40 protein-coding genes and 1 pseudogene are annotated in these 42,612 nt (G+C 69.4%); 22 read left to right on the forward strand and 19 right to left on the reverse strand.

Annotated elements, in window-relative coordinates:
- The first annotated feature begins 509 nt into the window (after positions 1–509).
- The 3 genes from ACIBKY_RS28970 (at position 510) to ACIBKY_RS28980 (ending at position 3,702) form a co-directional block, all read left to right on the forward strand.
- Entirely contained in the window at positions 510–989 is a 480-nt protein-coding gene (locus ACIBKY_RS28970) for a hypothetical protein (protein ID WP_397101335.1), read from the forward strand.
- The gene (locus tag ACIBKY_RS28975; RefSeq protein ID WP_397101337.1) at positions 986–2,341 is read left to right on the forward strand and encodes a hypothetical protein; all 1,356 of its coding nucleotides are present in this window, start codon (positions 986–988) and stop codon (positions 2,339–2,341) included. Before ACIBKY_RS28970 ends, ACIBKY_RS28975 begins: the two co-directional genes overlap by 4 nt.
- Before the next feature lie 65 nt (positions 2,342–2,406).
- The gene (locus tag ACIBKY_RS28980) at positions 2,407–3,702 is read left to right on the forward strand and encodes a hypothetical protein (RefSeq protein WP_397101339.1); all 1,296 of its coding nucleotides are present in this window, start codon (positions 2,407–2,409) and stop codon (positions 3,700–3,702) included.
- Here ACIBKY_RS28980 and ACIBKY_RS28985 read toward each other — a convergent pair.
- The 4 genes and pseudogenes from ACIBKY_RS28985 to ACIBKY_RS29000 form a co-directional block, all read right to left on the reverse strand.
- The gene (locus ACIBKY_RS28985; protein WP_397101341.1) at positions 3,621–4,550 is read right to left on the reverse strand and encodes a nucleotidyl transferase AbiEii/AbiGii toxin family protein; all 930 of its coding nucleotides are present in this window, start codon (positions 4,548–4,550) and stop codon (positions 3,621–3,623) included. The genes ACIBKY_RS28980 and ACIBKY_RS28985 overlap by 82 nt on opposite strands.
- The gene (locus ACIBKY_RS28990) at positions 4,511–5,755 is read right to left on the reverse strand and encodes a hypothetical protein (RefSeq protein WP_397102174.1); all 1,245 of its coding nucleotides are present in this window, start codon (positions 5,753–5,755) and stop codon (positions 4,511–4,513) included. The genes ACIBKY_RS28985 and ACIBKY_RS28990 overlap by 40 nt, the downstream gene beginning before the upstream one ends.
- Before the next feature lie 730 nt (positions 5,756–6,485).
- Positions 6,486–6,712, reverse strand: a pseudogene (gene rpsO / locus ACIBKY_RS28995) (30S ribosomal protein S15).
- A gap of 195 nt (positions 6,713–6,907) precedes the next feature.
- The gene (locus tag ACIBKY_RS29000) at positions 6,908–7,183 is read right to left on the reverse strand and encodes a hypothetical protein (RefSeq protein ID WP_397101343.1); all 276 of its coding nucleotides are present in this window, start codon (positions 7,181–7,183) and stop codon (positions 6,908–6,910) included.
- An 87-nt stretch (positions 7,184–7,270) separates the two neighbouring features.
- On the opposite strand from ACIBKY_RS29000, the gene ACIBKY_RS29005 reads away from it, so the two are divergent.
- The 3 genes from ACIBKY_RS29005 to ACIBKY_RS29015 are packed head-to-tail and all read left to right on the forward strand — an operon-like array spanning position 7,271 to position 9,725.
- Positions 7,271–8,248 carry an ABC transporter substrate-binding protein gene (locus tag ACIBKY_RS29005; protein WP_397101345.1) on the forward strand — a complete coding sequence of 326 codons (978 nt, stop codon included), beginning with the start codon at positions 7,271–7,273 and terminating at the stop codon, positions 8,246–8,248.
- On the forward strand, positions 8,245–8,994 hold the full coding sequence (locus ACIBKY_RS29010) for an ABC transporter permease (protein WP_397101347.1): 750 nt from the start codon (positions 8,245–8,247) through the stop codon (positions 8,992–8,994). Before ACIBKY_RS29005 ends, ACIBKY_RS29010 begins: the two co-directional genes overlap by 4 nt.
- Positions 8,991–9,725 carry an ABC transporter permease gene (locus tag ACIBKY_RS29015; protein WP_397101349.1) on the forward strand — a complete coding sequence of 245 codons (735 nt, stop codon included), beginning with the start codon at positions 8,991–8,993 and terminating at the stop codon, positions 9,723–9,725. The genes ACIBKY_RS29010 and ACIBKY_RS29015 overlap by 4 nt, the downstream gene beginning before the upstream one ends.
- A 3-nt stretch (positions 9,726–9,728) precedes the next feature.
- Here the strand turns inward: ACIBKY_RS29015 and ACIBKY_RS29020 are convergent, their stop codons facing one another.
- From ACIBKY_RS29020 to ACIBKY_RS29030, 3 genes are all read right to left on the reverse strand, one after another.
- Positions 9,729–11,327 (reverse strand): hypothetical protein, encoded by a 1,599-nt coding sequence (locus ACIBKY_RS29020; protein ID WP_397101351.1) that lies wholly within the window; start codon positions 11,325–11,327, stop codon positions 9,729–9,731.
- A 170-nt stretch (positions 11,328–11,497) separates the two neighbouring features.
- A complete protein-coding gene (locus ACIBKY_RS29025; protein ID WP_397101353.1) occupies positions 11,498–12,721 on the reverse strand; it encodes a hypothetical protein in 1,224 nt (407 codons plus the stop codon).
- A gap of 75 nt (positions 12,722–12,796) precedes the next feature.
- Positions 12,797–14,245: an ATP-binding protein gene (locus ACIBKY_RS29030; protein WP_397101355.1), complete on the reverse strand. Its 1,449-nt coding sequence runs from the start codon at positions 14,243–14,245 to the stop codon at positions 12,797–12,799.
- A gap of 35 nt (positions 14,246–14,280) precedes the next feature.
- Between ACIBKY_RS29030 and ACIBKY_RS29035 the strand changes: the two genes are divergently transcribed.
- Positions 14,281–14,454, forward strand: coding sequence for a hypothetical protein (locus ACIBKY_RS29035; protein WP_397101357.1), 174 nt, complete (start codon positions 14,281–14,283; stop codon positions 14,452–14,454).
- 243 nt (positions 14,455–14,697) lie between these two features.
- The gene (locus ACIBKY_RS29040) at positions 14,698–15,213 is read left to right on the forward strand and encodes a GNAT family N-acetyltransferase (RefSeq protein WP_397101359.1); all 516 of its coding nucleotides are present in this window, start codon (positions 14,698–14,700) and stop codon (positions 15,211–15,213) included.
- Between the two features lie 121 nt (positions 15,214–15,334).
- Here ACIBKY_RS29040 and ACIBKY_RS29045 read toward each other — a convergent pair whose 3' ends face one another.
- Entirely contained in the window at positions 15,335–16,159 is an 825-nt protein-coding gene (locus ACIBKY_RS29045; protein WP_397101361.1) for a helix-turn-helix domain-containing protein, read from the reverse strand.
- A 95-nt stretch (positions 16,160–16,254) separates the two neighbouring features.
- On the opposite strand from ACIBKY_RS29045, the gene ACIBKY_RS29050 reads away from it, so the two are divergent.
- Together ACIBKY_RS29050 and ACIBKY_RS29055 are read left to right on the forward strand one after the other, a co-directional pair.
- Positions 16,255–16,683, forward strand: a complete 429-nt coding sequence (locus tag ACIBKY_RS29050; protein WP_397101363.1) for a PPOX class F420-dependent oxidoreductase — start codon at positions 16,255–16,257, stop codon at positions 16,681–16,683.
- Positions 16,680–17,684, forward strand: coding sequence for an aldo/keto reductase (locus ACIBKY_RS29055; RefSeq protein WP_397101365.1), 1,005 nt, complete (start codon positions 16,680–16,682; stop codon positions 17,682–17,684). Before ACIBKY_RS29050 ends, ACIBKY_RS29055 begins: the two co-directional genes overlap by 4 nt.
- 97 nt (positions 17,685–17,781) lie before the next feature.
- Here ACIBKY_RS29055 and ACIBKY_RS29060 read toward each other — a convergent pair whose 3' ends face one another.
- Complete coding sequence (locus ACIBKY_RS29060) at positions 17,782–18,195, reverse strand: PPOX class F420-dependent oxidoreductase (RefSeq protein ID WP_397101367.1); 414 nt, start codon at positions 18,193–18,195, stop codon at positions 17,782–17,784.
- A gap of 116 nt (positions 18,196–18,311) precedes the next feature.
- Between ACIBKY_RS29060 and ACIBKY_RS29065 the strand changes: the two genes are divergently transcribed.
- Entirely contained in the window at positions 18,312–18,872 is a 561-nt protein-coding gene (locus tag ACIBKY_RS29065) for a DUF4291 domain-containing protein (RefSeq protein WP_397101369.1), read from the forward strand.
- On the opposite strand, the gene ACIBKY_RS29070 is transcribed toward ACIBKY_RS29065, so the two are convergent.
- From ACIBKY_RS29070 to ACIBKY_RS29095, 6 genes are read right to left on the reverse strand one after another with little or no spacing between them, the layout of a single operon-like run.
- Complete coding sequence (locus ACIBKY_RS29070; RefSeq protein WP_397101371.1) at positions 18,869–19,741, reverse strand: aldo/keto reductase; 873 nt, start codon at positions 19,739–19,741, stop codon at positions 18,869–18,871. The two genes, ACIBKY_RS29065 and ACIBKY_RS29070, sit on opposite strands and share 4 nt — an antisense overlap.
- Positions 19,738–20,037, reverse strand: a complete 300-nt coding sequence (locus tag ACIBKY_RS29075) for a cupin domain-containing protein (RefSeq protein ID WP_397101373.1) — start codon at positions 20,035–20,037, stop codon at positions 19,738–19,740. Before ACIBKY_RS29075 ends, ACIBKY_RS29070 begins: the two co-directional genes overlap by 4 nt.
- 21 nt (positions 20,038–20,058) lie before the next feature.
- Positions 20,059–21,027 carry an aldo/keto reductase gene (locus ACIBKY_RS29080; protein WP_397101375.1) on the reverse strand — a complete coding sequence of 323 codons (969 nt, stop codon included), beginning with the start codon at positions 21,025–21,027 and terminating at the stop codon, positions 20,059–20,061.
- A gap of 3 nt (positions 21,028–21,030) precedes the next feature.
- On the reverse strand, positions 21,031–21,912 hold the full coding sequence (locus tag ACIBKY_RS29085; RefSeq protein ID WP_397101377.1) for a carbohydrate ABC transporter permease: 882 nt from the start codon (positions 21,910–21,912) through the stop codon (positions 21,031–21,033).
- A 7-nt stretch (positions 21,913–21,919) separates the two neighbouring features.
- Positions 21,920–22,801: a carbohydrate ABC transporter permease gene (locus ACIBKY_RS29090; RefSeq protein WP_397101379.1), complete on the reverse strand. Its 882-nt coding sequence runs from the start codon at positions 22,799–22,801 to the stop codon at positions 21,920–21,922.
- A complete protein-coding gene (locus ACIBKY_RS29095) occupies positions 22,801–24,231 on the reverse strand; it encodes an ABC transporter substrate-binding protein (protein ID WP_397101381.1) in 1,431 nt (476 codons plus the stop codon). The genes ACIBKY_RS29090 and ACIBKY_RS29095 overlap by 1 nt, the downstream gene beginning before the upstream one ends.
- Before the next feature lie 222 nt (positions 24,232–24,453).
- Between ACIBKY_RS29095 and ACIBKY_RS29100 the strand changes: the two genes are divergently transcribed.
- Genes ACIBKY_RS29100 through ACIBKY_RS29125 form a run of 6 tightly spaced genes read left to right on the forward strand, consistent with a single transcriptional unit; the run spans position 24,454 to position 31,108 of the window.
- Positions 24,454–26,202: a glycoside hydrolase family 97 catalytic domain-containing protein gene (locus ACIBKY_RS29100; protein ID WP_397101383.1), complete on the forward strand. Its 1,749-nt coding sequence runs from the start codon at positions 24,454–24,456 to the stop codon at positions 26,200–26,202.
- Positions 26,203–26,220: 18 nt separating this feature from the next.
- Positions 26,221–27,543 (forward strand): BNR-4 repeat-containing protein, encoded by a 1,323-nt coding sequence (locus ACIBKY_RS29105; RefSeq protein ID WP_397101385.1) that lies wholly within the window; start codon positions 26,221–26,223, stop codon positions 27,541–27,543.
- The gene (locus ACIBKY_RS29110) at positions 27,540–28,715 is read left to right on the forward strand and encodes a hypothetical protein (RefSeq protein WP_397101387.1); all 1,176 of its coding nucleotides are present in this window, start codon (positions 27,540–27,542) and stop codon (positions 28,713–28,715) included. Before ACIBKY_RS29105 ends, ACIBKY_RS29110 begins: the two co-directional genes overlap by 4 nt.
- 9 nt (positions 28,716–28,724) lie before the next feature.
- Positions 28,725–30,293, forward strand: a complete 1,569-nt coding sequence (locus ACIBKY_RS29115; protein ID WP_397101389.1) for a hypothetical protein — start codon at positions 28,725–28,727, stop codon at positions 30,291–30,293.
- Between the two features lie 57 nt (positions 30,294–30,350).
- Positions 30,351–30,737 carry a VOC family protein gene (locus ACIBKY_RS29120; RefSeq protein WP_397101390.1) on the forward strand — a complete coding sequence of 129 codons (387 nt, stop codon included), beginning with the start codon at positions 30,351–30,353 and terminating at the stop codon, positions 30,735–30,737.
- The gene (locus tag ACIBKY_RS29125) at positions 30,737–31,108 is read left to right on the forward strand and encodes a VOC family protein (protein ID WP_397101392.1); all 372 of its coding nucleotides are present in this window, start codon (positions 30,737–30,739) and stop codon (positions 31,106–31,108) included. The genes ACIBKY_RS29120 and ACIBKY_RS29125 overlap by 1 nt, the downstream gene beginning before the upstream one ends.
- On the opposite strand, the gene ACIBKY_RS29130 is transcribed toward ACIBKY_RS29125, so the two are convergent.
- Positions 31,095–32,876 (reverse strand): glycoside hydrolase family 36 protein, encoded by a 1,782-nt coding sequence (locus ACIBKY_RS29130; RefSeq protein ID WP_397101394.1) that lies wholly within the window; start codon positions 32,874–32,876, stop codon positions 31,095–31,097. The genes ACIBKY_RS29125 and ACIBKY_RS29130 overlap by 14 nt on opposite strands.
- Positions 32,877–34,061: an ROK family protein gene (locus tag ACIBKY_RS29135; protein WP_397101396.1), complete on the reverse strand. Its 1,185-nt coding sequence runs from the start codon at positions 34,059–34,061 to the stop codon at positions 32,877–32,879.
- A 71-nt stretch (positions 34,062–34,132) separates the two neighbouring features.
- Between ACIBKY_RS29135 and ACIBKY_RS29140 the strand changes: the two genes are divergently transcribed.
- The 3 genes from ACIBKY_RS29140 to ACIBKY_RS29150 are packed head-to-tail and all read left to right on the forward strand — an operon-like array spanning position 34,133 to position 38,546.
- Positions 34,133–36,178, forward strand: coding sequence for an alpha-galactosidase (locus tag ACIBKY_RS29140; protein ID WP_397101398.1), 2,046 nt, complete (start codon positions 34,133–34,135; stop codon positions 36,176–36,178).
- On the forward strand, positions 36,175–37,407 hold the full coding sequence (locus tag ACIBKY_RS29145) for a Gfo/Idh/MocA family protein (RefSeq protein WP_397101400.1): 1,233 nt from the start codon (positions 36,175–36,177) through the stop codon (positions 37,405–37,407). The genes ACIBKY_RS29140 and ACIBKY_RS29145 overlap by 4 nt, the downstream gene beginning before the upstream one ends.
- A gap of 5 nt (positions 37,408–37,412) precedes the next feature.
- On the forward strand, positions 37,413–38,546 hold the full coding sequence (locus tag ACIBKY_RS29150) for an ROK family protein (protein ID WP_397101402.1): 1,134 nt from the start codon (positions 37,413–37,415) through the stop codon (positions 38,544–38,546).
- Here ACIBKY_RS29150 and ACIBKY_RS29155 read toward each other — a convergent pair.
- A complete protein-coding gene (locus tag ACIBKY_RS29155; protein ID WP_397101404.1) occupies positions 38,543–39,136 on the reverse strand; it encodes a TetR/AcrR family transcriptional regulator in 594 nt (197 codons plus the stop codon). The genes ACIBKY_RS29150 and ACIBKY_RS29155 overlap by 4 nt on opposite strands.
- 70 nt (positions 39,137–39,206) lie before the next feature.
- On the opposite strand from ACIBKY_RS29155, the gene ACIBKY_RS29160 reads away from it, so the two are divergent.
- Positions 39,207–40,388 carry a cytochrome P450 gene (locus ACIBKY_RS29160; RefSeq protein WP_397101406.1) on the forward strand — a complete coding sequence of 394 codons (1,182 nt, stop codon included), beginning with the start codon at positions 39,207–39,209 and terminating at the stop codon, positions 40,386–40,388.
- A gap of 10 nt (positions 40,389–40,398) precedes the next feature.
- Positions 40,399–40,587: a ferredoxin gene (locus ACIBKY_RS29165; RefSeq protein ID WP_184960620.1), complete on the forward strand. Its 189-nt coding sequence runs from the start codon at positions 40,399–40,401 to the stop codon at positions 40,585–40,587.
- Between the two features lie 7 nt (positions 40,588–40,594).
- Here the strand turns inward: ACIBKY_RS29165 and ACIBKY_RS29170 are convergent, their stop codons facing one another.
- Positions 40,595–42,376, reverse strand: a complete 1,782-nt coding sequence (locus ACIBKY_RS29170; RefSeq protein WP_397101408.1) for a bifunctional metallophosphatase/5'-nucleotidase — start codon at positions 42,374–42,376, stop codon at positions 40,595–40,597.
- Positions 42,377–42,612: the final 236 nt, after the last annotated feature.

Genomic DNA, 42,612 nt, shown 5'->3' on the forward strand with positions numbered 1-42,612 from the left:
GAAACTACGTTGCAGCCCATCCAAGGCCGGCCACCTGTGCAAGGCCATCGCCGTCCTGCAGAATCGCCGAGTTGCGCCAGCAACGTGAGGATGAAAAGCGTTCACTGTGACTACCTCGTCGGCTAGAGACGCGAGACCTGAGCGTGTCAGAAGGTCGATTCACGGAACCGGGTCCGCGTAAAAGCCTGGCGCGAGTTGATCGGATGCTGGTGGGAGGCATCGTGTTTGTTCCGGTCCAGGCAGAGACAGGTCTAGTCAGCGAACAGGTCGTGCTCGTGTTCTTTGCCAGAGAATCGTAGAGTTGATCACGAGCCAAAGGGTCTGTATGGGGGTGAGCATGGTTTGGATGAGATCGCGTTTGGTCCCGCGGGGCTGCGATGAAAGCTGAGCGCCCTGGCACGAGGGAGGATTTCGCCCTTGCTTGCGCTGTTCTGAGCACCGCCCTCTGTCGCGATGGCGAAGGGGCTGCGGTACGTCATCCCAACGGGTTCACCAAGGTCTCTCTCGGGATGAACACAGACGGACAGCGTCTGTTCCTTCATGTCTGGGAGAACGCGGCGATGGACTCGCAGATACATGATCATCGCTGGGGATTCACCTCCATGCTTCTGGCTGGCAGGCTCGTCAACACCACATACGATCTCGATGTGTCTGAGGACAGTGACATGGGCGGCGCCCTGATTGCGGCCTATAGTTCGGACGGCACCACATTCGCGCTCGATCCCACCAGTGGTCGAACGGTCGTCGCCGTGGAGCGGGCTCGGTCAATTATGCTCCGGGGGGCGCGCTACTCGCAGGAGCCGATGGAACTGCACCGCGTAGCCGGAGCGGCCGGCACGGTGACTCTCGTGGCACGGGGTCGGCATGTCCGCCACATCGCCCGTGTGCTGTTGCCGAGGGGCCAAGGTCCTTCGCGGCAAGAGTTCACGCCTGTAACATCCGCCGAGCGTGACGCCTTAATCCGTTCCGTGCTACAGCAGATCGCGTGAATACGCGACTGTCGGCTGCTCTGCGAACCGCAACGAGCAGACTGAAGGAGCTGGGCAGGCGCGAAAAACCAGCGCTTGCCCGCTGCGATGTTGTGCTGGTGGTGCCCGTCGCCGTGTCCGCGGAACCGAAGGCACCGTTTGAGGCGGGGCCACTCCCCTTAGGCTGGCGGATGGGCCGTCGCGACGAGATCACTGCGAAGGCGGGTAGCCGCCGGTCGTACACCTCTGACGGACTGCTACCGCTACTTTGGGCCGACCCAGTGCGCTGGCACCGGGAAGCCGACGGCTTGACCATGCCGAAAGCTGGCTTCACGCTTTCCGGCGTGGAGATCGTCCGGCTCACGCCAGAGGCGCTTCAGGCAGCGGGCGCAGGTGGTGACCGAGGCCCGAACGGTGTCGCGATGCTGCACGGCACCTTGCCCATCCAGGAGGGTGAAAAGGTACTAAAGACACTACATAGAACTTGCAATCTCGATCCGAGCCATGGCATAGCGCAACGGGAGTGGATCGGCCATCAACTGCCTGAAGGGTCCACGGTCTCCCCCTATACCAGAGAGGCTTTCGCATGCACCCTAGTCACCGCGGTGAACCGGTTGCCCGAGCTTTTTCCTCGGCAGGAGTACGCTGGGTGGCGGCTTGAGGATCAGTGGCTCTGGAGTCTTTACTACTCCGCTCGATATCTGCCGGACGCGGAGAATCTCAACGACCTGCGTGCCCTGCAGATTCGTATGTCGTCGAAAGTGCGTGGCATCGTCACTCACAGGGGCCTCTCCCTTGTAGGCACCGCCCAGGATCCAGGCCGTGATACGCCTGTCAACTTCTACGACGGGACCACGTACCACCTGCGCACGCTCTACGCTGACGCCGTCGCGCTCGCCTGCTTGCAGCGAATCTTCCTCGACGCGATCGGCGGTGCGGTGGCCAGGACGGGACGTCACGAACCCAAGCGAGAGGAGGTCGCCCGTCTGGAGCGAGAACTTCTGAATTTTCGCCGCACTTATTGGTCAGCCCATTTCGGTCATCGAGAAAGCATGGACGTGATTCTGGCCGCCTGCCAGAGTCAGTTTGGCTTGCAGGCGGAGATGGATCGACTGGTGCGGGACCTTGGGGAATTCTCCCGGCAAGTGCAAGCCGCAGCGAGCGAGACCACCAACGCCATCTTGGGGTTGCTCACGGCCCTGGGCCTTCCCATCACGGTGGGGGTCGCGATGTGGCAGGGACTGGCCGACAACGACTATCCGTCGCTATGGAAGACGGTTGCACTATCGGCTATCGTCTCGGTCGGCCTCGTCCTGGCATTTCCCGGACTCAAAAGACTGTTGTCGGGCATCTTCTCGTTGAGACGGCGATGAGGACATTCGAGACGCCACCGCGGCAGGCGCCTGGGTTTCCTCCTGGCTGTGCGGATGCTGGTGATGTGCTGGCAGCAATTGAGGGGTCGGCGGCAACGGTTGTCGTGGTTACGACCGCGCTGCGGACGATCATCGAGGCGCGGCGCGATCACGTCGGCGGCCTGGCCCTCGTGCGCTCCGAACTCGCCCGGTTCGCCGCCACACTTCCACGATTCTGGCGAGCAGGCTTCTACGGTAAGGATCTGGTCGCTGTCGTGCCTGGCGCCGAACCCAACTTGGCCATGGCGCTAGGTGAGACACTGCCCGCCGATTCTCCGGTCCGGATGGGCTGGTCTTGGACCGTTGTCCCGCTCTCCGGCCCTCCCAGCCGCCAGATCTCCACACTGCTGGCCGCCTGCTATCGCGCTGCCGTCGCTGCGCGGGTGCGGCGGAGCCACTCAAGCTTGCGAACCAGTGAGGCCGTGCGAAGCCTTGAAGAGTGGCGCTCACGGCGCCCGGGCCCAGATGAGCGCGACGTCGCCTCGATGCTGGCAGCCGTGCTGGTCAGACCGTACGGCGACCAAGAGATCGCAGCCGAGGAAGGAGACGACCCCCGTTGGCCAGGAGTCCGGCGGGGCGACCGTATCGAGGAACTCTCCGGTGCCCAAGGGATGCCGCTCTACGTCATCACGGACGTCCACGGCATCGAATGGGGGTCGGCCAAAGGGCCGATGCCGACGGCCGGAACCAAAGCGACGACATCAGTCGAAGGCAATGCGGCACGGCTGATTCCAGCGGCTCGTGCCTGGCTTGCGGCGGAGCGGAGCACATCCAAGACGCTGGACATCGCGTACAGCGACCGTTTGGAACGTGAGCAGGCTCTGGCGGTTCATCTCCGCGATCTCGGTCGTCAACCGGGCATGCTGTTCGGGACGTTGGGCGACGGCCTCGAAGGCATGGTGTCGTCCATAGATCGTTTCAGGACCGTTTTGGCGACCACGAATGCGGCCGGGGAGGGGAGAATCCGCAGCGGAGCAGGAGCGGCGAGGGCACAAGGGACCGATGCGGCGGACCGAGATGTCGCGCGGCGGAGCGCGGAGTTCAGCCTGCACGTGACGAAATTGCTCACGCCAGAGGACACACCGTTCGCAGCGATGCACGTGTTCGGTGAACTCCTGCCAGAACGCGAGGCCCTGATTGTCCTTGGACGGTTGCTCCGCCTGCGTGATCATCCCAACCACCACTTCCACCACGCCCGCCACCACGCGGATACGTGGTTGAGGCACCTTCCTCCCGCGTCTCATCGCAAGTTCACCGACGTGGTCGGGGAGCCTCTCCACTCCCAAGAAGCGGGGTTCCAGCGAAGCGGCACGCCGCCGTAGGAGAGCAGTGGGTCCCAGAAGAGCGCCAGACGGGCCGCTGCGGCGTTCAGGGAGCCGAAGGAGAGCCTCGACTGGAACGAGTGCGCGTCCCAATGATCGAGCCACTCCGCGGGAGGTTCCGAAAGCGTGGCTGGGACCGTCCTGCCCATGTGCGAAAACTCGATCTCGATGTCATCTCTCAGTACAGATGCGTCCAGCTCCGTCGCGGCAGGGCTCGACACGGCCACGAGAAAGTCCCACAGGTCCGACCAGCGGGTATTCAGTCGGTTGCCGCTACGTCGCAATGTGTAGCGAAGCAACTTCTGTGCCAGGCATCTGCTGAGTGTTGCTGCAGGCACCCAGGTCCTGGAGGTCGGGAACCTTATGGACGTAGCCCGTTTGTCGGCTAGGGCGTCCACTTCCGGGATCACTAGAACATCCGCGGTGATCAAGGTGATCAGCGGGTCGCGCCCCACTCCTAGCAGGACTCGGTACACCTGAGGCTTCGCTCTTGCGTCGCTGAACCTCATGGTCTCAGACCCCAGGATGTCCACTAGGCCGCCTTCGTCATCCTCAAGTGGAGAAGTGCGGCGGAGGAGAGCCTCGGCAGCGGGTTCCGCGACGCTGACGTCGAGATCTCGGGGGAGTCTCGCGGTCGGCCCCACATGCGCCAGGAGGGCCGTGGCGCCCTTGACATGCCATAGTCCATGCGGCAGGACATGCGCCAAGCCCTCTATCGCCGAGGCATATGAACGGAGGGACAGCCGGCTGATGAGTGGAAGGGCAGCGTAGTCGCGTCCGCCCCAACTGGCCGTTTCGGCTGGATGTGTCACAACAGACTTTTTACACTCGGCAAATCGGTTCCGCATGCGTTCAACCACCCGTTATCCCGCATCCACGAGGACAGGCGCGCTGTGGGCGCGGGTGTGACTCGGCCCTGCTCAAACGCGGCGCGCCACGCCAGTGCACGTACGCCAGCCACATCTGAGTACGCCGCGGCCCGCACTGTGTGTTCAGGCAACGCTGAAAGAAGGGCCGGATGACGTATCGCTAAGGCCAGCAGCCGAGCCAGAGGCCATGGCTCGACAAGCTCGCGCTCCAACCACTGATGGAAGATCTCTACCCCCTCTGTCGTCTCTGCGAAGTGGTCCAGGTAGGAGATCGCGCGGGGGAGCAGGTAAGGGTGTGCCGCCGTTACCGCGAGGAGGTCCCGAAGGGCTACCGGGTCGCCAAGAGGACCGAGCCTTGGGAGCGCGAAGCGCAGCGCCCGCATGTCATTGTGTTCGACGCCCGCACGCCAAACCTCCGCAGGTCGGCCAGCAACGTTCCTGGCGGGTCCGGCCAGCGGCCATGTCGCAGGACCGACGCCCGTCTTGGCATCGGAGAGCCTGAGCCCCTGGTTAGACAGTTCCTCGGCGATGAGCTGACGTACCCGCTGCGCCTCGTCGTCATCGGTGACGAAGACGTGGATGTCGTCCGACCAACGCACCCATCGAGATCCCACGGCCTGTTCGAGTGCCGCGTCAAGGGGCTCTAGTACTGTGCCGCAGAGGCGATTGGCCCACAGGTGGCCTCGCAGGCAGCAGTGGCCAGCGACGACGTTGATGGCACTCAACTCCGCGGCAAGCACGGAAGTCATCCATGGCTGCCGGAGCAAGGTTTCCAGGGACACCGAGGCGGAGAAGTGATGCACGTCGGCGTAGAGCACGAGCGGGTACCGTTGGTCGCTGGATAGCTCCCGTAGACGCGCGGCCCGCTGCCAATAGCCAGTGTGGTAGCCCGAGTGCCCAGAGCGGTAGCTGAAGACGCCCGGGGCTGGCAAGTGATCCGTGAGTGCCTCGTCAACGAGCCAGTGCAAGCGAGCACGGAGCATCACGTCGATAATCGCGAGTCGCTCCGAGCGCCTGGCCATCTGCACCGTGATCTCGTCCGTTGCCACAGGTGTGGCGGGTGGAGCGGGGGTTTCGCGTAGTGCGCGTATGGCATCCACGGCGCCGATCGCGTCAGGTACCCAATCCGTCAGAAGGTCTGCCACAAACCCATCCGCCAAGGCATCACGTCGCTGACCGGTCACGATTTACCCGTCCTCATGCCATCGATCACCCGTCATTTACTACGTCAATCCATTAAGGCAGAAGAGTCGCCAGAGTGCCAGCCTAATCTCGACCTCTCGTCCCTGCGAGAGACGCGGGATAATCCGCGATCTCACGTTCGTCGGAATAAGAATATCCAAGAGTGAACTTGTTCCATCGCTGCTGCGGAGCTCTAGTGACGTTGCGTGGCGCCCTCCAGTCTCGGTATAGGTCCGCCGCCTATTTTCCCAAGATAAATTGCTCTTTGTGTTGGCCGGTCATGTTGATGTGCACGTGCAGAAGGAGGATCGCTCCCTGGAATTGTCCAATAATTCTCGTGTGTAGCGCGAATTGTTGTATCGCGCTAATATTTCCTCACTGTGGGCAGACGGTCCGGCAGCGGCGGACTGGCAGATCAACAGTCTCGCCGAGCTCGTCACGACCAGTGCTGAAGTGCGTACTAACTGCCCGTGCGGACTGAACGGGGCGCAAATTGACAGCCGCCAGCTGCGGACTCAGGGGGAGACGGTGTTCATGGAGTGACTTCATGCTGGTCGGCCCGGCAGGGCCGCGTACCGGATGCTCGTTTCGCCGTCTAGGCAGGACGCGTGGCTGACCTAGTCTCGCTCTGCTGGACGCTCTTTCTATTGGGCGCGTGACGACACTATGACGATCCATCACCGCTGGATCGAAGACCCTGTGCCGGGGGAGGTGTTCCCTCCGGCACAGGGGTCATCGGCGGAGGCCGAGGCGTTGGAGGAGGCGTCGGTACGTTCGATGTCGGTGTTGCGTAGGTACGTCAGCGGTCGTCGCCGGCGGCCGTTGAGCATGTGCAGGCCGCGTCGGCTGTCATGGTCGCGCAGGTGCGCGGTGATGTCGGCGGTTCGGTGGGTCGGCAGGGCGGTCTGCAGTTCGGGTGAACCGGTGTCACCTTCGAAGGTCGCGTACTCCGCGATGATCGCCTTCTTGCGCGTCGTCGAGGGCCATGATCTCCCCTTTCCTCAGGACGCGGTCAAAGCCGGGCGGGCATGCTGATCGGGGATCGTGTTGAACATGGCGGTTCTCCCGTGCCGCGCAAACGATGCGGAATGGCGGCCGGTGGTTCCGCTCGCCGTACCGTCGTGTCGATGCGGGAAGCACGGCCCGGGGCGTCGCTATAGAACCGCCCGGCCGCGAAGTCTCTCGAGTGCGGCCGCGACTTCACTTACCTGTTCCGGTTCCCGGGCGCACCAGTCGGAGCCATTGTCGAACCACTTGTTCCAGATGGTGCGGACAGCGTCGGGGGTGATCTCTTCTCCGCCGCCCAGGAGAGCGACGAGATCGCGCACTTCGGGGTCGTACTCGTCGTCAGGAGCCCCCATGCTCAGTAACCCTTCGGGGTCATACCCCTTGATCAAGGCACGGACGGCGGCCATCTGATCATCAGTCATGACTCCAGCATGCACTGATCTTCACGCCTGGATGCCGCACAATCGAGAGGACGGCACGCCGATCGGACACGAGAGGGAGCCAGCCGCATGAGATCTCCGCGCCGCACCCTGTTCGCCGCCCTGGCCTTATCCCTGGCACTGGGCGTAATGGCATGCGGCGGCGATTCCGGCGCCGCCAGGTCGCCCGTTCCCGACCCGAGCGGCCCTCCGGAAAAGACCGAGCTGAAAGTGGCCACCCTCCCCATCATCGACAACGCCGCCCTTTATGTGGCCCTGAAAAACGGCCTGTTCGAAAAGGAGGGAATCAAGGTGACCCCGGTCCCGATCCAGGCGGGTCCGCAGGGCGTCCCCATGCTTCTCAACGGCGAAGCCGACGTCATCTTCGCCAATTACGTCTCCATGTTCCAGGCGAACGACACCGGAGTCCTCCAGGTGAAGATCCTGGCGGAAGGCTCGCGAGCCGCACCCCAATCGCTGAGCATCATGGCCCTGCCCGGTTCGCCCATCAAGACCCCCAAGGACCTGGAAGGCAAGACGATCAACGTCCAGGTCCTCAAGAACTTCCAGGAACTGGCCCTCACCCAGGTACTCAAGCGGCACGGCGTGGACCCGACGAAGATCACCTACGTCCCGGTGACGTTCCAGGACCTCGTCCCCGCCTGGCAGAAAGGCCAGATCGACGCCGCCTACGTGGGCGAGCCCATGGTCACCTCCCTCACGACCAAGCTGGGCGCCCGCAAGATCCTCGATCCCGCCTCCGGCCCGGCCGCCGAGTTCCCGATCTCCGGCTACGTCACCACGCGGGACTGGTCCGCCCGCAACCCCGCCGCCTCGGCCGCCTTCCGGCGGGCCATCCACGCCGCCGGGAAGCTCACGGCCGACCGCACGTCCGTGACCTCGGTGCTGCCCGAATTCACGCAGGTCGACCGGGCCACCGCGGAGCGGGTCACGCTGCCGTTCTTCCCGGATGAGGACGAACCCGTCAGGCTGCAGCGCGTCGCCGACTGGATGAGCCAGGCCGGATGGCTGTCCAAGCCGCTGGACGTCACGTCCCTCATGCGGTGAACGTTCACAGCCGCCGGGCGGCCGGGGCGCTGGCCTTCTGCGCCGCCTTCGAGCTGCTCGCCCGCGCCAATCCGGGCATCCTGCCGCCCACGACGGAGATCCTCCGGCAGGCCGTGGCCCTCGCCGCCGACGCCGGGTTCCGCGCGCACGCCGCGACCAGCGCGCTGGCGTGGGCGTCGGGGCTCGGCCTCGCCGTGCTGGTGGCCGTCCCGCTCGGCGTACTGCTCGGCACCGTGCCCGCGCTCGGCGCCGCGACCCGGGCGATCCTGGAGTTTCTCCGGCCGATCCCGTCGGTCGCCCTCATTCCGCTCGTCGCGCTGCTCATCGGGACGGGCCTGCAACTGCGCGTCGCGCTCGTCGTGTACGCCTCGGTGTGGCCCCTGCTCTACAACACGATGTATGGCCTGCGCGAGGTCGACCCCCTGGCCAAGGAGTCGTTGCGCGCCTTCGGGTTCGGCAGGGCGGCGACCCTGGTGCGCGTCTCGCTGCCGTCGGCGGCGCCGTTCATCGGAACGGGGTTGCGTCTCGCGGCCGGCGTCGCGCTGATCCTCACGATCAGCGTCGAGGTCGTGGGCGGGCGCGGCCAGGGCGTCGGCATCTTCATCGCGCTGGCGGGCACCGTGGACGGACGGCTCGCCGGCATCCTCGCCGCGGTCGCCTGGGTCGGGCTTTTCGGCCTGGGCGTGAACGCCGCCCTCGTGGCCGCCGAGCGCAGGCTCTTTCCGTGGCACTGGAGGCGCACGTGAGACGCTGGGCGCTGGTCGTGGTCGTGCTGACCGCCTGGGAAGTGGCCACGGCCCTGGCCGGGAATCCGTTCTTCCCCCGGCCCAGCGTGATCGCCGCGCGCATGCACCAGCAGTGGCTGTCCGGCGACGCGGCCGCGCTGCGCGACATCGCGCCCACGCTGGTACGCGTCTTCGCCGGCCTGGCACTGGCGGCCGTGGCCGGAATCCTGCTCGGGACGGTCATCGGCCTGTCGGCCCGGGTTCACGACTACCTCGACGGCGTGCTGCAGTTCCTCCGGACGATCCCGCCGCCCGCCGTGGTCACGGTGTTCGTCGTCGTGTTCGGATTCGGGCTGCGCACGCAACTGGCGTTCATCGTCTTCAGCGTCGTCTGGCCGATCCTGCTCAACACCGCCGACGGCGTCCGCTCGGTCGAACCCCTCTATCTGGACACCGGCCGGGTCTTCAAGCTCTCGAAGGCGGAGCTTCTGACCCGGGTGGTCCTGCCCGCCGCGTTGCCGAAGGTCTTCGCCGGGCTCCGGCTCGCCCTGTCGCTCGCGCTGATCGTCACCGTCTTCGCCGAACTGCTGCCGGGCACCCGCGACGGCATCGGCTTCCACCTGACCGAGTCGTACGCCCGCTTCGACCTGCCCGGGATGTGGGCCGGCATCGCCCTGCTCGGACTGCTCGGATCCGCCTTCAACGAGCTGTTCGTGCTCGCCGAACGGCGCGTGCTCGGCGGGCGGATCTGAAGGTCACCATTCCCAGTCGCAGATCGCGGCGTTCCTGGAATAGAGCCACTGTTTTTCGAGGAAATGCTCGATGAGCTGGGCGGCCGCTGCCTCGTCCTGGATGATGAATCCGTGATCCTGGGTCGTGTCGGGATACACGTTCCTGGAACCGACGTAGAACGCCGTGGCGTCCACGCAGACCACCTTGCTGTGCAGCCGGTACTTGTAGTTACCCGGCCAGGTCTGCTCATCCGACACGCGTAACGGCGCCAGTTGCAGGCCGCGCCGCAGCACCCGATGCGCCTCCGCGTCATACCTGGTCCTGAGCCTGACCCGCTGGTAGAGCGATTTGTAGGCCACGTCCACGCTGCTGACGTTGGAGTAGTCCGGGCTCCCGGGATTGCTGATGACGATCCGGACCTTGACTTTCTCCATCATCTTCTGGGCGAGGACGTCCAGCAGCCTGACATCGAACAGGGCGTGCATCAACGGCAGGCCGGTGAATCCGTTGATGTCCTGCTGGGACAGCACGATGCTGGTCTTCGCGTGGGCGACCAGAGCCCGGATGGCGTTCGCGTCGGGATTGACCGTCATGAACGCGCTGTCGAGGTTGGTCTCGTTGTTCAGGTAGCTCGCCGCCTGGTCTTCCCGTTCGGCGTACGGCCGTTCGTAGGCGGAGTCCTTGTCGCGGTCCAGGATGCCGTATCCGAGGCTGCCGACGGAGATCACCTGAAGCTCGCCCGGGGTATAGGGCTCTTCGTCGTCCCCGTCGTACAACGTCCAGCCCTCGGCCGGTGGACTGGGCTTTTCCACGGCGATCCAGGCCGGATACTGCTTGCGGTTCTTGATCCAGCCTGACTTGACCCAGCCCGCGTGGGTGCGGGCCCACTCCCACAACATGTCCAGGAACTTGCCGGCCGACAGGGCCGCCGGGCCGCGCAGGGCGATGTCGAGGTCGGTCACCGGCGCCGTGTCGCCGAAGCCCCGGCTGAACAACGGGCCTTCCTCGATGTAGTAGTTCGTCATCCAGTTGATGCCGCCGTGAATGACGGACCGGCCGTCCACGATCACGAACTTGGTGTGGTTGTAGGACGACACACCGCGCGTCGTCATCGAGCAGACCCGCAGGTCGACCTCGCGCGCCAGCGTGCCGAGCCGTTTGATCAGCGCGTCGCGGAACACCCACGGATCGGCCGTGCGGTCCACACCCACCACACCGGTCATGAACCGCACGATCAACCGGTCGTCGCCTTCGTCGCGGCGTTCGACGGCTTCCTTGATTCCGTCGAACATGGCGTCGAGGAAATTACCGTCCGGAAATGGCCCGGCGGGGGAACCTATCATGTCCGGCGGGCCGAAACCGGTGATGTCCACGGTTCTGCCCGCCTGGGCGATGTTGTGCCGCAGCCGGTTCAGGAGCTTCTTGACGCCGGGCTTTTCGGCGCCTGCCGGAATGCCTTTGGAGGCGGTCCATCCCCAGCAGTCGGGAACCTGCAATATCCAGGACGCGGCGTCATCGCCGGTCGTGTCGAATATGTTGCCCGGCGTGCGGCTCCACAGCTTCCCTTCCATCCCTGGCGAGACGGATTTCAATTCGGCTTCGACCGCGTTCAGGTATTCCATATCCGCATCGTGCCACCGGACTCACGGACCGCCCAGACCCATGGCCGGGCGCCCATTCTGGGTGATCGGGCCGCGCCGGCCACTCCGCCCTGCTCACAGCCGGGCCTCGTGGCCGTTACGGCTGCCGCGTGTCCGCATGCGGCCGACCAAGGATCCGCCGCCGGGTGGTGTCAGTGATTCCTGGGTTTGAAGTAATGCTTGACCATGTACGCGGTTACCCGCTTGCCGATCTTGGCGCCTTCGATGTCGGCGGTGCGGGTGTGGATTCCACCCCAGACGCGGGCATTGGTGACCTCCTCCAGGGCTTGGGAGAAGCTGCGGAAGTGGCGGGTCGTGCCCGAGTCGTTGCTGTGGCCGCTGAAGGAGATGTCGTCGCGCCCGAAGAAGTGCGCGAGCGCCGACATGCTCGCCCCGGTGAAGCAGGTGTGGCCGGAGGTGTAGTCGGGGTGCGGCGGGGTGACCAGGAGCGGGGTCCAGCCGGGGTCGGCGTCCGTCCTCGGGTTACCGTCGGTATCGGCCAGGCGGATGGCGGTGATGGGACGCCAGAAGTTCCAGGCGGCCTTCTCGTTGAAACAGGCGGTCGTGGCGTCGGCCTCCGCGAGGTCGACCATGGCGAACATGCGGGCCGTCTGCAGCGGGGTCAGTCGCCGCGTGACGGCGAGCTGGCGCTTGATTTCCCATTCGGCCAGGTGCCGGTCGTGCCACCAGATGGCGGCCTGGGTCTGGTCCGGGGTCCTGACCGTGCTGGTCGCCGAGCCGACGGTCTTGACCTCGTTGAAGTCGCGGGCGTACCTGCTGCCGGTCAGGGCCGGTGGGCCGGCGGTGCGGAACATCGACGCCCTCGCCAGCATGAACGGCTTCAGGTAGGCGACCCAGGCGCCCTCCGTGCTCGGCACGGGCGGGGTCGGCCGCCACTGACCCGGCTTGGTGCCGACGGGCCAGGTCTGGTCGCCGAACGCGCCGTCGTCCTCCCGCGCGGCGATCATCGCCGCGGCCGTCTGGCCGCCGACGGCGATGCCGCGCCGCTTGGCGGTGCCGCCGGGAATGGCGGCGAGCGACTCGTCGTACTGCTTTCGCAGCCTTTCCCGCTGCGCCGGGAAAAGCGAGCGCAGAACGTGGAAAGCCGCGGTCGCGACGGCGGCCTCCGTCGATTCGCTCCCGTCGGCGCGTGGCGCGCGCAGATAAGGCTGGTACGGCCGGCCGGCGATCGCGTTGACCGCGTCGTAAACGGCGCCGTGCACCATGGCGAAACTACGGGCCTGGACCTGCGGCTGCTGCCGGGCGATTTCCCAGATCGCCGTTTCGGCGTTCTTGTCCCAGACGATGATGGCATTCGGCGGTGAATCCGCGGCGTACACGGGCGGCACGCCGTGCGCGACAACTCCCGCGACCACGGCTAACACAACGGGCTTACGCCGGAGGAATGCAGGTGATCCAGGCATGCCTGCAAACTACTATGCGGTTCCCTTTCAGGGACGCCAGGAATCAATGATGTCGCGCGGCGTCCACACGAGGTCCACGCAACGAGGATCGACATCCGGCGCCAGCCCCGTGAGCGAGGCGATGACGAGTGAAGTGGTCGCCGGGTCGTAGCCCGGAACCTGGACGACGGACCGGCGTGCCGTGGCGAGGTCGTGGGTGTCGAAAGGGGATGCCAGCCATTTGATCGACCCGGTGAAGAGAACGCGTCCGGCGACGGGCACGCGGTCGGCTCCGACCAGGTCGACCTCGGGATCGAACCGGCGATTCCACCAGCCGCCCACCGCTTCCACCTCGGGCCAGGGCAGGCGCCCTGACAGTGCGGCGAGTTCGAGCGATTGCCTGACGAGCGGTTTGACGGCCCGGCCTCGCCAGGCGGTCCAACGCCGCTCGACCAGGCGGAACCCCGCCTCGGGGCGCCCCCGCCGAGCCTGCTCCTGGACCGTGCGGAGCATGCCGAGATAGAGCCGCAAGTTGCTGTCGGCGACCCGATACAGCCCCGGTTTTCCCGGCCTGGCCGACAGCGGCTCGTCCAGGGCGAGCACCCGCTTCTCCGCTGTCAGTTTCCGTAGGAGCGGGGACAAAGTGCCTGACGGCAGCGCTCCGTCGCGGCTGCCCGCTGTCGCGGCGATGTTGGCGTGGGTGCGGTCCCCGGCGCCGATGGCCTCCAGGACCCTGCGAGAGACATCCGGATTCGGAAACCCGGCCATCAGCACCGCTTCGGGGACGCTGAAAACGGCCGCGCCGGGATCCTCGGCCTCCTGGCGCAGAAACTCCAGTGCGGGCAGAGCACGGGGCCAGGTCCTGATGATGCCGGGCAGGCCTCCGGTGATCAGATGAGCGTCGATCGCATGCTCCGCATCGAGGCCGAGAGCGTCGGCGACGTCACCGGGATGGAGCGGACCGAGGACCAGGTTGTCCGCACGCCCGAAGAACGGCCGGTCGTAGGCGGTCAGCCGCTCCATCATGTGGAGATCGCTGCCGAGGAGAAGCAGCAACACGGGCCGGGTGGCGAGCAGACGGTCCCATGCCGTCTGCAGAGCGCCCTCGAACAGCCCGTCCTGCTCCGACAGCCACGGGACCTCATCCAGGACGACGACGCACGGCCGCGCCGGAAGCGACATGGTCAGCGCACGGAAGGCATCGGGCCAATTCCCCCCGACCGCGGTGGGAACCAGAGCGGGATCCTCGGGAAGCTCAGATTCCCGCAAATCCGCGAGGAAGGCCCCGACGGCCTCCACGGCAGAGGCGCCCTTGGTCGCGGTGGTGAACAGGTAGGGCACGCCCGCGCGGTCACAGAACTCCTGGACCAGCCTGGACTTGCCCACCTGCCGACGGCCGCGCAGGGTCACGGCGACACCCGCACCTGTCTCCCGTACCCGCCGGAGCCGTTTCGTGAGCAATGACAGTTCCGCGGTGCGGCCGATGAAACCGCGCAACCTGGCCTCCACTTATGTAGATAGAATCTACGTAGATGAAGTCTACCCAACTCTTCGATCAGGAAGACGGCCACATCACCAAGGCCGGACAGTTTTACGCGGTGGGCACGGGCATCCCTGAGGCTCTGATCCGTGCACCGCACCGCCTTGGCCATCACGCGGCCGATCCGCTCACCGAGCGGGAGATCATGCAGCGCGCGGCCGGCTGACCCACGCCTCCTCGCTCTCCTCTCACGGAGGGCGAGGGATCCGGGGCTGGTAGGGTGGGTGGTCGAGATGGAGAGAGAAGGGGAGGTGAGTTGATGACCGCGCTGGAGGCCACTGTCGTGCGCAGCGTCCGGAGCATCCTCACGTCCCGGACGACGGCCTGAACCGTGCCCTTCTGACCGGCCGGGTGCGTGAGCCCGCCGGAGGACATCGTCAACTCATCACGAAACGGATCTTCATCCATCATGTCTTCATCTACTGAGTGGATCACGCGCGCCGAGACCACCGCCGACGTCCCCGCCGTGCGGGAGATCGTTCTGGCGGCGTTCGAGACCCCGCTGGAGGCGGATCTCGTCGACGCGCTCCGCACCGACTCCGCCTGGATCGACGGGCTGTCGGTCGTCGCGGTCGACAGCGACGACCGGCCGGTGGGGCACGCGCTGCTCACCCGGTGCCACATCGGGGACACCCCGGCGTTGTGCCTGGCGCCCGTCTCGGTGCGGCCCGGCCGGCAGAAGACCGGTGCGGGGTCGGCCGCCACACGTGCCGTGCTCCGGGCCGCGGCCGCCATGGGCGAGCGGTTCGTCGTCGTCCTCGGGCATCCCGAGTACTACCCGAGGTTCGGGTTCGGGCGCGCGTCCGAGCACGGGATCGGGGTCACGTTCGAGGTGCCCGACGAGGCGCTGATGGCGCTGGCGCTCGTGCCCGATGAGCGGCTGCCGTCCGGGATCATCCGGTACGCGGCGCCGTTCGGGATCTAGCACAAGCCGTTCGGGATCTAGCACAAGCCGTTCCGGATCTAGCACAAGCCGTTCGGGATCTGGCACAAGCCTTTCGGGGCCGAGCGTCCGCCCGGAGCGTTGACCGCTCCGGGCGGGCGTCCTACGACAGGCTGGTGCGGGTGGGCTCGGCCAGCAGGGCCGTGGTCGCCTCGTCGGCGGGGACGTAGACGATCAGGCGCTGGTCGTCGGTTCCGGCCAGGGTGAGGGTCTCGTAGGCGAGCAGGAGTTCGCCTTCCGGGTGCGCCCATCGTTCGGTGCCGACGCGGGCGGGGAGCATCGCGTTCGCGTAGTGCCGGGTGAACTCGGTTCCGGCCGTCAGGGACAGTTCGTCGGCCAGGTGCGCCGCGTGCCGGTCGCCCAGCGCGGCGCCGGCGCGCAGGTCGGCGGCGCGTTGCGCGGCCACCTCCGCCCAGCCGGGGAAGGCGTCGCGGGCGCGGGGGTCGGTGAACAGGTAGCGGGCCAGATTCGGCGGGTCGTCGTCGAGCAGGCCGAAGGGGCCGAGCAGGCGGGCGTACGCGGGAGTGTGGGCCAGGATCTCGGTGAGCTGGTTGACGACCAGGGCGGGGGTGTGGGCCATGCGGGCCAGCATCGCCTCCACCGTGGGGCGCAGCGTGCGGGAGAGCGGCGGGGCGCCCGCGCAGACGCCGCCGGCGTCCGCCTTGTGCAGGCGGTGCAGGTGGATGCGTTCGTCCGGCGAGAGTGAGAGCGCGTCGGCCAGCGCGGTGAGGATCTCGGTGGACGGGCGCCGGTCGCGGCCCTGCTCAAGACGCGTGAGGTAGTCGACGCTGACACCCGCGACCGTGGCCAGTTCGGCGCGGCGCAGGCCCGGGGTGCGGCGGCGCGCTCCCGACGGGAATCCGACCGCCTCGGGTGGCACCGCCTCGCGCCGGGCGCGCAGGAACGCCCCCAGCTCGTTGTTACCCATGGCCCGAGTGTAGTGCGGGCCGCGAGGGTGGCCCTGCGGGAGCCAGGCTTACGGCGGTCTCCCTCTCCCGTGTACGGCCCGGCAGTCTCGTCCCCATGAGCGCATTCACACCGGGCGAGATCGCCTACCTGACCAGCCAGCCTCTCGGCCGCCTGGCCACGACCGGAGCCGACGGCAGGCCGTCGGTGCGCCCCGTCGGGGTGATCTACGATCCCGGCTCCGGCGGGCTGATCGTGGGCGGCGTCGCGGGCTCGGGCATGGCCCGCAGTAAGAAGTTCCGCGACGCCCGGCGCAACCCGGACGTCGCGTTCGTGGTGGACGACCTGGCTTCGGTCGAGCCGTGGTCCCCGCGGGGCATCGAGATCAGGGGAGTGGCGCGGACGTTCGACGAGGGCGGCGTGGAGGTGGGGGAGCGGCTCGCGGCGCCGTTCCCGTTCGAGGAGGCGTGGATCCTGATCCGGCCGCGGCGGATCCTCGCCTGGGGCATCGAGGGCGACTTCGCCGCCAGGGAGGTGGCGGCATGAGGTACCGGCTGCTGGGGCGTACCGGGCTGCGGGTGTCGGAGTTGTTCTTCGGCGCGATGGGCTTCTACGAGGGCGGCGCGGGCAAGGAGCATCGCGCGATGCTCGACGCCTACGAGGGCGCGGGCGGCAACGTGATCGACACGGCCTCGGCCTACGGCGAGAGCGAGAGCGTCCTCGGCGAACTGCTGGCCGGGCGGCGCGAGCGGCTCGTCCTGGCCACCAAGTACTCGATCTCCCGTGACCAGACGGATCCGAACGCGGCGGGCAACCACCGCAAGAACCTCGTGCACTCGCTGGAGCAGAGCCTCAGGCGGTTGCGCACCGACTACGTGGACCTGCTCTGGGTGCATCTGTGGGATCGGCGCACCCCGCTGGAGGAGACGATGCGGGCGCTGGACGACGCGGTACGCGCGGGGAAGGTGCTGTATGTCGGGATCTCGGATGCGCCCGCGTGGGTGGTGAGCCGGGCCAACACGCTGGCGGAGTGGCGCGGGTGGACGCCGTTCGCGGGGGTGCAGGTGCCGTACAGCCTGCTCAAGAGGGACGTCGAGCGGGAGCTGCTGCCGATGGCGGGCGAGCTCGGGCTCAGCGTGGCGGCGTGGGGGCCGCTGGCCGGGGGCGTGCTGTCGGGCAAGTTCAGCGGCGGCGAGGGGGCGGAGGGGCCCACCCGGGTGGATCCCGGGACGCTCGGCGACCGGGATCACGCCGTGGCGCGGGCCGTGCGGGAGGTCGCGGGGGAGGTGGGCGCGAGCCCGTCGCAGGTGGCGATCGCCTGGACGCGGGCGCGGCACCCGTTCGTGCACCCGATCGTCGGCGCCCGCGACGCCCGGCAACTGGCCGACAACCTGGGCGCGGCCGAGGTCGTGCTGGACGGGGAGGTGGTCAGGAGGCTGGAGGCGGCGGCCGCCTTCGAGGCGGGCTTCCCCGGGGACTTCCTGGCCGAGTGCGAGGCCGATCCCTGGGTGTTCGGCGAGGGCTACCGGCGCCTGGACGCGTCGTAGGCGGCCGGCTCCTCCACCGCTCGCCTACCCGTCCGACGTCGGCGTCGGTCCAGCTCCGCGTCATGCCGCCACCCTGGGACACGAGGATCCGGGAGTCTCAGGGCTGATGTACGGCACGGCGGGACGGGTACCAGCTCTCGCCGACCGGCTCGCCGGCGAGGTTCCAGCTCCAGGAGATCGTGGGCGTGATGCGCAGGTACACGCCGGGCCCGACCATGCCGGTGCGTTCGAAGGGCTGCTCGGCCACGCCGTACACGCGGATTCCGCGCGCGACGAACGGGTCGGAGGACGGCATGTCGTCGATCACCAGCGCGACCTTGGCGCGTCCGGCGGCGACGTTGCGGAACTTGCGGGTGGCCACCACGCTCCGGCCGCCGCCGATCCAGAAGTACGTGCCGTCGAACTCGTAGGCGACGGGCATCACGTCGGGCTGGTCGCCATCGTCGAGCGTGGCGAGGCGGGCGAGGGACTGGGAGCGCAGGTAGGCGCGCTCCTCGTCGGTGAACGTCATGCCAGGTCTCCCTTTCTGCGGTGCTCCTCTCCCTTTACACGATCGGGCGGCCCGCGCATCGACAGACACGGGTAAATCGCGTTGCGGGGTTGCCGCCGCTTCGCCACGCTGGGCGGATGAACGTGCCCTATCGGCAGATCCGTGCCGTCTACACCGAGGAGACGATCACCGTCTACCAGGCCTACGACCCGGCCATCGCCGTTCCGGCGGTCGCGGCGCAGCGGTTCGTGGCGCCCTTCAAGCGCGAGCGGATGACGTGGATCAAGCCGTCGTTCCTCTGGATGATGTACCGCTGCGGCTATGCCACCAAGCCCGGCCAGGCCCGCGTGCTGGCCGTCGACATCAGCCGCGACGGCTTCGCGTGGGCGCTGGCCAACGCGTCGCTGAGCCACCACGGCGGCGCGGAGGTCCGCGGCAGGCCGGTGCGGGTGCAATGGGACCCGGAGCGCGACCTCCACCACAACCCGCTGCCCCACCGCTCGATCCAGATCGGGCTGTCCGGCGAGGCGGTCACCCGCTACGCCGACGAGTGGATCACCGGCATCCGCGACATCACTCCGCAGGTCAAGGCCGTGCACGCGGCGCTGCGGGCCAAGCGGGACGTCACCGGGCTGCTGCCCGACGAGCGTCCCTACCCGCTCGGCGCCGAGCTGGCCGCCGTCGTCCAGGCTTCCTAGAGCGCGGCCCACAACCCCTCGGGGACCGGGGTACGGAAGTCCGCCACGTTGGCCAGCACCTGGGCCGGAGTATGGGCCCCGATGAGGATCGAGCGCACGGCAGGGTGGCGCAGCGGGAAACGCATCGCGGCACCGGCCACCGGCACCCCGTACGCGGCGCAGGCGTCCAGGATCGGCCGGACCTCCGGCGGCGGATCGGAGGGCGGCTCGGCCAGCAGGCCCCGGTGGAACAGGCCGGCCGCCACCACCGGGACGCCCCGCTCGGCGCACAGCGGCAGAAGCTCGTCGAACGCGGTACGGCGCAGCAGCGTGCACTGGCCGGCGGCCAGCAGCACGTCGGGATCGGCGTTCCTGACGAAGGCGGCGAGCATCGCGGGCTGGTTCATGCCGACGCCGATCGCCTTCACCACTCCCTGCGCGCGCAGGTCGGCCAGCGTCGCGAACGCCTCGTCGAGGGCCTGGGGCCAGTGGCGGTCGGGGTCGTGGACGAGCAGGATGTCGACGTGGCCGGTGCCGAGCCGTTCCAGCGACTCCTCCAGGCTGCGCAGGACGCCGTCGCGGGAGAAGTCCCAGACGGCGTGCCGGTCGTCGGCCACGGCGAAGATCCCCGGCCCGCCGGGTCCCGGCCGGATCAGCCGGCCCACCTTGGTCGACAGCACGTACTCCGACCGGGGCCGGTCGCGCAGCGCCGCGCCGAGACGGCGTTCGGCCAGGCCGAGCCCGTAGTAGGGGGCGGTGTCGAAGTAGCGGATGCCCGACTCCCAGGCGGCGTCCACGACCTCGCGGGCCTGCCCGTCGCTGACGGGACGCAGGTAGTTGCCGAGCGGGCCGCCGCCCAGCCCCAGCTCGGGCAGGTGGGGCAGGGTCACGGGGCGGCCTCCAGATGGAGCCAGGTGGTGACAACCTCGGTGACGGCCTCCAGGTGGTGGTCCTCGCCGGCCTCGACGATGAGCACGTCCCCGGCGGCGAAGCCGGACACCTCGCCGTCGAGATGGACGCGGCCCGTGCCGGACAGGATGAGGAAGATCTCGGGATCGGGATGGGTGTGCGGGCCCCGGTTGTGGCTGATCTGCCCCGGGGACAGGGTGGAGACGCCGCCGGATTCGACCCGGTAGCCGGGTAACGAGATCCCGTCGCCGTGCTCGGCCAGCGTGCTCCTGCGCATGGGGCTCCTTTCCGAAGGCCGTCAGCCGAGGACACCGCTCTCCTTGGCCGCCCGTTCGATGGCGGCCAGTTCGTCGGGGGTGAAGCCCAGGCGGTCCACGGCGGCGGCGTTGGCCGCGAGCTGCTCGGGGCTGGAGGCGCCGACGAGCACGGAGGTGATCCGCTCGTCGCGCAGCGCCCAGGCGAGGGCCAGCTGCGCCACCGATTGCCCACGATCAGCCGAAATTTCCGACAATTGCCGTACGAAAGACAGCACCTCCTCCGTCACCCGGTCAGCCGTCAGGAACCGTCCCTCGGCCGCCCGCGAGTCCGACGGGATGCCCGCCAGATACCGGTCCGTCAGCAACCCCTGGGCCAGCGGCGAATACACCACGCAGCCCACGCCCTCCCGCTCCAGCACCCCCAGCAACTCCTGCTCGATGTCGCGCCGCAGCAGCGAGTAGACGGGCTGGTGCACCAGCAGCGGTGTGCCCAGGGAGCGCAGCAGCCCGGCGATGGCCGCCGTGCGGCCGGGCGCGAAGTTCGACACGCCCACGTACAGCGCCCGGCCGGTGCGGACCATGTGGTCCAGGGCCGCGGCCTGCTCCTCCAGCGGGGTGTCCCGGTCGTCGCGATGCAGGTAGTAGATGTCGACGTGGTCCAGGCCGAGGCGGCCGAGCGACCGGTCCAGGGCGGCCAGCAGGTGCTTGCGGGAGTTGCCCTTGCCGTAGGGGCCGTCCCACATGGGGTTGCCGCCCTTGGTGGTGACCACGATCTCGTCCCGCATGCCGCGCAGGTCGAGCCGGAAGATCGAGCCGAACGTGCGCTCGGCGGCGCCGAGCGGCGGGCCGTACCGGTCGGCGAGGTCGAAATGGGTGATGCCGAGGTCGAGGGCCGCGCGCACGATCGCGCGCTGGCTCTCCGGTGTACGGCCGTCGCCGAAGTTGTGCCAGAGCCCGAGGGAGACAGCGGGCAGCAGCAGCCCGCTGCGCCCGCACCGTCGATGGTCCACGTCCTACCTTCCTGCGATTCCGGTCAGGGTGACGCCCCTGATGAAGGTCTTCTGGGCGATGAAGAAGATGATCACGATGGGCATCATGGCGATCAGGGCCACGGCCATCATCTGGTTGTACTGCGTGGCGAACTGGTCGGTGAACAGCCCGAGCCCCATGGGCAGCGTGAACTTCTCGGTCGTCCTGATGTAGATGACCGACTCCAGGTACTGGTTCCAGTTGCCCACGAAGGAGAACAGGCAGATGGCCGCCAGCGCCGGCTTCGACAGCGGCAGCATGATCCGCCACAGGATCCGCAGCTCGGAGGCGCCGTCGATGCGGGCGGCGTCGATGAGCTCCTGCGGGATCGTGGTGAAGAACTGCCGCAGCAGGAAGATGTAGAGCGCGACCCCGAAGAACTCCGGCACGATCAGTGGCAGGTACGTGTCCACCCAGCCGATCTTGGAGAACAGGATGAACTTCGGCACCAGCGTGATCTCGCGCGGGATCATCATCGTGGCCAGCAGCGCCCCGAACATCAGCGTGGCGGCCCGCGCCCGCATCCGCGCGAACGCGTAGGCGGGCAGGACGCACGAGATCAGGTTGCCCGCCATCGACAGCGCGGTGATGAGCACGGTGTTGAGCATGAACCGCGTGTAGTCCAGCGACCCGAACCAGCCGCGCGAGTAGTTCTCCCAGTGGAAGGAGTCGGGCAGCCACTGCGGCGGGAAGGCGAGGTTCTCCGCGTCCGACTTCAGCGACGTCGTGATCATCCACAGGAACGGCAGCACGAACACGACGGTGCTCGCGATGAGCAGCACGTACGCGCCCGCCCGCCGCGCCCGCCGGATCCGCTCGGTCTGCGCCGGGGTGAGGGTCCTCGGCTCCGCTCTCTTCAGCAGCATCGCGACCTCACGTGAACTCGTAGTGCACCCAGCGCCTGGCCAGGGCGAACTGGATGGCGGTGACGGCGATGATGATGGCGAACATGGCCCACGACAGCGCGGCGGCGTACCCCATGTCGAAGTAGACGAAGGCGTGCCGGTAGATGTACAGGCCGAGCACCATCGTGGCGTTGCCGGGCCCGCCCTCGGTCATGGCCAGGATGAGCACGTAGCCCTGCAGGGCGCCGATGAAGCCGGTGACCACGTTGAAGAAGATGACCGGCGACATCATCGGCACGGTGACGCTCCAGAAGCGCCGCCACCAGCCGGCGCCGTCGATCTCGGCCGCCTCGTAGAGCGACTTCGGGATGCCCTGAAGCCCGGCCAGGTAGATGACGATGGTGTTGCCCGCGCCCCACACGGCCATGAGCACCAGTGCCGGGATGGCCCACTCCTGCGAGGCCAGCCAGCCGGGGCCGGTGATGCCGACCGTGGCCAGGACCTTGTTGATCAGGCCGTAGTCGGGGTGCAGGATGTTCAGCCACAGCAGCGCCGTCGCCAGCCCGGAGACCACGGACGGCATGTACATGACGGTGCGGAACAGGCCCTGGAAGCGCAGCGGCTGGTTGAGCAGCAGCGCCATCGCGAACGTGAACGTGACGCCGAGCGCGACGTATCCGGCCCCGTACTGGACGGTGTTCTCGATCGACTCCCAGAACTCGGGGTCGCCGAACATGCGCTCGTAGTTGGCCAGGCCCACCCACTGAGGCGCTTTCAGCAGGTTCCACTCCATGAAGCTGATGACGATGGCCGCGATGATCGGGCCGGCCGTGAACAGGATGAACCCCAGCAGCCACGGCGAGACGAACAGGTGGAAGCGCCGCGCCTCGCGCTGGGCGAGCGTGGCCATCACGCGATCTTGTTCTCGGCGAGCAGCGGGCCGACCTTGGCGGCGATCTCGTCCAGCGCCGCCTTGGCGTCGATCTTGCCGAGCATCGCGCGTTCCCAGATGGGCTTGGCCGTGTCGACCGCCTTCTTGGTGGCCGGCAGGCGCAGCACGCCGTCACTGGTGGCGTAGTCGGCGAGGATCTCCTTGACCAGTTCGGCCGTCTCGGCCGGGATGCCGAGCGCCTCGGCGTTGGGCAGCCACGCCGACTGGCGCGCCGGGGCGCTGATGCGGCGGAACTGGTAGCCGGAGGACGACAAGTACTCGTAGATGTAGAGCCACGCCGCCTCCTTCTGCCGGGAGGCCTCGGTGATGACCAGGGCGCTGCCGACGGCGGGGGAGAAGCGGCCCTGCGGGCCCTTCGGCACGTGTGTCGCGCCCCACGTGAACGCCTTCTGCTTGGCCAGTTCCGTCATGATCCAGGCGCCGTTGATGTGCATGGCGGCGTGGCCGGACTTCCACGGGTCGACCTTCTCCAGCAGGAGTTCCTCGGCCAGGCTCGGCGTGACGCCGTCCTTGAGCAGCAGGTCGAGCCACATGCCGAGCGTCTTGACCGCCTCGGGGGAGTTGATCTGGACCTGGGTCTCGTCGGGGGAGAGGAAGCGCCCGCCGTACGGCATGAGGAAGACCGTCGACAGGTCGGGGGCGGGCTTCGGGGTCGGCGAGAAGCCGAAGATCTTCGTTGCGCCGGAGCCGCTCTTGAGCTTCTTGGCGGTCTCGATCATCTTCTCGAAGGTCCAGGTCTCGTCCGGGTACTTCAGTCCGGCCTTGTCGAAGATGTCCTTGTTGAAGAAGAGCAGCTTGGGCGCCATGTCGGTGGGCAGGCCGTACAGCTTGCCGCCGCGCTCGAAGTAGGCGAGCCCGGCCTTGGGCAGGTCGTCCCTGGCGAAGTCGGGGGACCTGGCGATGAAGTCCTCCAGCGGGGCGACGATGTTGTTGGAGATGAAGTTCTGGGTCCAGGAGTAGTGGTTGTACATGACGTCGGGCAGGGAGCCGCCCGCGGCCTGGGCCATGTACTTGGTGAGAAAGCCGTCGAAGGTCGAGGTCTCGCGCTTGATCTCGATGTTCGGGTGGCGCTTTCCGAAGAAGTAGTCGAACTGCATGTTGCGCACCTCGGCGATGACGTCCGAGGTGGAGGCGATGGTGATCGTCACCTTGGCCGCCGGGTCCGCCACCTCCGACTTCGGCCACCGCAGCGAGTCGTTGAGCTTCTCGGCCTCCTCGAACGGCCAGGTGTCGTTGCCCGGCCGGTTGGGGTCGATGGTCTGGATGCCCGTCTTGACCGGCGCGGCGGCCTGCTTCTGCTGGCGCGTGTCGCCCCCGCAGGCGCCGATGACGGGCATGGACGCGGCGGCAACGGCGAGGGCCAGCATCCGGCGGCGGTTCATGTCCATGGATGACCTCTTTCCGAGGAAGATCTCGATGGCCGCACCGGCGGTCGCAGGGTGAAGGTGCCGGGCGCACCCAGGCCCGGTTCGGTCAGTCTCGCCATAAAGGTCCGATGACTCAGGGGCATGGCCGTACCGTAGACCTGGTAATTAACTTCGTCAAGAATTGAATTGCAATCGCTTGCAACCTAGGCTCGGGCGCACTGTGAGCTAGCCATGGAGGCTTTCGTGCCCAAATGGACCTGTGCTGCCGACGATCTGGAAGCAGTGATCGAGCTCTCGCCTGACGGCGGGCTTTCATGGGAGGTACGGCACGCCGGCCGGGTGGTCGTCAGCCCGTCCCGGCTGGGCCTGAAGGCCGCCCACGCCGACCTGACCCGCGGCCTGGCGTTCGAGGGGATCACCAGCCGGGCCGTCGACGAGACCTACGAGACCGTGACCGGCAAGAGCCGCGCGCACCGCTACACCGCCACCGAATGGACCCTCTCCTTCAGCCCAGGCCTGGAACTCCAGGTGCGGGCGGGTTCGGGCGGGGTCGCGTACCGGTACCGGGTCAGCTGGACCGGCCCCGTCACGATTTGCGATGAAATTTCGGAGTATGTGGTGCCGGGGGCGGCCCGCGCCATCCTCCTGCCCTACGAGAACGGCCGCTGCGACTACGAGGAGATCCACCACCACACCACCGTCGAACGGGCCGAGCCCATCCTGTACGGCTACCCGTCGCTGTTCCAGATCGGCGAGAGCTGGATGCTGGTCACCGAGTCGAACCTGGACAGCGGCTACGCCGGCTCCCGTCTCGCCTTCGACGGCACCGCCTTCCGCCTCGACCTGCCCGACCCGTACGTCACCGCGGCCTCCCCGCTGGTCACGCCCTGGCGCACGGCGATCGTCGGCGACCTCGCCGCCGTCGTCGCCAGTGACCTGGTGACCGGCCTGGCCGAGCCGTCCAGGGTGGCCGACGCCTCCTGGGTTCGGCCGGGCGCCGCCGCCTGGTCCTGGTGGTCGGACGGCCCCTCCACCCGCGACCTGGAGGCCCAGAAGGTCTGGGTGGACTTCGCCGCCGGGATGGGCTGGCCGTACGTGCTGGCCGACGCCGGATGGAACAAGGAGTGGATGCCCGAGCTCATCGCCTACGCCCGCGAGCGCGGCGTCGGCATCTGGCTCTGGTCGCACTGGCAGCACGTCGACACCCCGCTGGAGCACCGCGAGAAGCTCGCCCTCTGGAAGGGGTGGGGTGCCGTCGGCGTGAAGATCGACTTCACCGAGTCCGACGGCCAGGACCGCATGCGCTGGTTCGACTCCATCCTGGAGGCCACGGCGCGGCTGGAGCTGATGGTCGTCTTCCACGGCGGCACGATCCCGCGCGGCACCGAGCGCACCTGGCCGCACTTCATGACCGCCGAGGCGGTCAAGGGCGCCGAGTGGATCAAGCCGAAACCCGGCAAGGAGCCGCTCTACCCGCCCACGCACTACCTGTCGCTGGCCTGCACCCGCAACGTGCAGGGCCCGATGGACTTCACCCCCGTCACCTTCAGCGCCGTGCGGAGCATCTCGGCCGGGTTCGAGCTCGCGCTCGCCGTCCTGTTCGAGTCCGGGGTGCAGCACTTCGCCGACAGCATCGAGGCGTACGGCGCGCGCCCCGACGCCCGCCGCCTGCTCGCCCGGGTCCCCGTCGCCTGGGACGAGACCCGCCTGCTGTCCGGCGACCCGGCCGACCACCTCGTCCTGGCCCGCCGCGACGGCGTGGTCTGGTACGTGGCCTGCGGCACGGCGGGCGAACCCCGCGTGATCACGGTCGCGCTCGACTTCCTCGGCGAAGGCGAAGGCGAAGGCGGCTGGACGGCCGAGATCTACCGGGACGCCCCCGGCGACGGCGTCGCCTCCGAGGAGGCCGAGGTCGCCCCGGGCGCCAAGCTCGACATCCCCGTGGCCGCCAACGGCGGTTTCACCTTACGGCTGGCCCGGCGCCGGCCGTAACGACCGGAAAGAGGACCCGTGCACCCCACCCGGATCGGCGCCGCCACGGCGGTGGCCGCCCTCGCCCTCGGTGTCTTCACCACCGCGCGGGCCGAACCCCAGCACGGCAGGGGCGGCACGCTCGTCGCGCAGACCACCGCCACCCACGCCCGCGTCCACAGCGACCGCCGCCCGATGGGCGCGGGCCTGTACGACCGCGAGGCGGACCGCACCTACGTCTCCTGGATGGGCAAGGACTCCGACGCCTACTTCCAGGACTACGACCACAAGGGCGGCCGCTGGAGCACGCCGGTCAAGATCGGTTCCTCCTTCAAGGACAAGCACAACTACCCGGTCATGGTCCAGGCCGACGACGGCAAGCTGCTGGTCTTCCACGGCGCGCACAACTCGCCCCTGCGCCTGGCCACGCGGGCGGCCGACGGCACGTGGAGCGACCGCGGCCTCGGCGACGTCGCCCCCTACCACGCCTCCTACCCGATGGCACTGAAGGCCCGCAACGGCGACGTCTACGTCTTCTTCCGCGACACGCTCAAGGAGGACGACTCGACGCAGTTCGTCGACGACCGGCCGATGCAGTACCTCATGTCCGCCGACGACGGCGTGACCTGGAAGAGCTCGGGCGAGCTGACCGGCCACCCGTACATCCTCGGCTCCGAGCGCGCGGACAACATGGACGAGGTCTACGTCGCCGAGATGACCGAGCACAACGGCCGCTTCCACCTGCTCTGGACGATGGCGGGCGGCGGCAGGCCCGACGTCCACGGCCACGGCACCCAGATCCACGACGTGTTCTACGCCGTCTTCGACCCGGCCACCCGGCACTTCTCCACGGTCGCGGGCGAGGACCTCGGCACCCAGCTCGACCAGGCCGAGATGCTGGACAAGGCGATCGTGTGGCGCAGCAACAGGGAACTTCTGCACGGCACCGGCTTCACCCACTCGGTCCAGGTCATGGCCGACGGCAAGCCGGTGATCGTCTTCTACGACAACCAGACCGGCGGACAGCGCGCCTGGCTGACCGCGGGCCGCTGGAACGGCCGCTCGTGGGACTTCACCCGCCTCACCCAGGAGTACGGCCTGCTCGACAGCGAGAAGACCGGACCCCACACGCTCCGGGTCTACACCACCCGGGGCAGCGAGTCCGGCATCACCGCCTTCACCCTCGACCGCGGCCGCGACTGGCGGCAGGGGCAGTACATCTGGACCGACACCAAGCTCCAGAAGGGCAACGTGATCGAGGGCGGCAAGGACCCCGTCCGCATGCTCGCCGAGACCAACACCGGCACCCAGGACCAGACCGTGCAGACAGGAAACGTCTACGCCGTGGGAGAGATGCGATGATCAGGCAGATCGCGGCGGCGCTCGTGCTGCTGGCCGCCTTCACCCCGGCCGCGGCGCGGGCCGCGGGCGACCGCTGGGAACCGCGCTGGAACCCCAGCCCGTCGCGCGACGGCGTCAACGCCTTCGAGGCGCCGGAGGACGACCGGCGCGGCTCGCACGCCGACGGCATGCCGCACGTCTCCACCGACAGGAACGCCTGGCGCTTCGACATGCACAACGTGGACCGCGACGGCTCCGACCGCCAGCGCAACGAGGTACGCGGCATGCGCGACGGCCGGGGCCGCGCCCTGGAGATGCGCAAGGACGAGACCTGGCGGATCAGCTGGCAGATGTACATTCCCGACACCCTGGACGCCACCTCCAGCTTCAGCCACATCTGGCAGCTCAAGACCTCCGACATCGGCACCCCGGTCGCCCAGCTCTCCCTGCCGATCAAGAGCGGCGTGCAGAAGATCGAGGCCCGCTACTGGACGCTGGCCGACAACGCCACGCACGGCTTCGCCTCCTACGACCTGGAGGCGATCCAGAACAAATGGGTCACCACCACGATCGAGATCAAGTCCAGCGACAAGGGCTACATGCGCTGGGTGCTGAAGGACGGCCACCGCACGCTGGTGGACCAGCGGATCGACGACATCGACTTTTACTGGACCGAGGAGCAGTACAACCGTCCGAAGTGGGGCATCTACCGCAGCATCCGCAGCACCGGCCTGCAGGACACCCACATGCTGGTCAGGGACCTCAAGGCCTGGACGCTGGGGCCGGTCAACCCGCCGGTCCGGCTGCCGGCGCCCGACCCGGCCGCGTACGAGGCCGAGCGTGAGGGCACGGTCTTCGAGGGCGCGGCGGAACCCGCCTACTGCAAGATCTGCTCCGGCGGGCGCAAGACCATCCTCATCGGCGGCAACACCTACGACTACACCACGGTCAGGGGCATCCTCTCCGAGACCACCGCGACCAAGGAGATGACCGTCCACGCCGTCGTCAACGGCACCCAGTCCTTCCGCATCAGCGTGAACGGGGCGGACTCCGTCGAGGTGCCCATGACCGGCACCCCCGACAAGGTCACCACGACGACCGTCCAGGTGCCGCTGATCGCGGGCGTCAACAACGTCCGCTTCTTCAACCTCACCGCCAGGACGCCCGAGCTCGACAAGATCGTCATCAGGTAGGAGCGGAGCATGGATCTCACCAGACGCGGGTTACTGGCCGCCGGCGGCGCGCTGGCGCTCGCCGCCGCCGCGGGCCCGGCGCCCGCGCGGGCGGGCACCCTCTGGCAGTCCGCCCTTGTCCGTTACGACCGCCGCGGACGCCTCGTCTACACCGCCGACGCCGAGGGCAACCGCGTGCCCGACTTCAGCCACGCGGGCTACCGGGGCGGCGAGCGGCCCCTTCCGCACGTGCGGGTGGTCAAGGTGATCAGGCCCGTCGAGGGCGACAACACCGCGCACATCCAGGCCGCGCTCGACGAGGTGGCGGCGCTGCCCCGCGCGCGGCGCGGCGCCCTGCTGCTGTCACCCGGCCTCTATCCCGTCGCGGGCACCTTGTACGTGCGCGCCGACGGCCTCGTCCTGCGCGGTACGGGCGACGGGGCCGACCCCGCGTCGAACACGATCATCAAGGCCATCGGCAACACGCCCAAGGACCGCAACGTCATCGTGGCCGGCGGCGTCGCGGGCGGCGGCTGGCGGGGTGAGGTTCCCGGCACCCGCACCGACATCACGAGCGACTTCGTGCAGGTCGGCGCGCGCGAGTTCCGGGTCGCCGACCCCGGCGCGCTGCGGGCCGGGCACAACGTCGTCATCACCCACCCCTGCACCGAGGAGTGGCTGAAGGCGATCGACCACGGCGGGCACGACGTCGGCCCGCCGTGGAAGGTGGGAGAGCACCCGCTCTTCTTCAACCGCTACGTCACCGACATCTCCGGCGACGTCGTGACGGTCGACGTGCCCCTCTACAACCACCTCAACCGCGCCCACAGCCCGTCCTTCCTCTACACCTGGGAGCGGGCCGGGCTCGTCACCGAGGTCGGCGTGGAGCGCCTGCGCGTCGACATCGCGTACACGGGCGACCCCGAGCAGGACGAGAACCACGCCTACAACGCGATCTGCCTGCTGCGCTGCGAGGACGCCTGGGTACGCGACTGCACCGCCCTGCACTTCACCCAGGCCGGCTTCGCCACCCAGGAGACCACCCGCGCCACCATCCAGAACTGCCGCGCCGTCGACCCGGTCAGCCTCGTCACCGGCAGCCGCCGCTACAACTTCAACACCTACACCTACTCGCAGCAGATCCTGTTCAAGGACTGCTACGCCTACAAGGCCAGGCACGCCTTCGTCTCCAACGGCCACAGCACGGTCTCCGGCATCGTGTTCCTGCGCGGCGTCTCGGAGTACGCGCTCAACTCCAGCGAGGGCCACCGCCGCTGGTCGCAGGGCATGCTCTTCGACGGACACCGCGACCTCGACCCGCACTACGACTACACGCTCGGCCTGTACAACCGCGGCCGCTACGGCACCTCGCACGGCTGGTCGGCGGCCCATTCCGTCGCCTGGAACTGCGACGTGTCCACCAGCAGGCTGATCGTCCAGAAGCCGCCCACGGCCCAGAACTACGCCATCGGCTGCCGCGGGACGATCACGGGCGACGGCCCGTTCGCCCAGCCCGCGGGCTACATCGAGGGCGCCAACCGGCCCGGTCTGCTGCCGCCCTCGCTGTATCAGGCACAGTTCTTCGACCGCCACCGATGAGTTCCGGATTCCTCCGGGGTCTGTACGGGAAAGCGATCCACGACCCCGGAGGAAGACATGACCAGCCCCGCCCTGGACAGCATGCTGCTGGCCAGCACCGACCCGGTCCGGCTCAGCGACTGGTACGCCGCGGCGCTGGAGCCGGCCGAGACGGCCGACCTCGGCGACTACCGCTACCTGCGCTTCGGCACGTTCGGCGTGCTCTTCGACCGGCGTGCGGACGTGAGCGGCAAGAACCCCGAGCCCGCCAGGATGATCCTCAACTTCCAGGTGGACAATGCGAGAGAGGTCACCGCCCGCATGGAGGGCCTCGGGGTGACCTGGCTGGCTCCGCTGGAGGACCGCGACGGCAGCCTGTTCGCCACCGCGATCGACCCCGACGGCAACTACGTCCAGGTCATCCAGCTCAGCCCCGAGCACCGCGCGGAAATGGAGGCGAAGTGATGTTCGGCCAGACCAAGGCGTTCAGCGGCTTCTCCGTCGACGACGTGCCCAAGGCGAAGGCGTTCTACGAGGGCGTGCTCGGCCTGCGGGTCTCGGAGGAGAACGGGATGCTCACCCTGCACATCGCCGGTGAACGCGACATCCTCGTCTATCCCAAGGGCGAGGCCCACGAGCCCGCCGGCTACACCATCCTGAACTTCCCCGTCGACGACATCGACAAGGCCGTCGAGCAGCTCGGCGAGCGCGGCGTGGAGTTCGCCCGCTACCCGGGCTTCGAGCAGGAGGCCAACGGCGTCATGCGGGCCGGCGGGCCGCCGATCGCGTGGTTCACCGACCCCGCGGGCAACGTGCTGTCGGTCATCCAGATCTGACCAGCTCCAGCAGGCCGCCGGTGGGCACCGTGATCTGGTGCGCGCCGGCGGCCTCGAACGCGTGCGCGCCCCGGTCCACGACCTCGCCGCGGCAGTCGCGGACGGTGGCGCGGGCCGTACCGGCGAGGGCGGAGGTCAGCAGGACGGCGGTGTCGTCGTCGGCGTTGGCCAGCCACAGCGTGCCCGACGAGGGCACCGCGACCGGCACCGGCGCGTAGCGCGCGGCGATCACCACGCCGTCGCCCCGCGCGGTGACCAGCGGATAGTGCAGGTCGGGCCGCGACGGCCGTAGCCGCCCGCGCTGCAGCACCTCGGCGTGCTCCTTCACGAACCCCAGCCAGAAGCGCAGCGCCGCCGTCTGCGCGTCGCTCTGCGCGGTGAGGTCCACGGAGATCTGCGGCACCGCGAACAGCACGTTGATCAGCTGCGCGGCGACGCGCTCGGCACTCTCCGCCGGGTGCCACATCATCATGTCCGCGTGTACGGCCAGCGGTCCCGCGACCAGGCGCAGGTCGATCGTGCGCTGGCGGTTGTGCGACGCGCTGAGCGGGCAGTCGGAGGCGCGCACCATCGCCGCGTGCCGCCAGAGCCCCGGGCTGACGTACGGCTGCCGCAGCTCGACCGGCGTTCCGGCGGGCAGGCGGGCGCTCAGCTCGGCCAGCAGGAGGCGCACACCCTCGTTGACGGTCGCGCAGTCGGCCTCCGGGCCGGGCTCCGGCGGGTCGTCCACGGCGAACTGGTCGATGAAGTCGATCTTGAGCCCGTCCATGCCCCACTCCTCGACGGCGCGGGCGAGGTTGCCGGTGAGCAGGTCGCGGATGTGGGGGTAGCGGGGGTCGACGACGACGGCGTTCATGTGGGGCTTGTAGGTGAGGCTGTAGTCCTGGACCTGGTCCCAGAGCGGGGTGTGGCGGCCGACGAAGGGGAGCGCGTACCAGAGCAGGTAGGCGAGGCCGTGGGCGCGGACCTTGGCCACGTGTCCGGAAATATCGGGGAATGCGGTGGGGGAGGGCAGCCACTCGCCGACGTGGCCGTAGCCCCGGCCCCGGTCGTCGCTGTGCCAGCCGTCGTCCACGATGATCGCCTCGCAGCCCAGTGCGGCGGCCGCCGCGGCCTGGCGTTCCACGCTTTCCGCGCTCACGTGCTGCTGCATGGCGTACCAGGTGGAGTAGGCGGGCATCCGGGCGGCGCGCGGCACCTCCCGCGCGCCGCGCCCGGCCTGCCACCAGGCGGCGACGCCGGCCAGCGTGTCGGCGAAGTGCCGGCCGCTGAGGTCGAGCCGCAGCACGAGGCCGGCCCCCGGGGCGGCCCGGTGCTCGGCCCAGAAGCCGAAGTCACCCGTCTCCTCGACCACGCCGGTGCGGATCAGCACCGGCCGTACGACCTCGGCCACCGCGTACGTGCACACCGACACGTCGCCCGCGCCGACCAGCGCGCCCACCGGCGCGCCCTTCTCCAGCGAGGTCTGGCGCGGGCGGCGCCAGAACGGCGGCAGGCCCCGGTGCTCGCCGCTGTCGGGCACCCAGAAGGCGGTCACGTCCACGCACGGCACCCGCCACGCCACGCGCACCACCGCCGGCGCCGCGGGCGTCACCCGCACCTCCACCACGCCGTCGCCGGTGGGCACGACCTCCCACGCCAGCCCGACGGGCGCGCCGGCGGCGTCCACCGCGCTCGCCCGGGCCGCCAGATCGCCGAGGCCCAGAGGGATCTCCACCACGCCCGAGGCCGCGGCGGTGTCATGGGGCTGCCAGATGGTCGCGGTCACTCATCTCTCCTGGAGGGTGAAGAGGGTCTGGATGGCCACCGCGGCCGCGCCGCGGGCCCACTGCTCGAACGGCGAGGGCCGCAGGATCAGGCGGCAGTTGGCCGCCGCGCCGAAGGCCTGCCGGGTGAAGGCCGCGCGGAGCTGGTCCTCGAACAGCTCGTAGGCCGCCAGACCCGGCATGTCGCCGCTGACGATGATGCGCTCGGGGCCGATGAGGTTGGCCATGGCCGCCATCGCCCGCCCGATCGCCTCGCCCGCGCGGGCGAAGACCGCCATGGCGGCCCGCGAGCCCGAACGCGCCGCGGCCATGGCGCCGTCGAGCGTCAGCGTGTCGTCGCCCAGCGCCGCGCGGGCCGCCGCGACCACGGCCGGGGTGCCCGCGATGGCCTCCACGCAGCCGTGGCCGCCGCAGTGGCAGGGAGGGCTGTCGCCGCCGACCGGCACGTGCCCGATCTCGCCGGCCACGCCGCGCGCCCCCGCCACCAGCCGGTCGTCCACGACGACCGCGCAGCCGATGCCGAGCCCGACCGTGACCAGCGCGAACGACGAGGCGCCCACGCCCTCGCCGAACCAGTGCTCGGCCACGGTGAGCGCCTTGACGTCGTTCTCCACGGTGACGTTCAGCCCGGTCGCGGCCGCGGCCAGCTCGCCGAGCGGCACCTCGTGCCAGCGCAGGAACGGGGAGTAGCGCACCAGCCCGGTGCTCTTGTCGACGTCGCCGGAGATGGCCAGGCCGAGGGAGTGGCAGCGCTCGCGGTAGCCGGGCGCGCGGCCGAGCAGCTCACCGGTGAGCGCCTTGAGCTCCGCCACCACGTGCTCGGGCGTGCGCGCGCTCAGCGGCCGGTGGGCCTCCTCGACGATCTGGGCGCGCAGGTCGGTGACGACGCCGATGAGGTCGTCGTCGGTGATCTTCACTCCGACGAAGAACTCCCGGCCGGGATGGATGGCCAGGGGGCTGGCCGGGCGGCCCGCGCCGGGGCCGCTGCGCTCGGTGGCCGCCATCTCGAACAGGTATCCCGCGTCGATGAACGGCCTGGCCGCCTTGGTGACGGCCGCCGACGACAGGCCGGTGCGCCTGGCGATCTCCACGCGGGATACCGGACCCTGCGTCAGGACCATGGTGAAGACGGTGGCGGAGGCCGGGCTCGTGATCGTCGCCGCCCGCCCGCGCGAGGGATCCAGCATGGCCGCATAGTAGCAGTAATTAACTTCGTCAAGAATTGAATTCGCGGGAGGCCGTGCCTAGGCTCCAGATCATGAGCCTCATCGCTTTCGATCCCGCGCGACGCCGCTGGTCGCTCACCACTCCACGCACCAGCTACGTCATCGGGCTCACCGACGACGACGTGCCCGCCTGCCTGCACTGGGGGCCGAGGCTCACACCCGGGCAGGCCGCGGCGCTGCCCGGGGCCACGCCGTTCAGGGCCAGCAGCTTCGACGAGTCCGGCGTGGCCGAGGAGCTCCTCACCGAGGCCGGCGCCCGCTACGGCGCCGCCTCCCTGCAGATCCGCTTCGCCAACGGCGACACCGGCGTGGAGTGGCGGCACACCGGGCACGAGATCGAGGACGGCCACCTGACGATCCTGATGCGCGACCGCGCCCACCCGCTGGAGGTGGCGCTGCACTACCGCGTGCGCGCGGGCTGCGACGTCGTCGAGCGCTGGACGGAGATCCGCGCGGAGGAGCCCGTCACGCTGCTGCGCTGCGACTCGGCCGCCTGGAACCTGCCCCCGCTGCCCGGCTACCGGCTCAGCCACGCCAGCGGCGGATGGGCCGCCGAGAACTCCGTGCGCCGCGTGGAACTGCCCGTCGGCGAGACCGTGCTGACCAGCCGGCGCGGCATCACCAGCCACCAGGCCAACCCCTGGGTCATGGTGGACGCCGGCGACGCCGGAGAGGAGCACGGAGAGGTCTGGAGCGCCGCCCTGGCCTGGAGCGGAAGCTGGCGCCTCACGCTCGGCCGTACCCCTTCCGGGCGCACCGGCTGGACCGGCGGGTTCGGCCACGAAGGGGTGTCCTGGCAGGGGACCGGGTGGAGCACCCCGGTCTTCGCCGGGCTCTACTCCGGCGGCGGGTTCGGGGACGCCAGCCGTACCTGGCATCGCTACGTCAACGAGCACGTCCGGCCGGCCGCCGGCGAGCTGCGGCCCCTGCTCTACAACTCGTGGGAGGCCGTCGGCTTCGACGTCGGCGAGGAGAGCCAGAAGCGGATGGCGGCGCTGGCCGCCCGGGTCGGGGCGGAGGTGTTCGTCATGGACGACGCCTGGTTCGGCGGGCGGACCAGCGACCGGGCCGGGCTCGGCGACTGGTGGCCCAACCCCGGGCGCTTCCCGCACGGGCTGACGCCGCTCATCGAGGAGGTTCACCGGCTCGGGATGAAGTTCGGGCTGTGGGTGGAGCCCGAGATGGTCAATCCCGACAGCGACCTCTACCGCGAGCACCCCGACTGGGTCGTGCACATGCCGGGACGGCCGCGCACCGAGCTGCGCCACCAGCTCCTGCTCGACTTCTCCCGCCCCGAGGTGGCCGACTGGGCGCACAAGTGGCTGCACCGGCTGGTCAGCGAGCACGCCATCGACTTCCTCAAATGGGACTGCAACCGCACCTTCACCCAGGCCGGCCCGGGCGATTTGCTGGTCGGCCACGTACGGGCCGTCTACTCCATCCTCGACCGGCTGCGCGCCGACCATCCGCACCTGCGCGTGGAGGCCTGCTCGGGCGGCGGCGGGCGTACCGACCTCGGCATCATGGCCCGCACCGACCAGGTCTGGACCTCCGACAACACCGACGCCGCCGACCGCCTGTCCATCCAGCACGGCTTCACCCAGATCTACCCGGCCGGCGCCATGGCCGCCTGGGTCACCGACAGCCCCAACCCGATCACCGGCCGGCGCGTCCCGCTTGCCTTCCGCTTCCACGTGGCCATGGCCGGCGTACTCGGCCTCGGCGGCGACCTGCCGAACTGGAGCGAGCGGGAGCTCGACGAGGCCGCCGGGCTGGTCGCCGTCTACAAGGACATCCGCCCGGTCGTCCAGCACGGCGAGCTGCGCCGGCTGCGCGATGCCGTGCAGTACACGCTCGGCGAGCGTGTCGTCGTGCTCGCCTTCAGGCGCCGCGGCGCGTTCGGCGCGCCCGGCGTTCCCCTGCGCCTTTCCGGACTCGACCCCGAGGCCCGCTACCGCGACGAGGACACCGGCGCCGTCCACCACGGCGTGCTGCTGACCTCCCGCGGCCTGCTGCCTCCCTTCCCCGGCGACGACTACGCCAGCGCCCTCATCCGCCTGCGCGAGGAGCACCCTTGACCCGCCGCTACGCCATCGTCGGACTCGGACACCGCGCCGGGATGTACGTCAACGCCCTGAGGGGGGACTGGAGCCACACCGGGGAACTGGTCGCCTTCTGCGACACCAACGCCTCCCGCATGGCCTCCTACGGCGCCGGCGTGCCCGCCTACCAGGACTTCGGCCAGATGCTCGACCGGGCGCGCCCCGACGTCGTCATCGTCACCAGCCCCGACCGCACCCACCACGTCTACGCCGTCGCCGCCCTGGAGCGCGGCTGCGCCGTCATCGTCGAGAAGCCCCTCGCCACCACGGCCGAGGGCTGCCGGGCCATCGCCAAGGCCGCCGGCGACGTGACGATCACCTTCAACTACCGCTACTCGCCGCGCAACTCCGCGGTGAAGCGCCTGGTCGCCGATGGCGCCATCGGCGAGGTCACCTCCGTGCACTTCGAATGGCTGCTCGACACCATGCACGGCGCCGACTACTTCCGCCGCTGGCACCGCGACAAGGCCAGCTCGGGCGGCCTGCTCGTGCACAAGTCCGGCCACCACTTCGACCTGGTCAACTGGTGGCTGGCCGCCGCCCCGCAGACCGTCTACGCGCAAGGCGACCTGCGCTTCTACGGCCCCGCCAACGCCCCCGGCCCGCGCCCGCCCCGCAGCCGGGGCTCCGGCCTCATCGGCGCCGACCGCTTCTCCATCGACCTCGCCGCCGACCCCCGGCTCGAAACCCTCTACCTCCGGGCCGAGCACGAGGACGGCTACCACCGCGACCAGGACGTCTTCGCCCCCGGCGTGAACATCGAGGACAACATGGCGGTGCTCGTCCGCTACGACTCCCGGGCCCTGCTGACCTACTCGCTGCACGCGCACGCGCCCTGGGAGGGCTACCGGGTCGCGCTCAACGGCACGCTCGGCCGGATCGAACTCGACGTCGTCGAACGCGAATGGGCCGACCCCGACTCCGCCGCCAGGCTCGGCAAGGGCGCCCGGCGGCTCACCGAGGGCCGGGTACGCGGCGAGCGCCTCGTCCTGCAGCGCCACTGGGAACCCGCCGAGGAGATCGAGATCCCCACCGGCTCCGGCGGGCATGGCGGCGGCGACCGGCTCCTGCTCGACGACCTGTTCGGCACGCCCGCCCCCGACCCGCTGGGCCGCCGCGCGGACTACACCGACGGCATCCGCGCCGCCGGGATCGGCATCGCGGCCAACACGTCCATCGAGACGGGTCTGCCGGTGCGGGTCTGAGTCGCATGGACCGCGTCACGCTGACGCCCGCGGCCACCGCCGTCTTCGCCACCGTGCTCACCCGCGGGCCGATCTCCAGGACCGAGGTGTCGCGGGTGACGGGGCTGTCGACGGCGGCCGTCACCAAGGTGGTCAGGCCCATCCTGGCCGCCGGGTACCTGGACGAACTGCCCGTGGGGCCGGCGTCGGCCGGGTCCGGGCGGCCCGCGGCGCCGCTGGCCGTACGGGCCGACCGGGAGTTCTTCGCCGGGGTGTGGCTGCGGGCGGGGGAACTGGTCGTGGTGCTGGCCGACCTGCGGGCGGGGGTGCGGGCGGCGCACCGGGTTCCCCTGCCCGGCGCGGACGTGGCCGCCGCGGTCGCCGCCATCGCCCGTGCCGTCGCCGTCGTGGGCGCGCCCGGCGTCCTGGTGCGGCGGGTGGGGGTGGCGGTGCCGGGGGAGGTGGACCGGGGCTCCGGCACGGTGCGGCGCGGGCCGTACCCGGGCTGGCGCGACGTGCCGCTCGCGGCGCTCGTGCGCGAGGCGACCGGCCTTCCGGCCACCGTCGAGAACGACGTCAGGGCGCTGACCGTCGCCGAGCAGTGGTTCGGGGAGGGGGCGGGGACCCGGTCTTTCGCGCTGGTGACGGTAGGCGAGGGGGTCGGCTGCGGCCTCGTGGTCAACGGCACGCTGGTCGAGGGAGGGTACGGCGTGGCCGGCCAGATCGGCCACGTCCCCGTGGACGACGCCGGCCCGCGCTGCCACTGCGGCGGCCGGGGCTGCGTCGAGGCGATCGCCGCCGAGCCCGCCGTCGTGGCCCGGATCCGCGCCGCGACCGGCCGGGCCGCCCTGGACCTGCCCGGCGCCATCGCCCTGGCCCAGGCGGGCGACCGCGCGGCGCTGGAGTCGTTCGCCACGGCCGGACGGGCGGTGGGGCGGGGCATCGCGGCCCTGGTCAACATGTTCGGGCCCGAGAAGGTCGTGGTCACCGGGGACGGCGTGGCCGTACTGGAGGGGGACCTGCGGGCCGCCTACGGCCCGCAGGCGTTCGGCGCGGCGGGCGGCTGCCCGCTGATCGTCGCGCCGCTGCCCCCCGAGTCGTGGGCGCGCGCCGCTGCGGCGGTCACGATCATGGCCCTCATCGGCCTGGGTCCCGGCTAGCCCAACCGGCCGATGGTCACGGTGGCGGCGGTGCGGGCGGCCTGCCAGACCTCTTCCAGCGAGTCGCCCCGGTCCATGGCCGCCATCACGGTCAGCTTGGCCGCCCCCACCAGGGAGCCGACGATCGTGGCCGCCTCCAGGAGGCCGAGCTCGTCCGGGTAGGCCTCGTGCAGCGCCTTGGCCAGCCGCAACTGGCTGTCGAACAGCAGATGCAGCGCCTTGGCCTGCAGGGCGGGCACGCTCATGATGAGGTCGACACGCTCGGGGCTCAGGTCGAGCGCGAGGTCCTCCTTGGCCGTCCAGTTCAGGCTGCTCTCGCTCACCCGCAGCAGAAGCTCGCCGATCGGCTCGCCGGGCGGGCGCTGCCTGACCATGTCGAGGGCGGCCTCCAGCCGCAGGCCGCCGTCATGGAAGAGCACGTCTTCCTTGCTGTCGAAGTAGCTGAAGAACGTGCGTGTCGACACGTCGGCCGCCGCGGCGATCTCGGCCAGCGTGGTCTCCTCGTAGCCCTTCTCGGCGAAGAGCCGGAGCGCCGCCTCGATCAGCGCGTGCCTGGTGCGCACCTTCTTGCGCTCGCGTAGCCCCGTCATGGCGAAACTCTACACTGCCTGATGATTTGCATTCATTGAAAAATTGCATCTGCTGAGGTTTTCTGGAGTCATGACAACCTTTCCCATGCGGCGGCAGCGGCCGCTCGACCCGCCCGACGAGTTCGGCGTCCTGCGCGAGCAGGGTTCCTTGCACCGCATGACCTACCCGGACGGCCACGAGGGCTGGCTCGTCACCGGATACGGCGCCGCCCGCGCCATCCTCGCCGACGACCGCTTCAGCAACCGGACGGAGCTCCAGCACCAGGCCATCCCGTCGCGAGCGGCGATCGCGGAGAAGTTCAAGAAGCAGATGCCGGACAGCAAGCCGCAGCCGGGGATGTTCCTGCGGATGGACCCGCCCGACCACACCCGCTTCCGCAAGCTGCTGACCGGCCAGTTCACGGTCCGGAGGATGAAAGGGCTGGAGCCGCGGATCGCCGAGATCACCGAGGAGCGGCTCGACGCCATGACGGCGCCGGCCGACCTGGTCAAGGACTTCGCGCTGCCGATCCCTTCGCTGGTCATCTGCGAGCTGCTCGGCGTGCCGTACGAGGACAGGGAGACCTTCCAGCGCGACTCGGCCACGCTGCTCTCGCTCGACGGCGAGGCCGACGCGCTGATCGCCGCCTACCAGGATCTGGCCGGGTACCTGTACGGGCTCATCGCGAAGAAGCGCGCCCAGCCCGACGAGGCGCTGCTCAGCGGGCTGCTCGGCCTTGAGGACGACGAACTGCTCGGCGTGGCGTTCCTGCTGCTCATCGCCGGTCACGAGACCACCGCGAACATGCTCGGCCTCGGCACCTTCGCCCTGCTCACCAACCCGGGCCAGCTCGCCCTCATGCGCGACGACCCCTCGGCGGTGGACAACGGGGTCGAGGAACTGCTCCGCTACCTCACGATCATCCACGCCGGCCCGATCAGGGCGGCGCTGGAAGATGTCGAGATCGAGGGCCACCAGATCAAGGCGGGGGAGTCGGTCGCGATCTCCCTGTCCTCGGCCAACCGCGACCCCGCCCACTTCGAGGCGCCCGACCGGCTCGACCTCACCCGTGCCACCACCGGCCACCTGACCTTCGGGCACGGCATCCACCAGTGCCTCGGCCAGCAACTGGCCAGGATCGAGATGCGCATCGCTTTCCCCGCGCTGCTGCGGCGCTTCCCCGGGCTACGGCTGGCGTGCGCGCCGTCGGAGGTGCCGATGCGCTCGGACATGGCCATCTACGGTGTGCACCGCCTCCCCGTGACCTGGTAGAGAGGTAGGTATGGAGATCAAAGCGGACACGGACGTCTGCATCGGAGCTGGCATGTGCGCGCTGACCGCGCCCGAGGTTTTCGACCAGAGCGAGGAGGAGGGCACCGTCGTTGTGCTCGTCTCACCCGTTCCGGAAGGGCAGGAGGCTTTGGTTCGGCGGGCCGTACAGCAGTGCCCTTCGGGCGCGATCAGCGTCTGAGCACGGCTCAGGAAGCGGCGCTCACGGCGACGGCGCGGTCCAGGGCGGGCGGGGAGACGGGGCCCTTCGCGAGGAAAGCGCGGAAGGCCTCGTAGTCCCGGCTGCCGCGGACCGCGTCGGTGTACCCGGCGAAGGCGCTGTAGCCGTCGGCGCCGATCAGCGTGTAGGCCAGGGCGGCAAGACGGTAGCCGCGGGCCGGGTCGAGCGGCCTGCCGTCGATGAGCACGTTCCCGACGCGCTCGCCGACCGGCTTGCTCACGTCATACGAGAAGCGGACATTTCCTGATACGGCCAGCGGGGCGAACCGGACCGTCCCGTCGGGCTGCGTCTGCCACTGCTGCTCAAGCGCCTGGTCGATCTGGCTGCCCTTGACGGTCGCGGTGACCACCGGGTTGGCGTAGCCCCAGGTGTTCCACGCCTCGCCGAACAGCACCTTGCCGTCGCCGTCGGCCGGATCCGCGCCCTTGGCGAAGCGCAGGTCGCCGCGCAGCGAGTTCGAGCCCTTCACCGGCGCCACCGCCACCATGGCCAGGTCGGCGTCGGCGCTGTCGGCGCGCTCGGCGTCGGCGAGCACGTTGCCGAGCGTGCTCTCGCCGTCGGCGTCGCGGGTCCTGGTCAGGTCGCCGGTGATCGTACCGACCTGGCGGGCGGAGAGGCCCTTCTCGGCGGCCACCCAGTGGTCGACCAGCTTGACCATCGCGGGGTCGGCGGGGACGTCCCTGGTGACCGGGTGGTTCGTGGAGACCGTGGCCGAACGGATCACCTCGCGGCTGCGACGGTCGATCTTCAGGTTGATCTCGTTGATCAGCTTGCCGTGGAAGGCGGCCTCGACGACCGGGCGCGGGTTGCCCTCCGGGTCGGGGATGGAGCAGTTGAACGGCGCGTGCCAGTGGCCCGTCACGATCGCGTCGATCTCGGCGGACGCCTGCCGGGCGAAGTCGATGACCGGGCCGGTGGGGTTGGCGTTGCACCGGTCGTAGACGTCGCCGGCCGTACCGCCCTCGTGGACGTTGGCCACGATCGCCTCGACACCGCGCCGCTTGAGCTCGGCCACGTACTTGTTGGCCGTCTCCACCAGCGGCAGGTTGTCCAGCGACGGCTGGAACGAGGTCGAGCCGTCCACCGTCGTCGTGGTCGTCAGGTTGATGAACCCGACCGGCACTCCCTGGAAGTACTTGATCACATAGGGCTTGAGCACCGGCCGCGTGCTTTCCTTGCGCGTCACGTTGGCCGCGGAGAAGTCGAAGCGCGCGCCGCGGAAGCGGCGTCCGTCGGAGTCGGTGAAACAGCTGTCCACGCCGCGCTGCCCGAAGCACTTGCCGCGGCCCATGTGGTCGCGCAGGAACTCCAGCGAGATGTCCAGCTCATGGTTGCCCACGGCCGAGAAGTCCACGCCGATCTTGTTCAGGAACTCGATCGTCGGCTCGTCGGCCAGCCTGGCCACCTCCGGCGGCCAGCCGCTGAAACTGTCTCCCGTGGTGAAGGTGACGGTGTTGCGCCTGCCCTGGCGCAGTTTGCCGAGATGCGTCGCGATGTACGGCGCGCCGCCCACCACGATGGTCTTGCCCTGGGCGTCCTTGATGGTGCCGTTGCCGGCGTCGGTGTGGGGACGGATATAGCCGTGGAAGTCCGTGAGGGACAGCAGCTGCACGTCGACGGACCGGCGGCTTGAGGCCGGGTCCGCGGTGGGGGGTTCGGCGGCCCGCATGTCGGCGAAGGCGACGGCCTGGGTCCCGCTGAGGACGGCGATGGCCGCGGCGATGACCGCGCCTCGAAGGGGGAATCGCACGCAATGCTCCTATTGTCGGTAATTGCGTGCCAGATCCTCCGGGCCCCGCCTCTACGCCCGGTAAAGCACTCCCCAACCTCGGGCAAACGATCACCAACGCTTCTTGCTCGCTCGGCGCGGTGCTTCGCGCGCACTCCTGACCGGCGTCGGCGCGCATGGGCGTCCTTGCCGTGGGTCCCGTTCGTGGCGGGCGGTTCCCGGCCACGCGCCTGGTCGTGGCCGCCCGACGGGGTCGC

Origin of the sequence: Nonomuraea sp. NPDC050394 (assembly GCF_044459065.1) — a bacterium.
GTDB lineage: Bacteria > Actinomycetota > Actinomycetes > Streptosporangiales > Streptosporangiaceae > Nonomuraea.

Bases quoted from the DNA above. Each gene is read 5' to 3' on its own strand.
- ACIBKY_RS28970 (WP_397101335.1), top strand. From the start codon at position 510: ATGAACACAGACGGACAGCGTCTGTTCCTTCATGTCTGGGAGAACGCG.
- ACIBKY_RS28985 (WP_397101341.1), bottom strand. From the start codon at position 4,550: ATGCGGAACCGATTTGCCGAGTGTAAAAAGTCTGTTGTGACACATCCA.
- ACIBKY_RS29000 (WP_397101343.1), bottom strand. From the start codon at position 7,183: ATGACTGATGATCAGATGGCCGCCGTCCGTGCCTTGATCAAGGGGTAT.
- ACIBKY_RS29005 (WP_397101345.1), top strand. From the start codon at position 7,271: ATGAGATCTCCGCGCCGCACCCTGTTCGCCGCCCTGGCCTTATCCCTG.
- ACIBKY_RS29020 (WP_397101351.1), bottom strand. From the start codon at position 11,327: ATGGAATACCTGAACGCGGTCGAAGCCGAATTGAAATCCGTCTCGCCA.
- ACIBKY_RS29035 (WP_397101357.1), top strand. From the start codon at position 14,281: ATGAAGTCTACCCAACTCTTCGATCAGGAAGACGGCCACATCACCAAG.
- ACIBKY_RS29040 (WP_397101359.1), top strand. From the start codon at position 14,698: ATGTCTTCATCTACTGAGTGGATCACGCGCGCCGAGACCACCGCCGAC.
- ACIBKY_RS29045 (WP_397101361.1), bottom strand. From the start codon at position 16,159: ATGGGTAACAACGAGCTGGGGGCGTTCCTGCGCGCCCGGCGCGAGGCG.
- ACIBKY_RS29050 (WP_397101363.1), top strand. From the start codon at position 16,255: ATGAGCGCATTCACACCGGGCGAGATCGCCTACCTGACCAGCCAGCCT.
- ACIBKY_RS29055 (WP_397101365.1), top strand. From the start codon at position 16,680: ATGAGGTACCGGCTGCTGGGGCGTACCGGGCTGCGGGTGTCGGAGTTG.
- ACIBKY_RS29060 (WP_397101367.1), bottom strand. From the start codon at position 18,195: ATGACGTTCACCGACGAGGAGCGCGCCTACCTGCGCTCCCAGTCCCTC.
- ACIBKY_RS29065 (WP_397101369.1), top strand. From the start codon at position 18,312: ATGAACGTGCCCTATCGGCAGATCCGTGCCGTCTACACCGAGGAGACG.
- ACIBKY_RS29075 (WP_397101373.1), bottom strand. From the start codon at position 20,037: ATGCGCAGGAGCACGCTGGCCGAGCACGGCGACGGGATCTCGTTACCC.
- ACIBKY_RS29085 (WP_397101377.1), bottom strand. From the start codon at position 21,912: ATGCTGCTGAAGAGAGCGGAGCCGAGGACCCTCACCCCGGCGCAGACC.
- ACIBKY_RS29090 (WP_397101379.1), bottom strand. From the start codon at position 22,801: ATGGCCACGCTCGCCCAGCGCGAGGCGCGGCGCTTCCACCTGTTCGTC.
- ACIBKY_RS29095 (WP_397101381.1), bottom strand. From the start codon at position 24,231: ATGGACATGAACCGCCGCCGGATGCTGGCCCTCGCCGTTGCCGCCGCG.
- ACIBKY_RS29110 (WP_397101387.1), top strand. From the start codon at position 27,540: ATGATCAGGCAGATCGCGGCGGCGCTCGTGCTGCTGGCCGCCTTCACC.
- ACIBKY_RS29115 (WP_397101389.1), top strand. From the start codon at position 28,725: ATGGATCTCACCAGACGCGGGTTACTGGCCGCCGGCGGCGCGCTGGCG.
- ACIBKY_RS29120 (WP_397101390.1), top strand. From the start codon at position 30,351: ATGACCAGCCCCGCCCTGGACAGCATGCTGCTGGCCAGCACCGACCCG.
- ACIBKY_RS29125 (WP_397101392.1), top strand. From the start codon at position 30,737: ATGTTCGGCCAGACCAAGGCGTTCAGCGGCTTCTCCGTCGACGACGTG.
- ACIBKY_RS29135 (WP_397101396.1), bottom strand. From the start codon at position 34,061: ATGCTGGATCCCTCGCGCGGGCGGGCGGCGACGATCACGAGCCCGGCC.
- ACIBKY_RS29140 (WP_397101398.1), top strand. From the start codon at position 34,133: ATGAGCCTCATCGCTTTCGATCCCGCGCGACGCCGCTGGTCGCTCACC.
- ACIBKY_RS29150 (WP_397101402.1), top strand. From the start codon at position 37,413: ATGGACCGCGTCACGCTGACGCCCGCGGCCACCGCCGTCTTCGCCACC.
- ACIBKY_RS29155 (WP_397101404.1), bottom strand. From the start codon at position 39,136: ATGACGGGGCTACGCGAGCGCAAGAAGGTGCGCACCAGGCACGCGCTG.
- ACIBKY_RS29160 (WP_397101406.1), top strand. From the start codon at position 39,207: ATGACAACCTTTCCCATGCGGCGGCAGCGGCCGCTCGACCCGCCCGAC.
- ACIBKY_RS29165 (WP_184960620.1), top strand. From the start codon at position 40,399: ATGGAGATCAAAGCGGACACGGACGTCTGCATCGGAGCTGGCATGTGC.